Below are 57,671 nucleotides of genomic sequence, written 5' to 3' on the forward strand. Positions count from 1 at the left end.
GGGTGCGATTCGTCCAACACTCATGAGTATCAGCGAGGTGCCCGCCAGGCCCAGCGCAAACCAACCTTGCCAGTCCATTTACGGTTCTTCCCGGAAATAAAACTGGCAGGATAACGGCTTTGATGAATACTTAGAAAGAATAAAGGATGCTTTTTATAGCATCCTTGGGAATATTAAACAGCGACGTCAGCGATGTTGCCGTAGGTCTCGAGCCAGGACCGGCGGTCGGATGCCCGCTTTTTGCCCAGCAGCATATCCATCCGGCTGTCGGTGTCATCGCCGTCTTCGATGGTCAGCATGACCAGGCGGCGGGTGTCGGGCGCCATCGTCGTCTCCCGAAGCTGGAGGGGGTTCATCTCGCCCAGCCCCTTGAACCGGGTAACGGAAATCTTGCCCTTGCGCTTCTCGGCCGCGAGCCGGTCAATGATGCCCTGTTTCTCGTGCTCGTCCAGGGCATAGAAAGTCTCTTTGCCCAGATCCACCCGATACAGCGGCGGCATGGCGACGAACACGTGGCCAGCAGCCACCACAGGCCGGAAATGCTTCACAAACAGCGCACACAGCAGGGTCGCGATGTGGAGACCATCGGAATCGGCATCTGCGAGGATGCAGATCTTGTTATAGCGCAGACCTTCGAGCTTGTCCGAGCCCGGATCAACACCGATGGCCACCGCAATGTCGTGGACTTCCTGGGACGCCAGAACTTCCGATGGATCAACTTCCCAGGTGTTCAGGATCTTGCCCCGCAGCGGCATCACCGCCTGGAATTCGCGGTCACGGGCCTGCTTTGCTGACCCACCTGCCGAATCCCCCTCCACCAGGAAAAGTTCGGAACGCGCGGTATCGCCGCCGGAACAATCCGCGAGCTTACCCGGCAGCGCCGGCCCGGATGTAACTTTCTTCCGGGCCACCTTCTTGCTGGCCCGCAAGCGGCGCTGGGCGTTGCTGATAAACAGCTCCGCCAGCGCTTCTGCGACATCGGTGTGCTGGTTCAGCCACAGACTGAAGGCGTCCTTGACCACACCGGAAATGAACGCGGCCGCCTCACGGGACGACAGGCGCTCTTTGGTCTGACCGGAGAACTGGGGCTCCTGCATCTTGAACGACAGCACATAGGCCGCCCGCTCCCAGATGTCCTCGGGCGAGAGCTTGACGCCCCGGGGCAGAAGATTCCTGAATTCACAGAACTCCCGCATCGCCTCCAGCAGGCCGGTCCGCAACCCGTTCACGTGGGTGCCACCCTGGGCGGTCGGAATCAGGTTTACGTAGCTTTCCATCACGGCTTCGCCGCCTTCCGGCAACCACTGGATGGCCCAGTCGACCGCTTCCTTGTTACCCGAGAAGCTTCCGGTAAAGGGTTCCAGGGGTACCGCCTCAATATCCGCCAACGCCGTGCGCAGGTAGTCCCGAAGTCCGTCTTCATAACACCACTCATCCTTCTCGCCGGTCTTTTCCTGCAGGAAGGTGACCGTGAGCCCCGGACAGAGGACCGCCTTGGCGCGCAGATTATGGCGAAGACGACTGACGGAGAAATTCGGGCTGTCGAAGTAACTGGCATCCGGGGTGAACTTCAAGCGTGTTCCGGTGTTGCGTTTGCCCACCGTGTCCACGACTTCAAGCTCGGTGACTTTGTCGCCGTTGGCAAACGACATCCGGTGCAGCTGGCCATCCCGTTTGATGGTTATTTCAAGGTGCGTGGACAGCGCATTGACGACGGAAACACCCACCCCGTGCAAACCACCGGAGAAGTTGTAGTTCCCCTGGGAGAATTTACCGCCGGCGTGCAGGCGGGTCAGAATCAATTCTACCCCGGACAGCCCCTCTTCCTTATGCAGGTCGACCGGCATGCCCCGGCCGTCGTCTTCTACACTGAGCGAACCGTCACTGTATAGAACCACATCAATGCGACGTGCGTGTCCGGCCAGAGCCTCATCCACGCTGTTATCAATGACTTCCTGCGCCAGATGGTTGGGGCGACTGGTATCGGTGTACATCCCCGGGCGCTTACGCACCGGGTCCAGGCCGCTCAGGACTTCAATGGCATCGGCGTTGTATTGTTGTTGACTCATAAGCAGGAAGTAACTCCGCAATAGGAACAAAAAGCTGCGTCATAGCTTAGGGATTCGGCGGGAAAGATCAACGGTTGTTTTCGACCGGCGTGATCCGGATGTCGGTCCAGCCCGAGGCCGTCACGCCGATGGCGGCGCACGGGGTTGTTAGGGCTTGGGTAACCATCATTCCCGGTTCCGGCTCCTGGATTTTCACCTTGAGTTCGAGGACCTCATCCTCAATCACGGAGCCAGCCAGGGTGATACTGTAACCGCCGGTGGGCTTTTGCCCGAGAGCCGCGAGAATCACATGTTCGGAGTCGAACCGGATCTCCCGGAGCGGTGCCAGAGGCAGGCTGCGCCCCGGCAGCGCCTCCAGGCGATCAACATCCGCGCGACTCTCAAGATGCACATGTCCGGGCGCCGTCAGACCGCAGTTCGCAGACTGGGCAATTTGACGAGCCAGGGGCGCCCCCGATGACGTCTCTGTCTGGCTCATGGCACAGCCAGTGCCCAAAACGCCGGCGAGAACAGCCACACCGGTCATCATTCGCGGAATCAATCTCATGGTTGGGAAAGGACCTTTACGTCGTTAACGTCCGGGGTGGGTGATAACAGCTGGTAACCGCGGAATCCCGGCCGAGGGAGCTGATCAGGCGATGCGGCCGAAATGGAGGGCCGGGAATAGCTGGTGGTCATGCGGATGCCATCAATGGCCTCACCTGCAGACACGGTAATCTCTTCCCTCAGGCCGGCCACCGGGTATTCCGCGCAGGCCTCACCGGCATGACAGATCAGGGCGTCGTTATCAAGATCGGTGCCGGCCACCAGAATGTAATTGCCCGGTGGGACCTCATTCAACTGCTTCGGTTCCTGGCCGTCATCCGGCACGAAGGAAAACCGGTACCGGCCGTTTTCCGCAACCACGTTGGTCTGGGCCACCGTGGTGTAGAACCCGCCCTCCGGTTCCGGGTCCACCAGGAGTACAAAGTGGCGGCCGGCATCGCGAGCCTGTTGGTCTGTTACCTGCTGGCCGACGACGGGGATTTCAAGGATTCCGAAACTGCCCGAGTACTCAACGGTTAACGTTGCCCGCTCGGAAATTCCGGGTTCCAGAGCATCCAAGTTCAGGGACATGTCAATTTCAAAGCGAGTGCCGGAGTCATCTGTTTCCCGAACATCGCCCAGAGAAAGCCAGGGCGGGGCGCCCGAAACCGAATTGATTGCGACCGGGTCAGGATCACTACCGTAAACCTCCAATACCACGGTGACGGAAGAAGAGCTTTCAGAGGACAGGGATACAATCGCGGGCGATGCTGTGAGCAAATCGGTAATCGGTGAAGATAGAGCCCGGGATGTCGCCTTACCCGCATCCAGAAGCCCGTACCCCAGCTCGTTGGATTTTGAACAGGGAGGGTTGCCACAGGTCGCCACAGTTAACTCGCCCGCCATCAGGAAGGCGTTGATCGCCTGATAATCCAAGTCTGGGTTTTGGTTCTTCATCAACGCCATGACTGCGGACACATGGGGTGCCGCCATCGAGGTGCCCTGCAGCCCGATGTAGGTTTCCTGCAACGTGCCGTTGATCACACTGGCACTGGTACTGACCACCACATCGCCGCGGCCATCGGCGTTACCGTCCCGGCTGGCGTCGCCGCCGGGCGCCGCCACATCAACCCAGGTTCCAAAATTTGAGTAGGACGCCAGCTCTCCGGCACCATCGACGGCGCTCACCGCAAAAACATTGTCAAACGCGGCCGGGTAGGATTCGGCACTGGTTCCGGCGTTGCCCGCCGCCGCTACGAAAACGACGCCCTTTTCGGTACCCACGTTAATGGCGTTCTGCAGCGATTGAATGAAGGGCAATCCACCGAGACTCAGGTTGACGATATTCGCCAGCGGTGCGCCACTCTCGGGACCGGCAACCCACTGCAGCGCCGCCAGCAAGTCCGCAGAGGAACCGGCGCCACCCTCACCCAGAACCCGGACCGGCAACAGGGTCGAGTTGAATGCAACGCCGCCCCCGCCCTCGTTATTACCTACCACCGCGGCAACAGTCCCGGCCACGTGGGTGCCATGGAAAACGCTGCCCCCGACGCTGTTACCCGGATCAGCCGGATTGTCGTCCCGGCCCGGCTGACCGTCGTTATCGAACTGCTCTGAAACGAAGTCAGATCCGGAAAGGTTGGTACTGACGTTGGCATCGATATCACTGTGCCAGGCACCGGAACCTCGATACAGCCCCGTATCCATAACCGCAACCGTGACCCCCTCACCTCCATCGGGTGCCAGCTGCCAGCCAGTCGGAGCGTTCAACAAGCCATAATGCCATTGCTGGGCACTGTAAAGAGGCTCATCGACAGGCGTCATCGCCTCCATCCGGTAATTCGGCGTGACCGAGGCGATACCCGGCTGTTTCTTCAGGGAACGGATCCAGTCGAGGGTCCCGGCACTGGCTTGCGCCCCGCTGCCCAGGGCTTGCGAGACGGGTGCCTTGACCCGCCAGAGTCCGGGCGCCACTTCCTGAGTCGGCACCATCTCGTTCTGTGCAAGCATCGACTGGGCTGAGGCCCGGTCCGTCGGATTTCTCAGAGCGACGAGGGCCTCGCCCTCGACAAACTCGTGTTTCGGCCATTCCAGAGACACGGCCTCGCCGGTGGGGTTCACCGCCGTGGACAGGACATAGAGCATGGGGGTGGGCCCAGCAGACTCGACCCGAATGGTGTACGTGCCGTCTTCACCTGCATTGGTCACGCTGATCCGGCTGGTCGTGCTGGTGGTTACTCGGGAGTCACCGCCTTCAATGGACAGCCTGAGTGCAGACGCACCGGCCCGGGTGGCGAACGCCTGTAACTCAACCGTCTGGCCACCCCGGAGCCGCATGGAATAGGTGTCATCGGGATCGGCCGGGTAGCCGGTGGCCGGGAAATCCGCCAAAGCCGGATAGGACCCCGCCGAGGCGCTGACGTAGCCGGCCAGAATATACTCAGCCGGCAGGCTCTGTGGTGACGCCAGGCGGGTATCGCTCAAAGCCAGGGCATCGGCGTTATCGACATCGACCCGGGTGCCGGTCTCGATATCGATGATACCGGAGAGCGCCACCGCGACGGGCTCCGAATTGCTGTCGGAGCCACCACCGCACCCAGCCATGGCCAGAGAAAGACTGGCGGTCGCCGCGTGTCTGATCAACGTTCTGGGGCGCGATTTCAATAACATAGGGATTGCTCTCCGGTCTTTCTCCAGCATACATCATCGCAGAGCTGGTGTTATTTACTGAGTGTTAACCGATACGTCGAAACCGGCGCCCCAGATGCCAAAAAACCGCCTGCGGGCTACTCCGGAGGCGGTTTCGGGTTTTCAAGCCGTGACTATAAAGCGTAGAACAGCATAGGCACGAAGGCCACCAGCAACAAGGTCGGCCCCATGACGGCCAGGGGCAACAGCAGCCGCTCGTAGCGATGCCAGAACGAGCCCGTGCGCTCGCCGGCAAGCACTTCGGTCTCACCGACTACCTGCCGGGTAAGCAGGTGGTTCAAGGCCACCGGCGGGCTCAGGTAACCGAGTTCAAAGGCCACAAGGCATACGATCCAGAAATGCAGCGGATCGATCCCCAACTGGATCGCGGGCTGAGCGATGGTCGCCGACACCAGGATAACCGCACCAAACGGATCCATCACCATGCCGATGAAAGTCAGCATGACCACGATGACCAGCATCGCAACCCAGGGACTGGTGAGATTCTCCGGGAACAGCGCATGGACAATATCAGAGCGCTCGAGGATGCCGCCCAGGCAGATCGAGAAGCCAATCAGCGCGAGCAGCGCGCCAATGTGGACCGCCGAATCGCTGGCAGCATAAGAGCTTCGCTTCCAGAACGCCTGAAGCCGGGACTCGCCTTCCTCGCGACTGTCGCCGCCGGCATCCAGAAACACCAGTGCCAACATGACCAGCGGCAGAATCATCGGAGCGCTGTATTCGTTGAATTTCAGCCCGAGAACCGCCCAGATCGCGAGGATGACGGCAGCACCGACCAGTACATAGGGAATCAGCGGTTTCATCTGGGCCAGAGAGGCCCGAAAGGCGCCCGGGGCCGGCCGCGGCTTCCAGTTGCCCTGGGTCTTGCAGACGATCAGTGAGAACAGCGAGGCGGACATGATGAACACCCAGAAGCCCCAGCTGTACATCTCGGTGGTGGTCACTTCCTTGTTCAGGGCTGCCACGACCACGATCAACAGGCAGGGATTGAGCACCACACCCAGACTGCCCGACATCGCCGTAGTGGCGAGCGACAGTTGCCGACCGGCACCAGCACGACGCAACTCATCGTAGACCACACCACCCACTGCCAGGATGAATATGCCTGACGCGCCGGTAAAGGCCGTCGGGAATGCCGTAGCGAAGATGATCACCGAGGCCAGCATCGGCGCAGGCAGGTTGTAAGGCTTGATCACATTGAGCAGCAGCTCTGGCAGCCGGGTCTGCTTGAGCACCATGCCCACCAGCACGTAGAGCCCGATGTTGATGAACATCGAGGACAGGTTGGACATCATGCCGAAATAGATCGCCAGGCCCGATGCGTAACCGTCCACGAAGAAGAAGTAACTCATGGCAATCAGCCCCATACCGCAATAAAGGGGCATCACCAGACCGGAGGACAACGCCAGCCGGCCCTTCTTCATCCGCTCTGGAACGTTCACGAACCGAACGGCATTGATCACCATGAAGAGACCGAATACCGCGGCCCAGGCGTATTGCAGATCGACCGTCCCCCCAGACCCGGGAGAGCTCGCAAGCTTGCCGAGGTATGAGTAGAGCGACCCCACCATCATGCCGTTCACAGCAAACTGCGCCGCCTGACTGAATCGCCACTCGGCCCGGTTCCGGGGCAATCGCAACGCGATATGATCCGCATCCAGTGCCGCGATGGCGGCGGCCATGGCGAACATCGCGATGAACAGGTACTTCGTCAGTTCGATGTTATCCAGAAGAAAATCTGCGAGCCCCTGCTCGACCGTTTTGAACAGCCCCAATGCGGGTGTGGCATGCTTCAGGTTCTGTTCATACAGGGCGTACTCCTGCTCGCAAAGCTCCAGGTTACGCTCCAGGGACTGGCGAATCGCGTCGGGATTGGGCGGCGAGCTGAACAGTTCATCCGGATCCGGCTTATAGGCCTCAATCCGCTTGCGAACCTCGGCATCCACATTCATTTCAAGCTGACACGAGGGTTCCGTTGCGTCCGGATTCAGCAGGTAATAATTGGGCCAGGTCTGCTCACCCACCCACAGCAGGCGTGAGTGCAATGAGTTTCCCATCCCCAATAACAAGGTGAAAATCAGAAGCAGCAGCAGGATGACCCCGTGCAATCGATGCACGGGATAGAGTGTCCGGGCTGCGGGCGCGGTCAAGGCTCGCCAGTTCATGAGTGATCCACCCTGTTATTCGCGGTTCGCGGCCGTACACTCGGAAGCGGCGGGGTTGCTGGCACAGCGGATTTTACTCAACAGGCCCAGCATCTTGGGGTGGTACACGTCAGGCGCTCCGTTCAGGCCGTCGCGCATTTCCAGACGGTTCTGGCGGAACATTTCCTGGTAGCCCTGAATGTCCTGCTCCGGAATACGGACCCACTTGTCTTCGGGAATCGCCTCTTCCTGTCCGGAAATCAGGTTCATGGCCTGCGGGAACATGCCCCAGGCCACTTCCCGGGCCTGCTGTGCGGTTTCGTCCTTCAACACATCGTCTTTGGCGATGATCTGAATGGTCAACTGGGCCAGCGGGTAGTCCACGATGCCGCCCTGCTCGCCGATGCCCTTGTAGAGTTCCAGCGCTTCATAGGCAAACGCCGGCGCGTAGGCGGTATCCACCGAACCATTGTTGAACTTGCCAGCGAAGTTGGTGATGTCCGAGGGCACGACGGTGGCCTTGACGAAATTCACCATGTGGATGGCGTCCTTCTGGTAGTCCAGGGTTGCCATGCGCTTGCCGGCCAGTTCGCCTGCGGTATCAATACTGCGGTCGTTCACGAACAGGTAGCCGGCGCCGGCAGGAACAATACCCAGCACCTCGTAGCCGTTCTCTTTCATCAGTGGGGCGGCTTTGGGCTGGGCCAGGGTCGCCAGCAGGGTTTCCAGGTCATCGTAGGTGGGGAGCGCGCCCACCGCACTGATGCTGCCGGTGAACCGGTTAAACGGACGGGTCCGGATATCGGTGGCCGCGACCGCATCGCACTGGCCCGCGTTGAAATCGCCGACGGCCACACCTTCATCCGTATAGGGCTTGAGGTTGAAGTCGACACCATGGGCCTTCATTTCCAGCGCGTAGTCTTTGACCATGTTATAGAAATCGCCATTGGCGCCAATGACGTCAAACACACACATGGACACGGTCTGGGCGGAAGCCAGCGGAGCGACGGCGGCCAGGGTCAGTGCAGTAAGGGAGTTGCGGATCATAACGACCTCCGGGTCATTTTTGTGTTTATTGATGTTCAGAAGGTTTTTTCGGATGCCCCTTAAAGCAGGTCATCCAGGTCCATGGTTTCAACGTTTTCGGTGTTCCGCTCCGGGCTCATCTTGCCGAAGAAGCTCTGGGGCGTCCGGTAGCCATAGTTGGCCGTCCAGTGCTTATCCGAGGAGAACCGGATGACGGCGGCCGCCACCACATCCACCAGCTGATAGTCGCCCCAGACATCAATGCTGTCCTCGGCGTCGACAAATTCCGCAATGGTATTGGCCAGAACTTCCGGGCGACCAAAGGTTTCTGCGGCCACGGCTTCAAGCGCCATGGAGGCCCGCATACCGACCTTCACACCCAACCTGGAACTGTTGTCGAGAACTCGCCAGGGATCAGGCGACAGGGCCGGACGGGTGTCGGGCAGCAGCAACCAGACCAGTGCGCGGATCGAGTTTGGCAACCCACCCCATTTTTCGTTGTCGACGCAGGTCGCGGCTCGCTCGGCCTGGGGTGCGATATTCCGCGGAATGCCCGCGAGGGCGCCGGAGTTGGCGTCGTTCACAATCGCCTGCATACCGGTCAGCAGGCCCAGCAGGAAGGTCAGTTCGTCCTGTTCGGTAAAGAGGAAAGGACATTCCAGTGGCTCGGCGGCCGGATCGAATTCGTAGGCGGCCATCGCCCGATTGAACGCTCGCAGCCGGCGCTTTGCGGTTTTCGCATTGAGGCGCTTGGCCTCCTCCCGGGCGTCCTTCGCAGCTGGCACATTGCCCTCGAAATCGGCGCGCAGATAGGCAAGCTCGGCTTCCCAGGCACGGTACTCCATGCAGTTACCCGCCAGCAGCATCAGCAGGGAACCGGTGGTGTCAGGCGCATCGGTCACGCGGGAAAAGGAGTACAGCAACGGATCGATGCCCTCGCCGAGTGAACAGGCCATCTGGGGATCTGACATCTGCATGACGTAGGGCGTGGCTTCACCTTCGGAGTAATTCGAAAGCACCACACCGGTGGTGGTGTAGATCGGATTGGCCGAGCAGCCGGCCAGAAGGGCCAGGGCCGCAAACATGAGGAGTTTCAGGCGTGCGGCCGGAGTGCGACCAACGAGGGTTACCAGAGAAGAGATCATAATTCGCCCTGCTTTACATTGTTTTTATAAGTCCGGGATGACAGAACCGGTGTGGCATCACGGAGAGACAGATGCATACCGTGATTCGACAGCCGGTCTGACTCGCCGCTTCTCATCATCAACGGGGGAAGAATGCGTGGAAAACTGTTCGACAAAAATGGCTGGAGTGCCAACCGGCACATGCCGATCAGGCCAATGGCCCGGAAAGAAAGTGTCGCATCACGGAATATTTTTATTTAAAACAAGAGCTTTTGAGCCAGCCTGGTTCTGGAACCGTCGTACCACTCCTGGGTTTTACTACCACTGAATCGCGATCCGGGGAACAGTGCGACCGCGGGTTCACGCCTCCTCCGGCACCCCCAAAGCCATCATCGCCATCACCTCGTCCGTGAGCCCATCCAGCGTCAATCCACCACGGGTCGGCTTGTACCAGGTGACCGTCCAGCTCAGCGCTCCCGTCAGCATCCGTCGTACCACAAACGGGTCGGCGGCCAATCGCCCTTCCTGTTTCAGCGCCGCCAGCGCATCAAGCCAGAGTTTCTCGTAGATATCCCGCAGCTCCAGAACCTCGGCCCGGGATTCCTCGGAAAGACTGCGCCACTCGAATACCAGCACCGCCATGGCTTCACCGGTCTGGCCATTCACTGACTCCAGCTCGGCACGAACCAGCGCCCGCAGTTTCTCCTGACTGGACCCGGCGGCATCGACGGCCGCCTGCATCAGCGCGGTGTTCAAACGGATGGTTTCCACCATGACCGCCTTGAGGATTTCCTCCTTGGTGCGGAAATGGTGAAACAGGCTGCCGGACTGGATACCAACCGCGGCCGCGAGGTCCCTCACGGTGGTGCGCTCATAGCCCTTGTCACGGAACAGGCGGGCAGCTTCTTTCAACAGACGGCCTCGGGCGCCATTCGGGTCGGAAACGAGGTTCTCAGCGATCAGGGCTCGCAGGATTTCAGATTGGCTCACAATGGACTTCCAGCAGTCGGAACAGGCTAATAATTCTACCTGACATTTCCCTGTTTACAAACCAAGCGCTTGCTTGGTATTGTCGAATTCATCGTTGGAGAACCCCGCCGGCCACTCCCGCCAGCAGGGTCGGAAAAAGCACACAAGGCACGTAAAGATGGCAGATTCTGAAAAGAGCACGAAGCCAATCCGCATCGGCTGTTCCGCCGCCTTCTGGGGCGACACCGAAACCGCGGCCGCGCAACTGGTTCGCAAGGGCAACATTGACTACCTGGTGGCGGATTATCTCGCCGAGATCACCATGTCGATCATGGCCGGCCAGAAGATGAAAGACCCCTCCCAGGGTTATGCCCGGGATTTCGTCCAGACCGTCATGGGGCCGCTGCTAAGCGAGATTCGGGAAAAGGGAATTCGTGTGCTGGCCAATGCCGGCGGCGTGAACCCGGTCGCTTGCCGCGATGCGCTTCAGGCCCTGTGCCAAAAGGCGGGCGTCGAACTGAAGATCGCGCTGGTATTGGGCGACGACCTGCTACCAAAAAAGAAAAAGCTCACCGAGGCCGGTATTACCGAGATGACCACCGGCCAATCCATGCCGCCGATGATGGTCAGCCTGAATGCCTACCTTGGCGCCCCCGGACTGGTCGCCGCGCTGGAACAGGGCGCGGATATTGTCATCACCGGCCGCGTGGCGGACAGCGCACTGGTGCTTGCGCCCCTGGTGCACGAGTTTGGCTGGGACTGGGGCGACTACGACAGACTCGCCCAGGGCAGCCTGGCCGGGCACCTGCTTGAATGTGGCGCCCAGGCAACCGGTGGCAACTTTACCGATTGGGAAGACGTAGCCGACGGCTACGCCGACATGGGCTTCCCGATTGCCGAGGTCCAGGCCAATGGCGACTTCACCATCACCAAGCCCGAGGGTACCGGCGGCAGGGTCACCCGGGGCACAGTCGCCGAACAGCTGGTGTATGAAATCGGTGATCCGCGCGCGTACCTGCTGCCCGATGTGGCCTGCGATTTTACCCAGGTTACCCTGGAAGAGTCCGGCCCGGACCGCGTCGCCGTGTGCGGCGCCCGGGGTTTGCCCCCAACCGACAACTACAAGGTGTCAGGCACCTGGCCCGATGGTTTCAAATGCACGGTCACCTTTCTGCTTGCAGGCATCAACGCGCGTGCCAAGGCCCAGACCGTGGCCGAAGCCATTCTCGCGAAAACCTCCCGCATGTTCGGTGAACGGGAACTGGCGGATTACTCGGAAACCAGCATTGAACTGCTGGGTACCGAGGCCACCTATGGCGCTCACGGTCGAGCCACGGATTGCCGGGAAGTGGTGGTCAAGATCAGTGCGGCCCACCCCAAGAAGGAAGCGCTGGTGTTGTTCTCCCGTGAAATCGCCCAGGCCGCCACTGGCATGGCACCGGGGATCACCGGCATCGTTGGTGGTCGGCCGACGGTCTGGCCAAAAATCCGCCTCTACTCCTGCCTGGTTTCGAAATCGGAAGTGGAAGTCTCTGTGGACCTGGCCGGCGAGCAGCAGCCGGTGACGATTGCCACCGACGGTGGCTTTGATGCCAGCAACCTGCCCGCAGAGCCAACCAGGGCGACACCGCCGGAATCCGACACCACCGTCCCGCTGATTGAACTGGCCTGGGCCCGCAGCGGCGACAAGGGCGACCACAGCAACATCGGAGTTATTGCCCGCCATCCGGACTTCGTACCGTTCATCGACGCCGCCCTGACCGACGCGGCAGTGGCGGAGTGGATGGGTCACACTCTGAACCCGGATACCGGCAAGGTTTCCCGCTGGGCCATGCCGGGACTGCATGCCTTTAACTTCCTGCTGGAACACAGCCTGGGCGGAGGCGGGGTCGCCAGCCTCCGTATCGACCCCCAGGGCAAGGCGTTTGCCCAGCAGCTTCTCGAATTCCCTGTGCCCGTCAGCCGGGCTGTTCTGGAGAAAGGACACCGTTCATGAGCTACCAATCCATCTTTCATCCCGACCTGTTCAAGGATCAGACCTTCATCGTGACCGGCGGCGGCTCCGGCATCGGCCGGTGCACTGCCCACGAATTGGCCGCCCTGGGGGCGCGGGTTGCCCTGGTTGGCCGCAAGGCGGAAAAAGTCGAGCGGGTAAAGGGTGAGATCCTTGAGGACGGCGGCGTGGTGTCCGCCCACGTCTGTGACATTCGTGAAGAGGAATCGGTAAAAGCCACGGTCACCGCCATTCTAGAGGAACACGGTGGTCTGAACGGCCTCGTCAACAACGCCGGCGGGCAGTTCCCGTCTCCGCTGGCCGGCATCAACCAGAAGGGCTGGGAAACCGTGGTCCGCACCAACCTGACCGGCGGTTTCCTGATGGCCAGGGAAGCCTACAACCAGGCCCTGTCCCAAACCGGTGGCGCCATCGTCAACATCGTCGCGGACATGTGGGGCGGCATGCCCGGCATGGGCCACTCCGGCGCGGCCCGGGCCGGAATGGTGAACTTCACCCAGACCGCGGCGGTGGAATGGGGAACATCCGGCGTCCGAGTCAACGCCGTCGCCCCCGGCTGGATTGCCTCCAGCGGCATGGACAACTACCCCGAGCACATGAAGCAGTGGATTCGCAGCCTGGGCGACAACGTGCCTATCAAGCGCATGGGCACCGAATCGGAGGTCAGCGCGGCGATCTGTTTTCTGCTAAGCCCGGGCGCGGCCTTCATTAGCGGTGACTGCCTGCGGATCGACGGCGGCGCCTCCCAGGGTGGACGGGTCTGGCCACTGCCGAAAGCCAAGAACAACGAACCGTTCAATGGCTTTCATCGGGCGACAACCCCGAAAGTGCTCAGCGAGGATTGAGGAGAACGCCATGCAAGTACTCGAAACCAGCGTCGATCCCCGGTCCGAGGAGTTCCAGGCCAACACCGACGCCATGGACGCCCACATCCGAACCTTCCGGCAGGTGGAACAGAAAGTTCTCGATCTGGCGGAAGCGGCCCGTGAGAAGTTCACGAAGCGTGGCAAACTGCTGCCCCGGGATCGCATCAACCGCCTGCTGGATCGTGGCACGCCGTTCCTGGAGCTCTGCTCCCTGGCCGGCTACCAGATGCACGACGACAAGGACGGCAGCCTGTCCGGCGGTGGCATTATCGCCGGGATCGGCACGGTCAGCGGCATCCGCTGCCTGATCGTCGCCAGCAACAGCGCGATTAAGGGTGGCACGATCACCCCGGCGGGACTGGACAAGACCCTGCGTCTGCAGCAGATCGCCATGGAGAACAAACTGCCGGTGGTGTCGCTCTCGGAAAGCGGCGGCGCCAACCTCAACTACGCCACCGACATATTCGTCCAGGGTGCCCGGGGCTTTGCCAACCAGGCGCGTATGTCCGCCGCCGGCATTCCCCAGGTCACCGTGGTACACGGTAACGCCACCGCCGGGGGCGCCTACCAGCCAGGCCTGTCCGACTATGTGGTGGCGGTGCGAGGCAAGGCCAAGATGTTCCTGGCCGGCCCGCCCCTGCTGAAAGCCGCCACCGGTGAAGTGGCCACCGACGAGGAACTCGGCGGTGCCGAGATGCATGCCCAGGTGGCCGGTACCGCCGAGTACCTGGCCGAGGACGATGCCGACGGCATCCGGCAGGCCCGCAACATCATGGAGGCCCTGTCCTGGAACGAGCAGCTGCCCCCGCAGCGGGAACTGAGCTGGGAAGAACCGCTCTACCCCGCCGAAGAACTGCTGGGCGTAATCCCCTCGGACTCCAAGAAGCCCTACGACGTCCGCGAGATTCTGGCCCGCATCGCCGACGGTTCGAAGTTCATGGACTTCAAGAACGAATTCGATGACCAGACCGTGTGCGGCACCATCCGCATCGAGGGCCATTCCGTCGGCATCATCGGCAACAACGGCCCGATCACGCCGGCCGGCAGCGCCAAGGCCGCCCAGTTTATCCAGCTCTGCGACCAGGCCGGCACCCCGCTACTGTTTCTGCACAACACCACCGGCTTCATGGTGGGCACCCACTCGGAACAGAACGGCATCATCAAGCACGGCTCGAAAATGATCCAGGCCGTCGCCAACTGCCGGGTGCCCAAGGTCGCAATCGTGATTGGCGGTTCCTATGGTGCAGGTAACTACGCCATGTGTGGCCGCGGCCTGGACCCGCGATTCATTTTCGCCTGGCCCAACAGCCGGACCGCGGTCATGGGTCCGGCCCAGGCCGGTAAGGTCATGCGCATTGTGGCGGAGGACAAACAGCGGCGCAGCGGCATCGAGCCGGACCCCAAAACCCTCGACTTCCTGGAACAGGCCACGGCCAAGAAGCTGGAGGATGGCTCCACCGCCCTGTTCGGTACCGCGCGGCTGTGGGACGACGGCCTGATTGACCCACGAGACACCCGCCGGGTTCTGGCGCTGGTGTTTTCAGTATGCCGCGAGGCCGAAGCCCGGCCGCTGCGTCCCAATACATTCGGCGTCGCACGCCTTTGATAGCCAGCAACAGCCAGTGCGACTGATCACCCTATTCCAGACAAGGAGAACAACAAGGTGAAATTTACAGCGGAACACGAAGCCCTCAGAAAAACCGTCCGGGATTTCGTCGAGAAAGAAATCAACCCGCACTGCGACGAATGGGAGGAAGCGGGCAAATTCCCCATTCACGAGATCTTCAAGAAGCTGGGGGCGCTCGGCGTTCTGGGCATCCAGAAGCCGGAAGAGTATGGCGGCATGGGCCTTGATTACAGCTACAACCTGGTGGCCGCCGAAGAACTGGGGCTGGCCCACTGCGGGGGAGTACCTCTGGCAATCGGCGTTCAGACCGACATGTGCACACCCGCCATTGCCCGATTTGGATCCGACGAGCTGAAGCGCACCTTCCTGGTGCCCGCCATTGCCGGCGAAATGGTCGGCTGCATTGGCGTCAGTGAAGTGGGCGCGGGCTCGGACGTCGCCGGCATGAGAACTACCGCACGTCAGGATGGTGATGACTACGTCATCAACGGCTCCAAGATGTGGATCACCAACAGTCCGAAAGCCGACTTTATCTGCCTGCTGGCCAACACCAGCGACGACAAACCCCACAAGAACAAGTCCCTGATCGTGGTGCCCATGAACTCTCCCGGGATCTCCTTCAGCCCGCACCTGAACAAACTCGGCATGCGCTCCTCGGAAACCGCCCAGATCTTTTTTGACGACGTACGCGTTCCCCAGCGCTATCGCATCGGCGCCGAAGGTACCGGCTTCATGATGCAGATGCTGCAGTTCCAGGAAGAACGCATGTGGGGCGCAGCCAACGTCATCAAGGCGCTGGAAAACTGCATCGACCAGACCATCGCCTACTGCCGTGAGCGCAAGACTTTCGGCCAGCCACTGCTCGACAACCAGGTCATCCACTTCCGCCTGGCCGAACTGCAAACCGAAGTCGAAGCCCTGCGCGCCCTGACCTACCAGGCCTGTGAGCTTCACATCGAAGGCAAGGATGTGACCAAACTGGCCTCCATGGCCAAGCTCAAGGCCGGCCGACTGGGGCGTGAGGTGACCGACAGCTGCCTGCAGTACTGGGGCGGCATGGGGTACATGTGGGACAACCCGCTGTCACGGGCCTTCCGGGATGTTCGCCTGGTCTCCATCGGCGGCGGCGCCGACGAAATCATGCTGGGCATCATCTGCAAGATGATGGGCACCCTGCCCGGCAAGAAACGAGACTAAATACTGAGGAGTCGTCTGAGATGGAATCCTTACCTCATTGCGAAACACTGCTCCTGGAGAAACAGGGCCCGGCCCTGTTTATCACCATCAATCGGCCCGACGTTCGAAACGCCATGAGCCTGCAGATGGTTGCCGAACTGTCGACGGTTTTCTCGCAGATCGAATCCGACCTGAACATCCGGGCTGTCGTCATCCGCGGTGCCGACGGACATTTCTGCGCCGGCGGTGACATCAAGGACATGGCCGGGGCCCGGGGCCAGAAAACCGCCGAAGGCGAAGCGGACCCGTTCTACCGGCTGAACCGCGCCTTCGGTCAGATGATCCAGCAGGTCAACGAGTCCCCCAAGGTCGTGATCGCCGTTACCGAGGGGGCCGTCATGGGCGGCGGATTCGGCTTGGCCTGCGTGTCCGACGTGGCCATTGCCGGTCCGACCGCAAAATTTGGCATGCCGGAAACCTCACTAGGCGTTATTCCTGCCCAGATCGCCCCGTTCGTGGTTGAACGAATCGGCCTGACCCAGGCCCGGCGTCTGGCACTGCTGGGATTGCGGATTGACGCCGAAGAAGCTTGCACGCTCGGGATCGTCCACCAGGCCGCCAACTCGGACCAGGAAATTGACGACATGCTCGACCATGCCCTGGAGCGGGTGCGCCAGTGCGCGCCGGTTGCCACCGCCGAAACCAAAGCCCTGCTGCATCGGGTTGGCCACGAAGCCATGAGCGGCCTGCTGGACAGCGCCGCCGAGAAATTCGCCGACGCCATCCGCGGCAGTGAAGGCGCCGAAGGCACCATGGCCTTTATGCAGAAGCGTCCGCCAGCGTGGGCGGGAAAGGAATAGTTCGAGGGAGTGAGTGGCTGTGGGGAGGCTTTCAGGAAATGTCGGAGGCCATGGATGGCCGGAGCCAAGCGCACATGGATGTGCTTGTAGCGGTTTCCTGAAAGCCTCCCCACCGCCACTTGCGGACAGGCACCAATTGATGAGAACCGCACCATGCTAAGTAAACTGTTGATCGCCAACCGCGGTGAAATCGCCGTCCGAGTCATACGCACCGCCAAGGCCATTGGCTATCGCACGGTGGCCGTCTACTCCGAGGCGGATGCCAACGCCCTGCACGTTCACGAGGCCGACGAGGCCGTCTGCCTTGGCCCGGCCCAGGTCACCGCCTCCTACCTGAACGCCGACGCCATACTCGAAGCGGCCCGCAAAACCGGTGCCGACTGCATTCACCCCGGCTACGGCTTCCTGTCCGAGAACGCCGGCTTCGCCAACGCCTGCAAGTCGGCGGGCCTGGTGTTCGTTGGGCCACCGTCGGACGCCATAGAGCTCATGGGCAGCAAACGCCGTTCAAAAATTGCCATGCAGGAGGCCGGCGTGCCGGTGGTACCGGGCTATGAGGGCAACAACGCCAGCGATGAGGAACTGATCGCGGCGGCCGCCGACATTGGTTATCCCCTCATGATCAAGGCGTCCGCCGGCGGCGGTGGCCGTGGCATGCGCCTGGTGAAGGAGGAATCAGGGTTGGCTGACAACATCAAGCGTGCCCGCTCCGAAGCAAAACAGGCCTTTGGCGACGACGAACTGATTCTGGAAAAGGCCGTCATCGAACCACGCCACGTCGAAATCCAGGTCTTCGCCGATTGCCACGGTAATGCCGTGTATCTGGGCGAGCGGGACTGCTCCGTGCAACGACGCCACCAGAAGGTGGTCGAAGAGGCGCCGTCCCCGTTTGTCACACCCGAGCTGCGGGCCGCCATGGGTGAAGCGGCCGTCAAGGCGGCCCTGGCCTGCGGTTACGAGGGTGCCGGTACCGTCGAGTTCCTGGTCGACAAGGACCGCAATTTCTACTTTCTGGAAATGAACACCCGACTGCAGGTGGAGCACCCGGTCACCGAACTGATCACTGGCCAGGATCTGGTCGCCTGGCAACTGGCCGTGGCCGAAGGCCGCCCGCTCCCCCTGGCACAGGACGAGATCGAACTGAATGGCCACGCCATCGAGGTCCGACTCTACGCCGAAGATCCGGCCAACAACTTCACGCCCCAGACCGGGCCGCTACTGGTTTTCCAGCCGGCCGAAGGCGACGGCGTTCGCTTCGACACTGGCGTACGCTCGGGCGACACCATCACCCCACACTACGACCCCATGCTGGCGAAAGTGATCGCCTGGGGCGAGAACCGGGATGACGCCCGCCGACGCCTGATCCGCGCTCTTGAGGATACCGTCGTGTTCGGCGTGACCACCAACCGCTATTTCCTCAGCCGCATCATCGCCGACGAATCTTTCGGCGCCGGTGAAGCCACCACCGCGTTCCTTCAGCAATCGTTCAGCCGGGATCCCTCGCTTCAGCCCCGCCGGCCTGGACTGCGGGAACTGACGCTGGCCGCCAGCGTGCTCGACCATGGCCTATCGGGCCAGACTGCCTGGAGCAACGCGCCGGCCACCATGACCCCGATCAAACTCGACATCGGGGAAGAGAGCGTTGAACTCCTGGTGCGCCGAACCGGGAACCAGCTGGCTCTCACTGTCGAAGACAACAATTACGAGCTCATCGTCGAATCGTTGCAGGATGGCCGCCTGTGCATCATCGACAATGGCGTCCGTCAGTCTTGCCAATATCACCGGGACGGCGATTTCTTATATTTCCAGGCCTCCGGCGAGTCCTGGGTGGTGCGCGATGTCACGCACCACCCAGCAGCCGGCGCCAATGGTGCCGGCAGCGGACGGATTCAGGCCTCTATGGATGGCGCCATCATCGACGTTCTCGTTGAACCAGGACAAGCCGTTCGCCAAGGTGAGGCGTTGGTTATTCTGGAAGCCATGAAGATGGAACACCCGGTCAGGGCCGACCGCGACGGCATCGTCGGTCAGGTACTGGCCAACACGGGTGACCAGGTTAAACGAAGCCAGTTACTGGTGGAAATTACCGCCGAAGAATCCGCCAAACAGGAGGCCGGAGCATGAGTACACTGAACCAGCGCACGGTCTTCATTACCGGGGGCAGCCGCGGAATCGGCCGGGCAATCGGACTGGCCTGTGCCCGACAGGGCGCCAATGTGGTGATCGCCGCCAAGTCGGACACCCCGCACCCCAAGCTGCCGGGCACGATCCACACGGTGGCCGAGGAAATACGGGCCGCCGGTGGTCAGGCCTTGCCACTGGTACTGGATGTTCGTGATGACAAACAGGTCCGTCAGCGCATGGACGAAGCCGCCGTTCATTTTGGTGGCATCGATGCGCTGATCAACAACGCGGGCGCGATCCGCCTGACCGGCGTGGAAAACCTGAAAGCCAGCCGGTACGACCTGATGCATCAGGTCAACGCCCGTGCGGTGTTCACTTGCAGTCAGGCGGCGCTGCCCTATCTGAAAGCGTCGGATCGGGCGCACATACTCAGCCTGTCGCCACCGCTGAATCTGGACACCAAGTGGTTCGCCCAGTACGGGCCTTACACCACAACAAAGTACGCCATGACCATGCTGAGCATGGGCATGGCCGAGGAGTTCAGGCGTTATGGCATTGCCGTCAATACGCTCTGGCCAAAGACCCTGATTGCCACGGCGGCGATCGAGTTTGAAGTGGGCGGGCCGCAGATGATGGCTCAGGGCCGGAAGCCGGACATCATGGCCGATGCGGCGGTGAGCATATTGAACCGCACCGCAGACGAGCTGACTGGTCAGAACCTGATAGACGAAGACCTGCTGCGGCAGGATGGCATGACGGATTTCGAACCATACCGGTACGCTCCGGGCGACAAACCCCTGATGCCGGATCTGTTTCTGGACTAGATCCGGGGCAGCATTCCCGTAGCGGCGGAGCGAGACCGACAACAAAGACAATCGGACCCCTTACGGAAGAACAGAATGAGCAACAACAGCGTTTCTGCACTGGATATCGCCCGCCGACTGCCGGGCATCATGCGACGTTTCCCGTCAATTGCCCGCGGCTATTACTATTATGCGGTCAAGGATGAAAACCGGGAGCTAACCCTTGGCACCCTGATCGAACGCAACGCCGAACGCCACGGTCAGCGGCCTGCCATACTGTTTGAAGATCGGGTAATTACCTGGAGCGAGTTCAATGGCTGGGCCAACCGCATCGCCGGTTTCCTTCAGGCCCAGGGCCTGGTCAAAGGCGATGCCATTGCGGTCTTCCTTGAGAATCGCCCTGAATTACTGGCGGTTGTGGCGGGGGCGGCCAAACTCGGTGTGGCTTGCGCCATGCTCAATACCTCGCAGAAGGGCAAGGTGCTGGAACACAGCATCAACCTGATCGAACCGAAGATGGTGGTGGTCGGCGAAGAGTTGATCCCGTCATTTGACGGGGTGAAAGGCAACCTCAGAACCAGCCATTCCCATCCGTTCCTGTTCGTTTCCGACCTTAATACCCTGAATGCCTTCGGAGAAGCCCCCGAAGGCTACGTCAACATGGCAGAGAAGGTCAGCACCTTTAACAGCGACAACCCCGTTCTCTGTGATCCGCCACGAATGGGTGACACCGCCATTTACCTCTTTACGTCGGGCACAACGGGCCTGCCCAAGGCCGCCCCGGGGTCCCATCGAAAATTCATCAAGGCCTACGGCGGCTTCGGCCTGATGTCCCTGGCGATGGAACCTGAGGACGTCCTGTACTGCACCCTGCCGCTCTACCACGGCACTGCACTGCTGGTTTGCTGGGGCTCGGTGCTGGCCGGCGGCTCCGCCATTGCCCTGCGCCGCAAATTCTCCGCCAGCGCCTTCTGGGACGACGTCCGCCACTATCACGCCACTACCTTTGGTTACGTGGGTGAACTCTGCCGATACCTCCTGAACCAGCCCCCCAGTGACCAGGACCGGGCCCATGGCCTCACCAAGATGGTCGGTAACGGCCTGCGCCCCTCAATCTGGCGGGAATTCAAGGAACGCTTCGGCATTGAAACCGTGGCCGAACTCTACGCCTCCAGTGAGGGCAACATCGGCTTCAGCAATTTCTTCAACATGGACAACACCGTCGGCTTCTCCACCGCGCCATACAAGCTGGTGAAATTCCACGATGGCACCCGCGACCCGGTTCGCAATGCCAAAGGCCATATGGAGCCGGTTGCCAAAGGCGAACCGGGGCTGTTGATTGGCGAGATCACCAAGAAGTGGTCGTTCGAGGGCTATACCCAAAAGGACGCCACCGAAAAGTCCATCCTCCGCGACGCCTTCAAGAAAGGCGACGCCTGGTTCAACACCGGCGATGTCCTGAAGGAAATCGGCTGTGGGCACCTGCAGTTCGTGGACCGCATGGGCGACACCTTCCGCTGGAAGGGCGAAAACGTCTCGACCAACGAGGTAGAGAACATCATCGATGGCTCCGGCATGGTCGAGGAGGCCATCGTGTACGGTGTGGAAGTTCCGAAAACCAACGGCAAGGCCGGCATGGTGACGCTGGTTCCACACAGCAACGGCAACGAGTTCGACGTCAACAAGCTGTTCGCCTATTTAAAGGCCAACCTGCCCGCCTACGCCATCCCGGTGTTCGTGCGGGTGACCCGTGCCATTGAGAAAACCGGCACCTTCAAGTACCGCAAGGTGGATATTCAGAAAACCGGCTACTCACTGGAGCAGTCCAATGACGAGGTGTTTGCCTGGTTGCCGAAAACGCAGGAGTACACGCAGCTGACGCCTGAGCTTGTTGCGGACATTGATGCTGGGAAGGTTAATTTCTGACTCTTGGCGGTTACTGTCTGTTTCCGGCCCTAGCCTTTTGGCTTTGGAGTTAGCCATGCCGGGGTGGCCCTCCCAAAAACCGCTACGAGCACGTCCATGTGCGCTTGTTTCGGGCCATCCATGGCCCTCCACTTTTTTGGGAGGGCCACCCCAGCACGGCCTGCAAAGTTAAGAGCCGACCTTCAACACCACCTTGCCGGTTGCACGGCGCTCAGTCAGTGCCCCCAGAGCCTTGGCATAGTCTTCGAATTCGAACACCTCACTGATCTTCGGATCAATCTTGCCCTCGGCGTACAGCTTCATCAGTTCCATCATGTTCTGGGCGCTGGCCTCGGGTTCACGCTGAGTAAAGCTGCCCCAGAACACGCCGACCACGGAACAGCCCTTGAGCAGGGTCAGGTTCGCCGGAACCTTGGGGATCTCACCCGCCGCAAAACCGATGATCAGGTGGCGGCCATTCCAGCCCATGGCCCGGAGCGCCTGCTCGGTGAAATCACCACCGACCGGATCGTAGATCACGTCCACACCCTTGCCGTTAGTCAGGTTCTTGACCGCTTCCTTCAGCGGCTCCTCGCTGTAGTTGATCAGTTCGTCAGCGCCGGCGTCTTTGGCAATGGCCAGCTTCTCGGCAGAACTTGCCGCAGCAATCACGCGGGCGCCCATGGCTTTGCCCAGCTCCACGGTCGCCAGACCCACGCCGCCGCTGGCACCCAGTACCAGCAGGCTCTCGCCGGGCTGGAGGTTGGCGCGTTGCTTGAGGGCATAATAGGAGGTGCCGTAAACCATGGTGAACGCGGCCGCCTTTTCATCGGACATGCCATCGGGGACAGGCAAGAGATTCTGCTCTGGAACAATCACCTCTTCGGCGAAGGACCCGTAACCGGTCAGGCCCGCCACGCGGTCACCGGGCTTGAAGCGGGTAACCTTCTCACCAACCTCAATCACCTCGCCCGCCATCTCGCCACCCGGAGAAAACGGCATGGAAGGCTTCAACTGGTACTTGCCTTCGATGATCAGGGTGTCCGGGAAGTTAAGGCCGGCGGCTTTGACCCGCACCTTCACACCGCGTCCTTTCACTTCCGGGCTGGGAACGTCTTCGATAACCAGCGTATCCGCCGGACCGTATTCCTTGCAGAGGATGGCTTTCATGGAAACTCCTGTAGCAACATTGTTTTTGGAGACGAGACAGGCCAAGGATCTGCCTGATTTTCAGTACCCGTCAAGCTAAACAGTGTCGCTCCATGAAGCAAATAAAGATCTCTTATCTAAATTTATAAGCCGGATTTATTCAGCTACCCCTTTCAGAGCATGGATCCGGCGACAAACAGAGCGCCCACCAGACCGAGGGCTGCAACGATCAGGCCCGTGCGCAACCCGGCAGAAAACGCCTGAGGCTTGGTTTCGTTGGCCTCTGTTTCATCATAGTTGATGAGTTTCTGGTCCTGACTGGACTCCCGAATCAACTGGATCATCTCTTCGCATTGCTGGGCGTTAAACGAGGCCGGATCGAAACGGGTTAGCCCATGTTTTGCCAGAAACCGGCGCACATCGCTCGAGAGCGGCACGTATTTCATGGACCAGTTGCTGAAAGTCCGCGTTTCCAGGGGCTCTTCAATCAGCGTGATGATGTTCTTGTGCCGACTGTCTTTCTGGATTCTCTGGTAGGTTTCCAGGACATCCTTCTCTTCGCCCTCAAGGTACTGAAAAAAGCGGTTGTCACCGTAATACAGCCCCCCGACCAGGTCGCATTTTCCGTTGTTGCGTCGGGACGTCATCAGAATCCGGGCAACGTGGGGCTCGACCCCTTTTTCCACCGACTTGGCTTCAAAAGTGGCTTCACTGGCATAGGCCAGGCGCATCAGGGACATATCAGTTACTCCGTACAGCAGGATAAAAGTAAACTGGGTACAACATACGCGGCGATGCGCCATTGCGGATCACAGGGGCGCCGCCCCGCCAGCGGATTCCTTTACAAAGCTAATTCGCCTCCTTATTGATAGTGAACTGTCAATCATCCCTTGGCCTCAGGGCCGTCAGCCGGTAAGATTGCCGTTTTTTCACGCAATTCACGTTTTCCGTTCGACACTGATCCCCAACTCCCAACTTTTGGCATCCTGAGAGGCAGACTCCCGTCATGCTTGAACGACTGTTCCAACTCCAGGCCCACGGCACCACCGTTCGCAAAGAACTGGTGGCGGGCATCACGACCTTCCTGACCATGGCGTATATCATCGTGGTCAATCCAAGCATCCTGTCATCGACGGGCATGGACTTCGGCGCCGTCTTCGTTGCCACCTGCCTGGCAGCTACCATCGGCACCCTGATCATGGGCCTCTGGGCCAACTACCCCATTGCCCTCGCCCCGGGCATGGGGTTGAACGCCTTTTTCTCTTTCACCGTTGTCGGCAGCATGGGTTACAGCTGGCAAGTCGCGCTCGGCGCCGTCTTCCTGTCGGGCCTGATCTTTTTCCTGCTCAGCATTCTCAAGGTTCGCGAGTGGATCATTAACAGTATCCCGATGTCCCTGCGTTTCGGGATTTCAGCCGGTATCGGCTTTTTCCTCGCACTGATCGCCCTGAAAAACGCCGGTATCGTGGTCGATCACCCCGCCACGCTGGTTGGGATGGGTGAGATCAAGGCGGCCGAAGCCCTGCTGTTCTTTGGCGGCTTTGTGCTCATTTGCGCACTCTCGTTCCGGCGGATAACCGGCGCGGTGATGATCGGCATCATCGCCGTCACACTGATCGCCATGATGCTGGGTATGATCGAATACAAGGGCTTCGTTTCCGCACCGCCGAGCCTGGCGCCCACCTTCATGCAACTGGACATTGCCGGCGCGCTCAACGTGGGCATGATCAGCATCGTCTTTGCCTTTCTGTTCGTCGACCTGTTTGACACCTCCGGCACCCTGATTGGCGCCGCCCAGCGTGGCGGCCTGCTGGACAAGGAGGGCAAGCTGCCCCGCCTGGGCCGTGCGCTGATGTCGGATTCGGTGGCGACCATGTCCGGCGCGGCGCTGGGCACATCGACCACCACCAGCTACATTGAATCCACGGCCGGCATTTCTGCCGGTGGTCGCACCGGCCTGACAGCCGTGGTGGTCGCCGCACTGTTCCTGGCCTGCCTGCTGCTGTCACCCATCGCCAGCATCATCCCGGCCTATGCCACAGCGCCCGCCCTGCTGTACGTCGCGGTGCTCATGACCGGCGGCCTGAAACTGGTCGACTGGGACGACATTACCGATGCGGCGCCTGCCGTCGTTACGGCGCTGATGATGCCGCTGACTTTCTCCATCGCCAACGGCATCGCCCTGGGCTTTATCACCTACGCCATTGTGAAAGCCCTGAGCGGTCGCTGGTCTGACCTGAACGCCAGCGTTGTGACCATCGCCGTTGTATTCGTGCTGAAATTCATCTTCCTGGACGCGGCCTGAGCCGCGTCCAGAACGATAAACCGGATCTGTCATGGATTATTTCTCGGAAAGCATCAAGAAGGCCATCCGCACCGTGCCGGACTGGCCCAAGCCCGGCGTGGCCTTCAGGGACATCACCACGGTCCTGCAGGACAAGACCGCGTTCCGCAAGCTGATCGACGCCTTTGTCCACCGCTACCACGGCCATGAGATCGATGCGGTGGCGGCGGTCGACGCCCGCGGCTTTATCATTGGCTCGGCGCTGGCCTACGAGCTGAACGCCTCTCTCGTGCTGGTGCGAAAGAAGGGCAAGCTGCCGTTCGACACCCTGGTCGAGGACTACGAGCTGGAATACGGCACCGCTTCCGTCGAACTGCACAAGGATGCCTTTAAAACCGGCGACAAAGTGGTTCTGGTCGACGACCTGATCGCAACCGGCGGCACCATGCTGGCGGCCACTCGGCTGATCCGCCGAATTGGTGCAGAGATTGTCGAAGTGGCGGCGATGATTGACCTGCCGGACCTAGGTGGCTCCCGCAAGCTTCAGGACGAAGGGCTTCAGGTTTATACTGTCTGCTCGTTCGACGGAGACTGAACACAGCAGACAGGAGGCGGTTATGCAGGATTACCAACATCACTGGAAGGATGGCACGCCCGTGCACCTGCCGCTCGGGAAGATCGTCTGCATCGGCCGCAATTACGCGGAACACGCCCGGGAGCTGGACAACCCGGTGCCTGATGAGCCGCTGCTGTTTATCAAACCGTCAACAGCGGCGGTGCACATTACCCGCCCCCTCACGCTCCCCCGCAATCAGGGGGAGGTGCATTACGAGACCGAACTGGCGGTGCTGATAGGACGCCCGCTCACCAACGCCTCGGCAAGCGAGGTGGAAACCGCCATCCTCGGTTACGGCCTCGCGTTGGACCTGACTCTCCGAGACGTACAAACCACGCTGAAAGAAAAAGGGCACCCCTGGGAGCGCGCCAAGGCGTTCGACGGCGCCTGCCCATTGTCTCCGTTCGTTGCCAAAGAAAAACTGCACACGGAGAACAACCACTTCACCCTGGACATCGACGGCGAACGCCGACAGACCGGGGATACCCGCGAGATGCTCAACCCGGTAATCCCGCTAATTACCCACATCAGCAGCCTGTTTACGCTGTTGCCGGGTGATGTCGTGCTGACAGGCACCCCCAAGGGCGTTGGCCCACTGAAAACCGGCCAGACGCTGTCACTGGAACTGGAAGATGTGCTGTTCGTGGAAACCAAAGTGGTTTAACGTGCAGCATCAGCAAACCTATCTCCGGTTAAGGACGTACATCTGGCATGGCAAAAAAACCGGTAACCTCCCGACGTGGGCGATTTCTGAAACTCGCAGGCATGACTGCATCCGTCGCCGGTCAGTATGCTGGCCAGCGGGCGCGCCGGATATTTCGTAGCGAGAATGACGAAGGCGCCCAGAGCGAGAGCTATACGCGGATGGCCGGACAGATTGCCGACACCCTGGGTGAGCTGAAAGGCGCGGTCATGAAGGTGGGGCAGATTGCCTCCCAGACCCAGGATTTTCTTCCGAAGGAATTCTCCGACGCCCTGCAGACGCTTCAGAAAGAAGCTCCGCCCATGCCTTTCGAGGTGATCGTTGAGCAGATTGAATCGGAGCTGGGCAAACCCGTTCCAGAGCTCTTCGAATACCTCCAGGAGAAGCCCTACGCCGCCGCCTCAATCGGGCAGGTTCACCGTGCTCGCCTGTATGACGGCACCGATGTCATCGTGAAAGTTCAGTATCCGGGCGTGGACGAATCCTGCGACTCGGACCTGAAACAGCTGCGAATGACGCTCAAGCTCGGAGGGCTTCTGAAGATGCCCAAAGAGGCCGTGGATCAGCTGTTTGGTGAGATCAGGGAACGGCTCAAGGAAGAACTCGATTACGTCAACGAAGCAGAGAACATCCGGTTGTTCCGGACGTTTCACGAGAACGATGACTGGGTGATCATCCCGTCCGTGATCGACAGTCACTCGACCCGGCGGGTGCTGACTCTCGAGCTGGTCGAAGGCGACCATGTCAGCGAGGTCACGCCCGATCGCTATGATCAGGAGACCATCAATCTCATTGGCCAGCGCATCTTCACCACCATGGCCGACCAGCTATTCCGCTTCCAGTGCATCCACGGGGATCCCCACGCCGGCAACTTCGCCTATCGGCCGGACGGCTCGATCATCATGTACGACTTCGGCTGTGTGAAAAAACTGAAACCGGGAATTGTCGAGTCCTACCGCAAGGCGCTGGTTGCCGCGCTGAAAGAGGATTACCGGGCGCTCGACCGCCATCTTATCGATCTGGGTGCCCGGGTAGAAAGCCAGCCTGCCGTGGACGAAGCCTATTACGCGATGTGGCGCGACATCCTGATTGTCCCCTTCGATCAGGACGAACCCTATGATTTTGCCGAGGCGGACCTGCACAAACACGTAGCGGCGAAGACCAGCACCGTCTTCAAGTACCTGGATTACTTCAAGCCACCGGTGGAAAGTATCTTTATTGACCGGATGATTGCCGGCCACTACTGGATGCTCAAGCGGCTGGGGGTACAGGCAGCGTTTCGGGCCGAACTCGAAAGGTACCTCGAGACAACACCCGGATAACCGGCCTCAGAAATAGCCCACCAGACGGCCAAGCAGCAGTGCCATTATCCATCCGCAAAGAGAAATCAGGGCGCTCGCTCGCAGGCCGGCAGTGACGCCACCATTCTCCACCACGGAACCGTAACGGGCCATCACGACAGCAATATTCACCAGGCTCGCCAGGATCACCAGCAACTTCGACTGGAACCAGACGGACTCAAGGTAATCGGACGCCCGGGTGAGAAACAAAAGGCTTCCGGTGACAATAGCCAGCGCCAGCCCCGTAGCAGCGGACACCCTCAGCACACGCCAGAACGGCGCCAGAGGCAGGGCCTTCCAGAGTCCCAACAGCCTCAGATCCAGAGGCACAATCCCGCCCACCAGAAGGGCGATCCCGAGAATGTGCCCGGCGTTAACCAACGGATAAAGCCAAACCGATTCCCCCAGGGCCTGGGCCAGAGCCGTCTGTTCAAGCGCGCGAACAAATTCCGGCATCCCAACGGGACCGGTCAGGACGGCCGATCCGGGTAGAGAGCATAGTCCTGACCATTGATCACCAGGCGTTCGGCCTTGACCAGGCGCTCACCCTCTTTGGCAGAGCGATGCCCGTGGACGGTCACTTCACGCCCCTCCGACAGCAGGTCCGCCGTCAGTCCCGCGCGCTCGTTGCGCCAGGGTTGACCCACCTCGATCAGCCACCTCTCACCATCCACCTCAAGAGTCACTTCACCGTGGGGGTTGCCAAGACGCTTGGAAACTACGGTCCCGGTAATCTCGAATTCCTGATCGGTGGCCCAGCCCCAGCCATGGTGGGCTGTCACCAGACCGGAACCGAACAGGAGAAAAACAGGAAAAACGAACCAGACAATTGAACGAACGCCACGCAGCATGGATCTGCCCTCCCGGAGATGCGTACTCACCTGAGATTAGCCCAGGACCGGGATATGAGACAGCAGGAAGCCCCGCGGGTTCAGGGCAGACCCGCGACCCAATCAGCTACGCCCTCGCAGGCACCTTTGCAGATGAACCGGGCCCGGGACACCGAGGCCGGTTCGCCGGGGTCTACGACGGTAATGGGAATTTCCCGGTCCACCTCGTACACCAGGCCAGCGGCTGGATACACCTGCAGCGAGGTACCCACAATCAACAGCTGGTCGGCAGAGCGCACCACCTCCGCCGCTCTGTCCAGCATCGGAACCTCTTCACCGAACCAGACGATGTGGGGTCGAAGCTGGGCACCGCGCTCGCAGGTGTCGCCCTGGCGGATATCCCGATAGCCAATGTCGTAGACCAGCTCCGGGTGCCGGGAACTGCGGGCCTTGGTGAGTTCACCGTGGAGATGGATCACATTGCTGGATCCGCCGCGCTCATGCAGGTCATCCACGTTCTGGGTGACCACGGTCACCCGATACCGGGATTCCAGCTCTGCCAACAGGCGATGCGCCTGATTGGACTGCGCGGATTCAAGCTGGCGGCGGCGATCGTTGTAGAACCGCAGCACCAGCTCCTGATTGCGGGCAAACGCCTCGGGCGTGGCCACGTCGTAAACACTGTGCTCCTCCCACAGCCCGCCGTTATCACGGAAGGTGGAGAGTCCGCTTTCGGCACTGATACCAGCGCCGGTGAGTACGACGATATGGTTTTGCATCAGTCGAAGATCTTCCCGGGGTTCATGATGCCCGCAGGGTCAAACACCTGCTTGATGCCTCTCAGGTAGGCAATTTCTGACTCGCTGCGGGTGTACTGCAGATAGGGCTTCTTGGTCATGCCCACGCCATGCTCGGCCGACACACTGCCCTGGTAGCGCTCGACAATCTCGAACACCCACTTGTTGACCTGCTGGCACTTCTCGAAGAAGTCCTCTTTGGCCATGGCTTCAGGCTTGAGGATATTGAGGTGCAGGTTGCCATCGCCAATATGGCCGAACCAGATGATTTCGAAATCCGGGTAGTGTTCGGTCACCACGGCATCGATTTCCTCGAGGAATCCGGGAACCTTGGAAACCACCACGGAAATATCGTTCTTGTAAGGCGTACGGGGCGCGATGGATTCTGAAATCCGTTCCCGCAACTGCCACAGGTTCTGGGCCTGGGTTTCACTCTGGCTGATGACGCCGTCGAGCACCCAGCCATTCTCGACGCATTGCTCGAACAGGGACATCGCATCGTCCATCACCTGATCGGAAACGGCTTCAAACTCCAGCAGCGCATAGTATGGCGCCTCGGTCTCGAATGGCGCCTGAACCTGTCCGTGAGCCAAGACATGCCCCATGGCCTGGTGCGAGAAGAACTCATACGCGGTCAGATCGATCTGCTTCTGGAAGGTCTGGAGTACGTCCATGGTGTTGGTCAGATCGTTCAGACCCAACACCAATACGGTCAGGTTATCGGGCTTTCGGGAAAGCTTCATGGTGGCTTCGGTGATAAAGCCCAGCGTTCCTTCCGCACCAATGAACAGATGGCGCAGGTCGTAGCCGGTGTTGTTCTTGGCCAGATCCTTGTTGAGGTCGAGAACGTCACCCTTTCCGGTGACCACCTTCAGACCCGCGACCCAGTCACGACTCATGCCGTAGCGAATGACCTTGATGCCACCGGCGTTCGTGGACAGGTTGCCGCCCAGCTGACTGGACCCCGCCGACGCGAAATCCACGGGATAGTAGAGACCGTTCTCTTCGGCAAAGTTCTGGAGCTGTTCCGTGACCACACCTGCCTGACAGCGAACCGTGCGGTCGCTGGCGTTGAATTCCAGAATCTGGTTCATGTTATCGAACGCGACCACCACCTCGCCGTTAGCCGCAACCGCGCCGGCACTCAAGCCGGTTCGACCGCCCGAGGGTACCAGGGCCACCTGATTCTGATTGGCAAACTGTACCAGGGCCTGAACCTGTTCGGTGGTCTTGGGCAGAACAATTGCCACCGGCTCCGGAGGATAGATTTTGGTCCAGTCCTTGCCGTAGTTCTCAAGATCAGCGGGGTCAGTCAGCACCTTACCGGCGTTGTCACCGGAAGCCACCAGCTCTTTCAGGGAAGCAATGATCTGTTCGGAATTCATGAATGCGTCAGTCTCGTCAAGGTTGGTCCGGAGGCCTGAAAACCGGCGGTTTTCGGAGCAGTTGATTCAGGCAAACCGGCGCGCTGTGAAATTCTGCGTTTATGGTATCATACCGCCCCTGTTCTGTGAGCCAGCCCTGACGATCACTGGCCACAGGTCATTTCACGTGACGAAAGGTTCGGAAGCAAGCCCATGTCAAATACGTCTCTCGAAAAGAGCAAAATCCGGATCCTGCTGCTGGAAGGCGTGCATCAATCTGCCATTGATACCCTGAACGCTGCAGGCTACACCAACATCGAGTATCTGACTCACTCGCTGGCCGAGGAAGACCTGATTGAGAAGATTGCCGATGCGCACTTCGTTGGGATTCGCTCGCGCACCCAGCTGACCGAGAAAGTATTTGAAGCTGCCAACAAGCTGGTGGCCGTGGGCTGTTTCTGCATCGGCACCAACCAGGTCGACCTGCAGGCCGCGACCCGTCGGGGTATTGCCGTTTTCAACGCACCCTTCTCGAACACGCGCAGTGTGGCCGAACTGGTTCTGGCGCAAGCCATCCTGCTGCTGCGCGGCGTGCCGGAGAAGAGTGCCAAGGCCCATCGCGGTGAATGGCTGAAATCCGCCAAGGACAGCTACGAGATCCGTGGCAAGAAACTGGGCATCATCGGGTACGGCAACATCGGTACGCAGTTCAGTGTGCTCGCCGAAGGACTGGGCATGGACGTCTACTTCTATGACGTGGTGTCCAAGCTGCCGATCGGCAACGCGACTCAGGTAGGCACCCTGCAGGAACTGCTCAACATCGCCGACGTGGTGAGCCTGCACGTGCCGGAAACCCCGGCCACGAAATACATGTTCAAGGCGGAGCAGTTCGCACAGATGAAGCCGGGCTCCATCCTGATGAACGCTTCGCGCGGCACCGTGGTCGACATCGATGCGCTTGCCGACGCACTGCAGAGCGGCAAACTACTGGGCGCCGCGATCGACGTTTTCCCGGTAGAGCCAAAGTCGAACACCGAAGAATTTGTCTCACCGCTCCGTGAGTTCGACAATGTCATCCTGACCCCGCATGTCGGCGGCTCAACCATTGAAGCCCAGGAAAACATTGGCCGCGAAGTAGCCGAGAAGCTCGCCATGTACAGCGACAACGGCACCTCCGTTTCCTCGGTCAACTTCCCGGAAGTGGCACTGCCGTCTCACCCGAACCAGCACCGTCTGCTGCACATCCACGAGAACGTGCCGGGCGTGATGTCCGAAATCAACCAGGTGTTCTCGGAGAACGAGATCAACGTCTGTGGCCAGTACCTGCAGACCAAGGAAGACATTGGCTATGTCGTCGTCGACGTCGACAAGGAATACGGCGAGCTGGCGCTGGAAAAGCTGCGTCAGGTCAAGGGCACGATTCGCTGCCGGGTCCTGTTCTGATCAGGGCTTAACACTGGAAAACCGGAGCCATGGCTCCGGTTTTTTTTATGCCTAACAGGCCAAAGCCCGGCAAACGAGAGCAGCTTCACCAAACTTTAATCCGCCTGCCCTTGAGATTACCGACACTGCGTCCATGCTCTAGGTAGTGATACGAAACACATTCATTGGCGTGTCACCGCACAGGAGGTATCCATGTCCCTGAAAGATTCACTGCAGCGCAAACTGGAAACCCAGACCGAACACTGGAGCAAGCAAATCGACAGCTTGCGCGCAGATGCCGAGACCAAGATGGCAAAAGCGAAGGACGACCAGGCCGAGGCCGAAGTCCAGAAGGAGTTCTCGGAAAAGATCCAGTCTCTGGAAGATCAGATCGAGACCGCCCGCACGAAGCTCAACGAGCTCAGGGATTCAGGCGAAGACCAGCTCGCCGACCTGAAGAAACGTATCGACGACTGGCTGCCCAGCAACACCAACTGAGTGTTGCCCACTCGAATCCATAACGGCCAAAGCAGGCACAAAAAAAGCGCGGCAACCGAAGCTGCCGCGCTTTTTTTCCAGCCTTGATACCGGTATTACTGCATCGGTACCAGGGTCAATTCCACCCGACGGTTCTGCTCGCGACCTGCGGCATTATCGTTGGATGCAATGGGGTAACGCTCTCCGTAGCCGACGGCACGGGTACGCTTGGGCTCGATACCGCGATTCAGCAGGAAATCCCGAACCGAACCGGCCCGACGCTCGCTCAGCAGCTGGTTGTAGCTCTGGGAGCCGGAGCTGTCAGTATGGCCTTCGATCTGGATAATGGTCTTGTCGAATTCCTTCAGGACCAGTGACACGGAATCCAGCGTGTCGGTGAACGACGGCTTGATCGAGGACTGGTTCAGGTCGAAGGTGATGTTACCGGGCATGATCAGCTCGATCTCATCGCCATTTCGAACCACACGTACGCCGGAACCTTCAAGTTTGCGACGCAGTTCAGCTTCCTGCTTGTCCATGTAGTAGCCAATGCCACCGCCGACCGCGGCACCACTGGCTGCACCGATCAGGGCACCCTTGCCCCGGTCACTTTTGCTCGAAGTCGCTGCGCCAATAGCCGCACCGCCCAACGCACCAATGATACTGCCCTTGGTTGCGCTGGAGGTTTTTTCTTCACCGGTGTACGGATCGTAGGTCATACAACCGCCAAGACCCACGGTCGCCACCGCGAAAGCAAGAATCGTCTTTTTCACAGCATTCTCCTGTGCTTGTTTATTCACGGCCTGCCGGGGCATCCCCAACAGTCTGCGCCGCCTCGTTCAAAAACGTGTCAATGATGGTATTGAATACCGTCGCCTGCAAATCCTGAGCTTCGTTCACTAAATGATGACGACCGTCAGGGATTCTGAGTTCCTCGACCGAGGAAAATTTGTTGCGAATAATTCGCAGATTGTGCTCCCAGTCCACGGTCAGGTCCTTTTCACCCTGAATCACCGTGATCGGGAAATCCACCGGACGCGCCGATTCTATGTGAGGCACCCAGCTGCGCAGCGCGCTCACCCAGTCCACGTGTACGGCCCTCGCCTGCAGCGGATCATGCTCGCGCAGAAAACTCAGGAAACGAGAGTTGCTGCTGTTATCCGAAAACGCCCGGCGCCATCGGGTGATGAATGGCTTCATCAGGCTGTGAAGCACCTTTGCACCAAGCCAGCCAACCGGACGGACCAGGGGCGCCAGCAAGACCACACTGCGGAACGCCGACGTGTCCCGGGAAAGGTGGTTGGATAACAGGTAATCAATCAGGATCGCCCCTCCGGTACTCTGGCCAACCGCGAACCAGGGATCACGCACCTTGGTTTTCACGTGGTTCATGACATCCGACAGCACACTCTGGTACTCAAGGAAACTCCCGATGGCCGCTGGCGTTCCACTGGACAACCCATGACCCGGCTGATCGTAGGCCAGAACGTCGAACCCCGCCCCGAGGCACCGATCAATGAGCTGGCTGTAAAGTCCAACATGGTCAAAATAACCATGAAGGATAAAGACCGTGCCCCTCTGACTGGAGGATTCGGGCAGCCGGTAGTAGTGAACCATGACCTGGTGGCGACCCGCCTCAACGTAGCCCTGGTGATAACTCACTTCCGGGTGCTCCACCCACAGGTCCAGACCATAGAACCGGCAGTAGGCAACCATCTCGTCACCAAGCTCTCTTGGCGCGGCGGGATCAAACGGCTCCAGTCGATCCAACAGGGAATGCCTGTCCCAATCCGGGATTTCTATGGTATCTGTTTTCCAGTACACGTAGAGTTAAACGCCTGTCATGATTGATTAATAAGCAATTTGATCTGCAATCCTAACGCATAGCGGGGGTAGAACACAGATGCTTCAACATCTTCTCGAGGCCGGTCTTCGCCAAACCATGAGACGCCTTGTGCGCCCCATGCTTCACCCGGCCGTGCCGGTAACGCTTCAGCGATCACTGGTCCGACAAGCCTATCGCACATCCATACCTCCACGCGGCTGCCGGTTTGACCAGGACACGATCGCCGGCATTCCAGTCACCCGCAGCAGCTTTGACACTGATACCAACGGCGTGGTGCTCTACCTGCACGGCGGCGGCTACATCATAGGTTCATCCAGCACCCACCGGGGGCTCACCGGACACCTGGCCAAAACCACCGGTTGCCAGATCATCACCCCCGACTATCGGCTGGCACCAGAGCATCCATTCCCCGCCGCACTCGATGACGCCGAGGCAGTCTACACGACGCTGCTCGAGCAAGGCTACAAGCCTGAGCAGATTGCCGTGGCCGGGGATTCGGCCGGGGGCGGCCTGAGCGTTGCCCTGGCCATGCGACTCCGGGACAAGCAACTGCCCTTGCCCTCCTCACTCACCGTGTTCTCGCCCTGGGTGGATCTCAGCCAACAACAGCTTTATTCGCCCGAATGCGAACCGGTACTTCAGGCCCGGTGGACCGAAAAATCCGCGCAGTCATACAGCGCCGGCGAACCTCTCACCAATCCGCTGATTTCCCCGGTATTCGGTGATCTGACTGACCTGCCGCCGCTGCTAATCCAGGTTGGCAGTGAAGAAATCCTGCTTAACGACGCTGAGCGGCTTGCGGCTGTCGCCCAGCGGGATAACGTGCAAACCAGACTCGAAGTGTTTAACAGTCTATGGCACGTGTTCCAGGTTCACAGCGGACAGCTTGACCGTGCCACCGAGGCCCTCGAGGACGCGGGCGCTCACATCAGACGTCATCTGGCAGACTGAGTTCGCCACTTGCCAGCGCTTCTTTCCTTGCCCGGGGCCACTGCTTGATGTGCCATTCCAGCCGCGATGCCCGGCTGCGGTCGCCCGCAGGCGACTGGAACACGAGCTCCAGCGGCCCCTTACCTCTCAGGCTTCGTGCGCCCTTCGGCGCCCCGGCCTGATGCTCGGCAAACCGGCGGTCCACGTCGGTGGTGATGCCGGTGTACAGGGCCCCTCTGGCGGTTCTGACCATATAGACAAACCAATCAGGAGCCATGGGCCAGTACCTGCTCGCGATCCCGTACTTTCTTCTGCTGCAACCAGAGCCCGGCGACAATCAGGACCAGTCCGGTATAGGTGGACGGCAGGATCTGCTCGCCCAGAATGAAGTAAATGAAGACCAGGGACAGGAACGGCGAGATAAAAATGAGGTTACTGACCTTCGAGGTATTCTCCGCTTTCTTCATGGCGTAGGACCAGAGCACAAAGGCAATACCCATCTCGAACGCACCGACGTAGACAGCCGCGGCCAGAGAACCCGCCGAAGGCAGACCAAAGCCCTCCGTCAGCCCACAGATCAAGGCAATGACCGGTAATCCGAACAGAAAGTTGAGGAACAAGCCAACCACCGGATCCCGGGTATCCCGCGTAGCCAGTATCCAGTAGGACGCCCAGATCAGAGTACTGCCAATGGCCAGGGATACGCCCAGGGGGTCGGAAAAGCTGAGAGAGGTCACCGCCCCCCGGGTGGCAATGACGACCACACCGGCGTAACACACCAGGCCGGCGAGGATGTCCAGTTTCCGCAAGCGCTGCCCCAGAAAGGGCACGGACAGGTAAGCGAGCACCAGGGCCCAGGTGTAGTTCAGCGGCTGGGCTTCCTGGGCGGGCAAGCGATCGAAGGCACCAAAGAGCACGAAATAGTAGAGACAGGGATTGATCAGGCCCATGCCAAACGATTGCAGGTACTGCCTGCCGGAGAGTTCAAAAACCTGGGGCAATCGCCCCTGTAACGTCAGGATGGTTCCGATAACCACCACCGAAGAGGCGCAGGCGATTAGCAGCATCTCAACCGGTGCCAGTTCCCGCAGGGCCAGCTTGAAGGCTGTGGCCACGGTTGACCAAAGCAGGACCGTTGCGAGCCCGAACAGCATCGCCTGCTTCTGGTTTTTCATACTCACACTCCGACTACGGTAGACAGGCAGAATCCCGCCCAAGTGTGTTAACTTAGCGGCAAATTGACATTCACCCCGGCTCTGGAGAACGGGACATGCGCATTACCAGCCTCTGGCTTCCCTTCCTGGCAATCCTGCTCTCAGTCCTGGCCGGCTGCTCCGAAAGCGAACCCGAGTCCTCAGGTAGTGCAACGCCGGAGACCACCCCACCGGAATACCCGGTGACCTGGCGCTTTGCCCTGGAAGAAATCGAGGGCAGTGTACAACATGCCTATGCGGTAGCACTAAAAGAGAGAATCGAAGAGCTCTCCGAGGGCAAGATTCAGCTCGACATCTTCCCCTACGGTTCGCTCGGCACCTCTGCGCAGCTGACCGAGCTGGCCAAGAACGGCTCCGTGAACCTCGCTTTTGCTTCGCCCGGACACCTCGCCGACCAGATACCTGAAGTCGGGGTATTCACGCTGCACTACCTGTTATCCGACGACGGCAACGTGAACCGCCAGCTACTGGCCAGCCCCGACCTCCTGGCCATGTTCGAAACACCGTACGCAAGCCGGAACCTGAAACTGCTCGCTTTCGTGCCTGAAGGCTGGATGGCGTGGACCGCCAATAAACCCCTGCGCACGCCGGCGGACTTCCAGGGGCTGCGAATCCGGACCATGACCTCGGACATGGCAGCCGCAACCTACCGCGCTTACGGTGCCGAGCCAAGCCAGATCCCCTATTCCCAGGTGTACAGCGATCTCCAACTGCGCCAGATTGATGCCCAGACGAACCCTGTGTTCGCCATCGAGGAAATGAATTTTTACGAAGTGCAGAGCACCATGACCATTGCCCGCCCCGCCCAGTTTGTCTCCTCGCTGGTGACCAACGGCGACTGGTACAAGGCACTGCCTGCCAAGGAGCAGCAATGGCTGGATAGTGCCCTGGCCGATGTCGCCGAGGTGGCCTGGAAAACCCAGGCTGAACTCAACCGGGCGCGAATGGAAAGCATGCTCGAGGCGGGCGAACTCCAGGTGGTCCGACTGAGCGAGGAGGAACGCGCAGCGTTTGCGAAAGCCAGCCGACCGGTCCACCAGGCCTACGTCGACGCCACCGGGGAGCGCGGCAACGAAATCCTAAAACGGATTCGCCAGCTGGTTGATACCCTTGAAAACCAGCCGTCAGCACCGGCGAACCAGAGCGGAGACTGACAAAAGGGAACGGCTTCCTATCGGGGTGGCGTTTCCTGCTACTCCGGCACCAGCCATTCCAGTTGGTGGCTTATTGCAAGTCCGTCGTTTCCGCTGACCTCGCCCATCATCGCGGCCAGTCGGTCATCGAACCCCCAGGGCGGGTTCACCACCAGCATCCCTGACCCAACCATCCCCCGCTCCGGCGGCTGTTCAAGGTGAACCTCGCTGCGCAGCACCTTCCGCACACCTGTCTGTTGAATCGCCTCCAGCAATCCGTGTTGCAGACCGCTGGTCAGGATCGGATACCAGACAAGATAGACACCATGACGGCACTTCTGCCATGCCTTATCCAGGGTTGCCGCCACATCGGCGTAGTCGGACTTGATTTCATACGAGGGATCAATGAGCACCAGCAGTCGCGGCTGCCGGGGCGGCAGTTGTTTCAGCAGGCCGGCAAGACCATCCGACCGGACGACCCGAACCCCCTGTTCCGATGCCCAGTCCTCCAGCTGATCGCCTTCGGTCGGGTGCAGCTCAAAGGTCGTCAGCGAATCTTCGCTGCGGAGAAAACGACGAAACCAGGCCGGTGACCCGGGGTATTTACTCAACCGCCCCGCCCCGCGGTTGTGCGCTGACAACAGATCCAGCACGGGTTGCCAGTCCGCGGATTGAAGCCGTGGCCGGGCCGCCCAGAGCCTCTGGACGCCTTGATCAGCCTCGGCGGTCTTCCTGGCCCGCTCACTCCCGAGATCATAGATCGCACTGCCGGCATGGGTATCCATAAAGGCAATACCGGACGATTTCGCCTGCATCATGGTAATCGCCAGCGTCAAGGCAGCGTGTTTCTGGACATCGGCAAAGTTTCCGGCATGGAAGGCGTGGAGATAACTCAACATGGATCGGCTCCCTCAGTACGGACGCCCATTAGGCCCGACCAGTGACATTCAGGCAAGCCAACGGCGATAACGCGGCGGAACCGCTGAGGTCATCAAAGGCAGTACAGGGCGATTGCTGGCCCGAGGATCTATTCCCGATTGTGCCGGTGTCCAGGGGCTGACAATATCCCGCGAAAAATCGCCGATCTGCCGGTCCACTGGGACCACCATCTGGTCTGAGCCTGCTGCCGGGGCGTACATCGGGGTTCAGGGGTACCGGAGGTGCTGGTATCCTTGGCCACACATTTCCCCCGAGGACGCCGGTTTGCCCAAGCAGAGCACAGACACCATCGACCAACTGTACAGCCTCATTGCCAATGAGGAAGATGCGCGGGTCTGCAAGGACATCCCCGAAGAAGCCTGCCGGGAAGTTCCCCGTAACTTTTTTCTGATTCTGGCGAGCAACGTGCTGACCAAGCTCGGCGACCTGCTGATCAGCCCGAAAACAGTCCTGGCCTGGTTGATGAGTGCGGTTGGCGCGCCGGCGCTGGTGGCCTGGCTTGTTCCCATCCGTGAAGCAGGCTCCCTGGTACCACAGATGGTGATCGGGGCCTGGGTCAGGCGAAAACCGGTTCGCAAGTGGTTCTGGACCCTGGGCAGCTTTGGCCAGGCCGTCAGTGTCATGGCGATGGCAGCCAGTGTCTGGTTTCTCGACGGCTACGCTGCAGGCGGCGGCATTGTCGCGGGACTGGTCACGTTCTCACTGGCCCGAGGCTTTTGCTCAGTCTCCATGAAGGACGTACAGGGCAAATGTATCCCCAAAACCCGCCGGGGCCGATTATCCGGCCTTGCGACGACTCTGGGCGGGACGGCCACCGTAATAATGACCGTGTTGCTGTTCTGGGATCGTGGCGATCCCGGCATTGCCTTTTACACAGCCCTGCTTTTACTGGCCGCCGGCCTCTGGATCATTGCCGGGTTGCTGTTTGCGGGTGTTGAGGAATACGGCGGGGAAACCAGTGGCGGCGGCAATGCGCTCTCCGACGCCCTGAAAAGCCTTTCGCTTCTGCGCGACGATGCCCCCTTTCGTCATTTCGTGATTACCCGGGCGCTGCTTCTGTGCTCCGCCCTCGCCTCGCCCTATTTTGTGGTTCTGGCCCAACAGGAGGCCGATGCCGGCTGGATGCTCGGCATTTTTCTGCTCGCCAGTAGCCTGGCCAGTTCGTTGAGTGCCAGCTTCTGGGGGTGGATGGCCGACACCTCCAGCCGGCGGGTGATGATCCGGGGAGCGGCCATGGCCAGTGGTGTATGCATTGCCGTGGGTATCACCGCGCTGGTCGTGGGCACGGATATTGGCAGCGTCTGGTTTTATCCGGCGGCGTTCTTTGTCCTGAGTATCGCCCATGCTGGCGTCCGGCTGGGCCGGAAAACCTACCTCGTGGATATGGCTGGCGGCAACAAAAGAACCGACTACACTGCAGTTAGTAACACGGTGATCGGTGTTCTTTTGCTGATGACCGGCGGCCTGACGGCACTGGTTTCCATGGTGTCCGAGGTGGCCGTCATTCTTGTTCTGGGTTTGATGGGGCTTGCCGGCATGTTCAGTGCCCTCCGGCTCCGGGAAGTGACGTCAGATTGACCCGTCCGTCTGAGAAAGGCGTCACATCGAGCAATGCCTCTGGAACCATCCTGAGGCAGTGTGCGTGGTGAGCAGTATCCGTAACCACGGATCAAGCTGACGGGAAAATAACAACAAGGAAGTGTCGTTCTACTGCGTAGTCGTAGTAAGTAGAGGCAGAGACATGAGAACAGACACCGCAATACCCGGAGAACACCAGGACCGGCTCATGCACACCTTGTATGGCTGGTACGCCCTCACCCGCGAACAGGCGGATCTGGGTCCGTTCGCGACCCCGAAAGAAGCATCCCACGCACTCAGTCGCCACATCAGGGCCTACAGGGGCCTGAACAATCGAACGCCCGGCACAATGAAGGGCGTGCACCTACACGATGCAGATCAGTGTTCCAAGACCAACTGCGGGCTGTGCGTCGAGGCCAGGATTTTTTGGCACTCGCTGGCAGTAGCAACTCCATGATTGGCCAACGGAGTCTGAACATGAGCTACCGTGAGAGTCTGTTCCCACCCCACCGTCGCAATCGGGTGATCTTTGCCCTGTGCTTTTTCCTGCTCAGCCTCGGCGCTCTCAGTTACGTGAGCACTCTCTGACTGACCAGGAAAACAGGAAGCCGCCGTGAATATGGCCGTTCCTTGCAGGTCCGACGGGACGGTCCTACACGGGCCGGCCTTCATTCAGGGCGAGCGCCCCTTTGACAATCCGGTAGATGATCCAGATCGAGATGCCGAGCAGGATGAACCAGCCGATGATCAGCGGGGCGGTCACGATACCGATCACCGTCCACAACAGACCGATCCAGAAGGTACGAATCTGCCATTGAAAGTGACGCTCAATCCAGGTGTTGCGGACATCCTCCATCTTGACGTAATTGATGATCACGCCCACCAGGCCAGTGATGCCGCCAACGAAAAAGGACAGAGCCTGAAGTATGTAAACCACCACGGCCAGGTTGCGGGCCGGGTCGGAGCGACGGGCAATGGGGTCGGAATCGGCAGGGATATGTTCCTGTTCGGCCAAAACATGTTCTCCTTCAGAGCATCTTACCGAAGTCTACCACAGCCGAAGGCACCGGAACTCACTGACGGATCAGTGGTTATCCGGACGGTACCCCAGGCGGAATCCGCCCCAGTGCTTTCCGTTCACATAGATGGGCACGGACAGGTCGTGCATGATTTCCCCGGTGTCCCGCCGATAGGTCTGCAGCAACATATCCTGAGTATGACTGCCGCAGCGAATGCCGGTCCGGTCGTTGAACAACCGCTTGCTCCGACTCTTTACCAGGTCCACCTTGGGATCGCCGGTTGGCGCATGGGCAAAGTCGCGGTTATGGGTGGGTACATAACCATCCGGTGCCGCACAGATGGCAAACACCAGCGCTTCGTGGGCGTTCTTGACCGCCTCCTGCGTAGTCGGCAGGACCTGATCGGTGAACCGGTCAAAGCTGCTGGCATATTTGGGAGGCTGGGTATCGGGAATCGCTTCTCGCTTCTTGTCGAATAAGGCCTGTTGCGACAATTTCCCGTCCCGGATCGCCTGTTCGAACAGCTGTCCGATTTTCGCGGCGCCATTCTTGGCCTGATCGTAAAAGAATCGGTGGTAACTGGCATCACTGTTCAGGGCAAAGGCAGCGTTGGCTTTCTCGGCCACCTCCATCAGGGTCGCGGCCTGCTCGGCGAGGGACGCGACACTGGAATCGCTCTCCTCTATCTGGTCCCTGACGGTCTCAATACCCGAGAACATCTGCTCCAGACTCTGCTCATTGTTCTGATCAATCTCGGCAATCCTTGCCACCTGCTGCTGCACCCGATCGGACTGGTCACGGATCTGGTCCAGGCGCTCGCCAACGCTTTCCACCGACGTCAGCCCCTCTTCGACACTGCGGGCAAGGTCTTCAATGCGGGTAACAACCAGGTTCGTGCCTGACCGAATTTCCTGAAGGGTTTCCGCGACTTCGCCGGTGGCCTGGGCGGTTCTGGCCGCCAGCTGCCGAACTTCATCTGCAACCACGGCAAACCCCCTGCCCTGTTCTCCGGCACGTGCTGCCTCAATGGCGGCATTGAGTGCTAACAGGTTGGTCTGCTCGGCGATGCCCTGAATGGTTGTCGTAACGCCCTGGATCTTGTTGGATTTCTCGTTCAGCTCCTGGATCAGCTTCAGGTTCTCTCCGGATTGCTGATGCACCAGTCGTACACTGTCGATGGCATCGACCAGGGCCTGCCGCCCCTCGGCACTGGTCACACTGGCCTGGTGCGCCATGGTCGCTGCCTCCGTGGCCTGAGCCGAGGATTCGCGCACGGTTTCCGTGATCTGGCCGGCGTAATCCGCCATCTGGGCGGTCTCCTGTACCTGTCGATCCAGACGCAGCTTCAACTGGTCGGCAGCAAAGGACACCTGGGCCGCAGAGATCGCGTTCTGGTCGGCACTGCCCGCCAGGGTCTCTACCAGGGCACGGCCGGCCCCGGCATCCGCAAGCAGCTCACCACACAGGGTCCTCAACGGGTGGTCCTCGGGCAAGGAGCCGTCGTTCAGTCCCTTTATACTTCGCTCGATGGGCTCGAGCACTCGAACGATGAAGTAACCGCCGGCGAGCACAAGCCCGCTGACCACCCCAATGAACACAGACGCGGGTTCCAGGCCTAACACCGGCGCCACCAATCCACCGGCAACCGACGCCACAACCGCAATTGCCACCCCCCAGAGGACCGCTGTCCGTTCGAGTACTGCCATAACAACCTCGAGATTTTTATTGTTCGTGTAATCATTCTGCGCCCAAACGCCATTATGGAGAGTAATGAATTGACGGGAGCTAATAACTCATACTTTAGTTGATTCTTACCTTATAACGGCGGGACTGGCGATTTCTTGAACAAAAAAACCGCAGCGCCTACCGATTCCCTGACAGAATCGGCTGGCCCTGCGGCTGCCGTTGTTGCTGTGGGCTTTCCGGTGTTTAAGCGCCGATAACCCCACCGTCGTCGCGCGTCACAATGACCGTGGCATCCCGGGGATGATCGCCCTCCGTTCCAAAGGGCCAGTCAGCCGCCGGATGCTGTATGTTGACGAACATGGTCTTTACATCCGGCGTGGTCACCACGCCGGTGACCTCACAACCCTGTGGACCCACGAAGAAGCGCTTGATCTCACGGGTCACCGGGTTGGCCGCCAGCATCATATTGTTCTGGTACGGCGCATCGTCGGAGCCATCGGTCTGGATCCACAGCCGACCGTTGTAGTCGAACCAGAGACCATCCGGGCTGTTGAAGATGTTGTCGTCGGTCAGCGACACCACGGTGTTGCCGTCGACAACCGTTTCGGTGCCCTGCTCACCGGCAAAGACAAAGATGTCCCAGTCGAACGCAACGGCCGAGTGGTCATCGTTCTCTTCCGTCCACCGGATGATATGACCGGTGCGATTCTCGGCAATCGGGTTGGCCGCGTTGGTCTGCGCTTCCGTGCGCTCGGAGTTGTTGGTCAGGGTAAAGTAGACTTCGCCGGAGTTCGGATCGACAGCGCCCCACTCCGGGCGGTCCATCGGTGTGGCACCGGCGATGTCCGCTGCCAGACGGGTATTGAGCAGCACATCGGCCTGGCTGGCAAAACCGTCGAAGGCGATATCACCGACCGTTGTGCCTTCGGCAGCTGTTACCTTGGCGGCAAAGTCGGCATCCTCAAGCGACAACGGCAACCAGTCGCCGGAACCATCCTCGTTGAAGCGGGCCACATACAGGGTGCCTTCATCCAGTAGGTAGCCGCCGGCAGTGGCTGCCGAATAGGGCTTGGAGGACACGAACTTGTAGATGTATTCGAAGCGCGAGTCGTCGCCCGAGTAACACACGACCGGCTGACCCTCCCTGACCGGAGCGAAAATAACCCCCTCGTGGCCAAAGCGGCCCAGCGCGGTGCGCTTCTGGGGCTTGCTTTCCGGTGTGAAGGGATCGATTTCCACCATGTAGCCGTAGGTGTTGGCTTCGTTGCGATAGTCTTCGTCAGCGGTACCGACGCCCGGAGTTACATCAAAACGCACATAGGCGTCCGCGGCATTGTCCGCCAGCTCCCAGTCGTAGCGGCTGGAACTGCCCACACCATGGCGGGTCTGTTCACGAGGTTGGGTACCAGCGCTGTTGGCAAAGTAACCGTGCCAGTTCTCTTCCGCAGTCAGGTAAGTGCCCCAGGGCGTCGGGCCCATGGAACAGTTGTTCAGGGTGCCACGGGTCCTGGTGGCGTCCGGGCTGAACTTGGTGATCAGCTTCTCATAGCCGCGCACCGGACCGCGGATATCCATCTCGGTGCCGCCGGTAATCCGGCGGTTGAACGGGCTGCCAAACACCACATCCCAGGTACCTTCGCTGTCCTGCTTGATATGCACAACGGAAACCCCGTGGGCGGCGACTTCCTTGCGAACCTCGCCCTCGGGACGCACACCGTCGTTGGTGTCAGCGTCGGTCGGGCCATCCGGATGCAGGGCGCTTTGATTGATGTACTCGTGGTTCATCACCAGCAGGCCCTCGGTGGAACTATTGCCGCCGGCTTTCTGGTCGATCGGGAAGAAATGCATGCCATCGTGGTGCATACCGACCTGCTGTTCCTGATCCTCACCGCTGTTGGAGGCATCGGCCTGGAATGCCGGGTAGGAACCGGTGATCGGCGTGCCCCAGGGCAGGAAGGGCTGAGCGGAATAACCTTCAGGAACAACCGCCTGATTGGCGGTTGATACCGGAATGGCCTTGAACCCCAATTCCGTGGCCGCGCCGCTGTTGCCGCCATTATCAGTGTTGGTATTCGTGTTGCTGCCGCTGTTGTCACCGTCGCTGGCACAAGCGGCCAGGCCCACGCCCATGATGCTTGCCAGCGCGGCGCCAACGGTGCCTTTCATCACCGAACGGCGTTGCATCCGGGCCGCGAGGACCTCATGAAACGGGTGATTGCCGGCGTGATTGACTACCGGTTCGTAGTTCGGGTCCAGGTATTTCGGATCAAGGTCGTGCTTGGCCATGGTGTTCTCTCCCTGTAATGACTGGCATTCGTAATGGAGAGGTCAGTTTCGGCAGCAAATGTGACAGGTGGGGAACAGGGAAAAGACAGAACGGTTAACGTTTTTTGACAGGGGCTTATCAGGAGGCAGCTATGAAAAGCCACAACCCGGCACAGAGAGGCTGCTCTGCGCCGGACAGCGTAAGGTTCTGCCGGAGTATTACTGGGTCATTTCCTCATAACCCTCTTCCATGTCCTCTCCAGCTTCTTCAGCGGCATCGCCCATTTCATCCGCTGCGTCTTCTGCACCCTCCTGCATCTCGCCAAGGGCTCCTTCATCCTGACCGGTCGCTTCCTCGTACGTCTCCTCGGCTGCGTCTCCGGCGTCTTCCATCATTTCCCCGGCATTGTCTGCCGCCTGTTCGACATCGACACCTTCATTGTCTTCGGAACTGCAGGCAGAAAGGCCGAGAGTCATTGCAAACGCCAGCGCGCCCAGTGTGAACTTGTTCATAACCATATCCTTCTGTTGGTCAGTGAGTACAACGGAACAGGTTACGGCTACATCCGGTTACATACAATTACATCAGGATTACTCTTTGGTTAGTGATGACTTACGGAGAGAAGCTGGCCGTCGAGAGTAATGACATGATCAATGCCGATGAGGTTGCCCCGCCCCAGCAGGATGAAATCCTGGCCCGCCCTCCGGAACAGATCCCTGATAACATCATGAACCATACAGACCTGACCGGCGCTATCACGATAAACCACTTCGGCCAACCGGCCGGAGGTAACGTATTCGCTGAGTACATCCTGAACAGACCAGTGCACGGCCCCTGACTGAGCATTCGGTGTTGCCATGGCTTTGCCATCCCTGTGGTCGAGTTGCTGCTTTGTTATTGGTCTACTCAACATGCCTCGAAACGTCCGCGACAGCGAACTTCACAAGTCTGGTTCACAAAACCGGATTTCGCCACTGGGCCCCTGCCCGCCGGCAGGCCCGCTCCTGTATAGAGGCCCACCGGCGATCCGGGACGCGGGGGGTTAGAACCACTCCGATTTCATGTTCAGGCAGGTATCGTCCTGATTTTTCAGCAACACCAGATCCTGGGCCACCGTGGGCAACTCCCAGTGGAAGAAATACTGGGCGGCCTGAAGCTTGCCCTGATAGAAATTCTTCTCATCGTCAGACCCGGCGTCCACCAGCAGCTTTTCAGCGGCATTGGCCTGGCGCAGCCACATCCAGGAAACGATGATGTGGCCAAACAGATGCAGATAGCACGAGGCATTGGCCAGGACGTTGTCGGGATTCTCGCTCATCAGCGACTTGCCCAGACTCTGGGTCACCTTAACCGCCTGCTGCAGGGTTTCACTCAGTGACAGCGCCCACTGCTGGCAACGGTCGGTGGTCGCCGCTTCCAGATCCACCTGCATTTCCTGCATCAGCAACTGCAGCCCGTGACTCTGATCCTGCCAGATCTTGCGGCCCAGCAAATCCAGCGCCTGAATGCCATTGGTACCCTCATGTATGGGATTCAGGCGATTGTCCCGCCAGCACTGCTCCACCGGATACTCCCGCGTATACCCTGCGCCGCCGTATACCTGGATCGCCAGGTCATTGGCCTTGGGACCATACTCCGAGGGCCAGGCTTTGATCACCGGCGTCAGCAGGTCCAGCAGCTTACCCGCCTCCATCCGCTTTTGTTCATCCGGATGGGTGTGCTGGTCGTCCATCAGGCGCGCGCCATACAGGCACAATGCCAGCCCGCCCTCACTGTAGGCTTTCTGGGCCAGCAACATGCGCCGGACATCGGCATGATCGATGATGGGGACCTGTGGTGCCTCCGGGTTCTTTTCCGACGGCTTGCGACCCTGCAGTCGATCCCGGGCATACTCCAGGCTGTGCATATACCCTCGATACCCGATGACCGCCGCCCCGAAGCCCACGCCCACACGGGCTTCGTTCATCATCTGGAACATGTACTTCAGTCCCTGGTGCGGCTCGCCCACCAAATACCCGTGGCACGGGGCGTCATCCCCAAAGCTGAGAGCGGTGGAGGTGGTGCCCCGGTAGCCCAGCTTGTGAATCAGGCCGGCAAGGTTCACGCCATTGCGTTCAGTGGCGTTGCCGTCTTCATCGACCAGGAACTTGGGAACGATAAACAGGGAAATACCCTTCACGCCCGCCGGCGCGCCCTTGATCTTGGCCAGCACCATATGAACGATGTTCTCGGTCAGCGACTGCTCGCCCCCGGAGATATAGATCTTGGCGCCTTTGATCAGGTAGTGGCCCTCGTCGGTCGGAGTCGCCGAGGTACGGATATCCGCCAGCGAGGAACCGGCGTGGGGCTCGGTCAGCGCCATGGTGCCTGTAAAGCGACCTGACAGCATGTGTGGCAGAAACGTGTCCTGCTGTTGCTGGCTGCCAAAAACACGAATGAGGTTGGCTGCGGCGGTGGTCAGGAACGGATAGCCCGCGGTGCCCGGGTTGGCCGCGGTAAAGAAGCCGTTGCAGGCCGCCATCACCGACTCCGGCAACTGCATTCCGCCCAGATCGTAGTCGTAGCGCCCGGCAATAAAGCCAGCCTCGGCGTAGGCATCGAAGGCTTCCTTGACTTGCGGCAGCATCTCGACGGCGCCGTCCACGAACCGGGGTTCATCCTTGTCGGCGGCGCTGTTGTGGGTCGCAAACTTGTCCCGGGCGATGCGGTCGGCGGTTTCGATCACCGCGTCGAAGGTATCGCGGCTGTGCTCACTGAAGCGCTCCCGCTGGACCAATGATTCGGTGTCGAGCACGTCGTAGAGCTGGAACGCCAGATCCCGGCGATCAATCAGAGTGTCAGTCATTCTTGGTTCTCCTGTTAATTGTGCACAGAGTGTCACAGCCGGGGGGGGATAGAAAACCGGCATTTATGACATAATCATGGCCAATATCGCCACTCTCGCCGAAAGAAGCGGAAGCCCGCGGTGGGGCATTCTATTCGGGACTGTGTGCAGCAGGGATGCTGCACTCAAGCGTACAGGGACGTATTTACAGCGCGTCCCGAATAGAATGCCCCACCGCGGGCCTACTGAAGGAGTCGTCCGTGCACACCGTCTCTATCATCGGTTTTGATGGCGCCCTTGCCAGCGCCATTACCGGCATCATCGACCTGTTTCGACTGGCGGGTGTGACCTGGGCCCGCATCCACGACGAACAGCCTGCCCCCATGTTCCGGACACAATTGCTCACCGAATCTGGCGACCCGTGCCGCTGCATCAACGGTATAACGTTGCTGGCCGATGGCAGTTGGAACAGCAGTGACCTGCCCCCTGCCGATATCATTATCGTGCCCACCATCGGTGCTCCCATCGCGGAAGTGCTGGCCCGGAATTCCGGTCTGGTCGACTGGCTGTCCCGGCAGGATGTCTCACCCGCACTGCTGGCCAGCAACTGCACCGGAGCCTTTCTTCTGGCAGAAGCGAGGTTGCTCGACGGCAAGGAGGCAACCACCCATTGGGGCTTCAGCAATCAGTTCCGTCAGCGCTACCCCGACGTCATCTGCCGACCGGAAAAGCTGGTCACGGTCGACGGCGACATTGCCTGTGCCGGCGGCGGAATGGCCTGGTGGGACCTGGGCGTGCATCTGGTGGAACGATACGCGGGGCCGGAGGTGTCCCGGCAGCTGGCAAAAGCGTTTGTCATTGATGCCGGGCGAACCAGCCAGGCGCCCTACAGCGCCCTGCAGGCGAAGCGCTACCACGCCGACAGCACCGTACTGAAACTGCAGGACTGGCTAGACGCGAACTTTGCACGCGCTGTCTCGCTGGCAGAACTGGCCCGGGAGGCCGGGCTGAGCGAGCGCTCCCTGCTTCGGCGCTTCAAGGCCGCAACCGGAGATACCCCCAACACTTACCTGCAACTGCTTCGGGTGGAGCATGTCCGTCATCATCTGGAGACGTCCCGACGATCCATTGACGAAATCATCAACGCAACTGGTTATGAGGACGTCAGCTCGTTCAGCCGGCTGTTCCGAAAACACACCGGGCTGGCGCCCGGCGCCTACCGTTCACGATTTGGTCGCTGAAACTGTAACAGGTGGCCTGCGTTATGCATCTAACATTGTGGAAGGGCCAAAATCTGGCGCCAAACGTAAAAGATTTTGACACAGGTGTAAAAGTGGGGAGGTAACCATGGACGCACCGATCAGACAAAGTCAGGCCGATATTCTCAACCGGCTCTATGACATGAAGCAGAAACAACTGGCTCAGGCGCTTCAGCAGGGCAATAGCCTGCGCTGCCAGGTACTCGAAGCAGAGGCTCAGGCGATTTTCGACGCGCTAAAGCTGGCCCGATAACCAGACTGACGCAAAGCGTCAGAAACTGGTCACCTTGGGGCAGGAAGCCCCGGGCCTTGACGGCTAGATACTCGCGGCAACTTCGGTTCCCTGGCGAATCGCCCGCTTCGCATCCAGCTCCTCGGCGACATCGGCTCCACCAATCAGATGCGCCCGCACACCGTTTGCCTCGATCTGGTCATAGAGTTCCCGATAGGACTCCTGCCCCGCACAGATCACCACGTTGTCCACCTCAAGTACCCGCGTTTCCTTCACCTTGCCGTCCTTGTCGGTGAGCGTGATGTGCAAGCCGGCATCGTCGATCCGGTCGTACCGGCAGCCGCGGAGCATTTCCACATCCCGGTGCTTAAGACTGTTGCGATGCACCCAGCCAGAGGTTTTGCCCAGCCCCCCACCGACCTTGCCGGTCTTGCGCTGCATCAGGTAAATCTTGCGCGGTGACGGCGTCGGTTTTGGCTCCGCCAGTCCGCCGGGGCCATCAAAGTCCGGATTCACGCCCCACTCGGCCTGCCACGCCTCAACGCTGACCTGTTCGCCCTCGGGTTGATGGCTGAAATCGTGGGTCAGGAATTCACTCACATCGAAACCGATTCCGCCGGCGCCAATAACCGCCACTGTCGAACCGACCGGCTTGCTATGCCTCAACACGTCCAGATACCCCAGAACCTTGGGATGGTCGATTCCATCAATCTGTGGCGTTCGCGGCTTCACTCCCGTCGCAACAATGACATCGTCAAACCCGTCGGCGGCGAGTGTGTCGCTGTCGACCCGGGTGTTCAATTGCAGATCAATCCCGAGCAGTTCAATCTGGCGCTGGAAATAGCGCAGGGTCTCGTAAAACTCTTCCTTGCCGGGAATGCGCTTGGCGTAGTTGAACTGGCCGCCTATCCGGTCGTCCGCTTCGAACAGGGTCACCCGATGTCCGCGTTTTGCCGCCGTCGTGGCTGCCGCCAGGCCCGCCGGGCCCGCGCCGACCACTGCCACGCGACGGGCCACGGGGGCCACCGTCAGCACCAGTTCGGTCTCGTGACAGGCCCTTGGGTTGACCAGGCAGGACGCCCGCTTGGCCTGGAAGGCGTGATCAAGACAGGCCTGGTTGCAGGCGATACAGGTATTGATTTCGTCCGCGCGCCCCTGTTCGGCTTTGCGGACGAACTCGCTGTCCGCCAACAGCGGCCGCGCCATAGAAACCATATCCGCTTTGCCCGCAGCCAGGATTTCTTCGCCCTTTTCCGGCGTATTGATGCGGTTGGTGGTACAGACCGGGATGTCGACTTCGCCATAGAACTTGGCCGTCACATCGGCAAAACCACCTCTGGGCACAGAGGTCACGATGGTCGGCACCCGAGCCTCGTGCCAGCCGATGCCGGTGTTGATGATGGTGGCTCCGGCCTGCTCGATGGCCTTGCCCAGAGTCACGATCTGATCCCAGGTCTGGCCACCCTCAACCAGATCCAGCATGGACAACCTGTAGATGATAATGAACTCGGGCCCGACCGCGTCACGAATTCGGCGAACAATCTCCACCGGCAGCCGCATGCGATTCTCGTACGGGCCGCCCCACTGGTCAGTGCGCTTGTTGGTTCGTTCGCACAGGAACTGGTTGATGAAATAGCCTTCGGACCCCATCACCTCAACGCCATCATAACCGGCAAATTTCGCCAGTTTGGCGGCGCTGACAAAGTCGTTGATCTGGCGCTCCACGCCCCTGCTGGACAGCGCCCGGGCCTTGAACGGACTGATCGGCGCCTTGGTCGCCGAGGCCGAGACAATCAGGGGCTGATAGCCATAGCGCCCGGCGTGCAGCAGCTGCAGGCAGATCTTGCTCCCCGCCTCATGCACGGCGCCGGTTACGTGACGGTGCAGGAGCGCGGTCGCCCGGTTGTTCATGGTTGAGGCCAGCGGAGCAAGCTGGCCGGCAATGTTTGGCGAGTAACCGCCGGTCACCATCAGGCCAACGCCACCTTCGGCCCGCTCGGCGAAATATCGCGCGAACTTGTGGATGTTCCAGAACCGATCTTCCAGACCGGTGTGCATGGATCCCATCAACACCCGGTTCCGGAGTTCGGTAAAGCCGAGATCGAGGGGCTTAAGCAGGTTTGGGTACGCGGCGCTCATGTGGTGACCTCTGGAAAAATTTATATCGAGTATACACTTGATCTATGGCAAGTTGACTTGACCTGCGGGACGGGCCACGTATCATCGGCAATCAAGTTTGACTGACGGAGCAACCATGACCGCAAGGTCCTTCGGCTGCATGCAATCCAGGCGCCCACCCATTACCGCTGACATCGCGCGGCACCGGGGCCGTTTACCCTACTTCCCCGACCCACCTGCCAAGGTCTGACTTCTCCCGCAGCGCTCTCACTCCAGACTTGTCTGCTGAGTTATGCAGGAGGGCGGGCCCGAGACTAGACTCAGGCAAATACCCGTTTCCATTCATGAAAAAGAAGAACCGATAACGAGGTTGCGATGTCGCTACCGCTGGTTGTTTTACTGCCGTTTCTGGGTGCCATCGCCGCGCCCCTGTTCGCCCAGGGCGGACGCACGGCGATCGCTATAGCATCTTCCGTTCCGGCCCTGATTGCCCTGGCCGCGCTTTACCCTCACTGGCAGACCATTGCCGACGGCGGCGTCATTCTTTTCAGCGCCGAGTGGTTACCGGCGTTGGGACTCTCTCTGAGCTTTCGACTCGACGGTTTGTCTCTGCTGTTCGCGCTGCTGATTCTGATCATCGGGCTGCTGATCATTCTCTATGCCCGCTACTACCTGAAAGCCAAGGAAAACGTCGGCAAGTTCTACGCCCTGCTGTTGTGCTTCAAGGGATCGATGCTCGGCATCGTGCTCTCCAGCAACCTGCTGTTAATGATGATCTTCTGGGAGCTGACCAGCCTCACCTCCTTCCTGCTGATCAGTTTCTGGACCCACAAGCAGGATGCCCGACGCGGCGCCCGCATGGCGCTGGCGGTTACCGGCGGGGGCGGTCTGGCCCTGCTCGCCGGCATTCTGATGATCGGCAACATTGTCGGTAGCTTTGAGCTGGACGACGTGCTGGCGGCCGGTGACCAGATCAAGGCCCACGCCATGTATCCGGTTGCGCTGACGCTGGTTCTGTTGGGCGCCTTTACCAAATCCGCCCAGTTCCCTTTCCACTTCTGGCTGCCCCATGCCATGCAGGCGCCCACCCCGGTGTCCGCCTACCTTCACTCCGCGACAATGGTCAAAGCCGGTATCTTCCTGATGGCCCGCCTCTACCCGGCCCTGGCGGGAACCGAGCAGTGGTTCTACATGGTGAGCTTTACCGGCATGGCCACGCTGCTTCTGGGCGCCTACATAGCGATGTTCAAGCATGACTTGAAAGGCCTGCTGGCGTATTCAACCGTCAGTCACCTGGGCCTGATTACGCTCCTCTTCGGGATGGGCACAAAGCTGGCCGCTGTCGCGGCGGTTTTCCATGTGATTAACCACGCCATCTTCAAGGCATCCCTGTTCATGGCTGCGGGCATCATCGATCACGAAACCGGGACCCGGGACATGCGCCGGATCAACGGTCTGTGGCGTTATATGCCCCACACCGCGACGTTGGCGATGGTCGCCGCCTCCTCCATGGCCGGCGTACCGCTGCTGAACGGCTTCCTGAGCAAGGAAATGTTTTTTGCAGAATCCCTGGAACTGAATCTGCCGGGACTCTGGGCCTGGTTGCCGCCTCTGGTGGCCACGCTGGCCGGGATTTTTGCGGTGGCCTATTCGGCTCGCTTCATCCACGACGTGTTCTTTAACGGCAAACCGGTAGACCTGCCGATCTACCCGCCCCACGAACCGCCCCGGTACATGAAAATCCCGGTCGAGATTCTGGTGTTCGCTTGCATCATGGTGGGCATATTTCCGGCCATCTCGGTCGGCCCGCTATTGTACGCGGCAGCCTTTGCGACTCTTGGCGGCGATGTCCCGGAATACCACCTGACCATCGCACACGGTTTCAATCTGCCATTGCTCATGAGCTTTCTCGCATTCTTCGGCGGCCTGCTCATGTACAGCCAACGTCAACGCTTTTTCGATTTCCATGCCCGTTTCAAGGAAGTCGATGAAAAGGCCGTGTTCGAAGCCGTGGTATTGCGGGTCGAGAACCTTGCTAACCGCCTGACAGCCAAGCTTGAGAATGGCTCGCTTCAGCGCTATGGCATGCTGCTGGTGCTCAGTGTGATCGCCGTGGCCGCCGCGCCTCTTGCCAACTTGGGGGTATTCATCGGTGAGGCCGGCCTCAGCCCGGTCGACGGCGCCACGGCAGTTGGCGCGGGTATCCTGATCCTTTGTGCCGCGCTGACGGCAGCCCTCCATCGGGCCAGATTTTACGCGCTGGTCCTGCTCAGCGTCGTTGGCCTGCTGGTGGCACTGGCGTTTGCCCGGTTCTCGGCGCCCGATCTGGCCATGACCCAATTGTCCATCGAGGTCGTCACCATTGTGCTGCTGATGCTGGCCCTCTACTACATGCCGTCCTGGACACCGCTGGAGACGTCAGCGCCGCGCCGGACCCGGGACATCATCATCGCCCTGGTTGCCGGTGTCGGCATGACCCTGGTAACCCTGGCCATGCTGACCCAGCCGTTCAGTTCCATCTCCGAGTTCTTCCTGGAGAACAGCAAGCCCGGGGGAGGCGGCACCAATGTGGTCAATGTCATTCTGGTCGATTTCCGGGGCTTCGATACGCTGGGCGAGATTACCGTGCTGGCCATTGCCGCCCTGGGTATCTACGCGATGCTGAAAAATACTGCCCTGACACCGCCCCCGGGCGATGGCCAGGGCCATAACTGGACACGGGATGCACACCCGCTGATGTTGAAACTGATCGCACGGCCCATGCTGCCACTGGCACTCATGGTCTCCGTATTCATTTTCCTGCGTGGCCACAACCTTCCCGGCGGTGGCTTCATCGCCGGCCTGATCACCTCGATCGCCCTTATTCTCCAGTACGTGGCCAGTGGCATGATCTGGACTCAGGACCGGGTACCCTTCAAGTACCACAGCGTCATCGGCGTAGGCCTGTTGTTCGCGGTTATTGCCGGTGCCGGCAGCTTCGCGTTCAACTACCCGTTCCTCACCTCCACGTTCGGCTACATTACCTGGCCGATAGTGGGTAAATTTGAGGTGGCGTCGGCCCTCATCTTCGACCTCGGCGTCTACCTCACGGTCATCGGCGCGACTCTGCTGGCCCTGGTCAGTATTGGGCGGCTGTCACCTCACTCGGCCATCCAGAGTCCTAAGGAGGGCGCGTAATGGAGCTTGTCTTTGCACTGGTCATCGGCGCCCTGACCGCCTCGGGCGTGTACCTGCTGTTGCGGGCTCGCACCTTCCCGGTGGTGGTCGGGCTGACGCTGATTTCCTATGGCGTCAACCTGTTCCTGTTTTCCAGCGGCCGGCTCGCAACCGGGGCCCAACCCATTATCGGCACCACCGACGCCTATACGGACCCCCTGCCCCAGGCGCTTGTGCTGACGGCGATTGTTATCGGCTTTGCCATGACCGCCTTCGTCGTGGTGCTGTCATTGCGTAGCCTGGCCGACCACGAGGACGATCACGTGGACGGCCATCAGGACGTCAAGCCAACCAAACCGGAGCAGAACGAGGAGGGTACCGGCCAATGAACCAGTGGCTTACCGCACCCATCCTGATTCCACTGCTCGGCGGCATTCTTCAGGTGTTCATGGGCTATGCGCCCATCAGCCTGAGACGCACGCTGGCCATTGCCACCACCGTGCTGCTTCTGGTCTCGACCATTGTCCTGGTCGTTATGGCCAGCGACGACAGCTACCGCCTCTACGCGTTTGGCAACTGGCAGCCTCCATTCGGCATTGTCCTGGTATTGGATCGCCTGGCAGCCCTGATGCTGGTTCTGACGGCGATTCTGGCGCTGTTCTGCCACATCTTCGCCATCGGCGGTGCCGATGAGGGCAACCGTCAGTTCCACGGGCTGTTCCTGTTCCAGCTCATGGGGCTGAACATCGCCTTTCTTACCGGTGACCTGTTCAACCTGTTCGTGGCGTTCGAGGTTCTGCTGATTGCCTCCTACGGTCTGCTAATGCATGGCGGCGGCCGGGCCCGCACGGTTCCTGGCCTGCATTACGTGGTGCTTAACCTGGCCGGGTCCGCCGTGTTCCTGATCAGCGTCGGCATGATCTACAGTGTCACTGGCACCCTGAACATGGCGGATCTCGCCCTTGAGATACCAAAGGTCAGTGGCGAAAACCTGAACATTGTGAAAGCCGGCGGCATGATGCTGCTGGTGGTCTTTGCCCTGAAAGCCGCCCTGATCCCCCTGTGTTTCTGGCTGCCCAAGGCCTATGCCAAGGCCACCGCGCCGGTGGCGGCATTATTCGCGGTCATGACCAAGGTGGGTATTTACGCGATTCTGAGGGTCTACCTGCTTATTTTCGGCGACGATGCCGGCGCACTCGCCAATCTGGGCATGGACTGGCTGTTCCCGCTGGCGCTGATCACCCTTGCCATGGGGGTTATCGGGGCCCTTGGGGCGGACAACCTGAAAACCCTGGTTGCCTGGCAGGTCATCATTTCCGTTGGCACCCTGATGGCCCCCATTGCCCTGGGCTCGGTGGCGGGCATCTCCGCGGCCCTGTTCTATCTGCTCAGTACCACCTGGACCGTCGGCGGCCTGTTCCTGGTCGCCGAACTGGTGGCCCATCAGCGGGGAAGTGCCAAGGACAGGATTGTAACGGCCCCGCGCATGCGCAACCGCACCTTCCTGAGCGTGCTGTTTCTGCTCGGCGCAGTGGCCGCCGCCGGCCTGCCGCCGTTGAGCGGGTTCTTCGCCAAGCTGCTGATCCTGCAATCGGTTGTGTCCGGCCCCGAGATGGCCTGGTTGTGGTCGGTAATCCTGGTCGGCAGCTTCTTTACCGTCATTGCCTATAGCCGGGCTGGCAGCATCGTGTTCTGGCGGACCGTGGAAGGGCACATTGAGGAACCGAAGGCACTTGGGGGCAACGTCTCCGTCGCCGCCGGTGCACTTGTGGCCCTGAGCGTGGTTATCGTCGCTCTCGCCGATCCAATCAGCGCCTACACCGATGCCACGGCGGTCCAGCTTCACAATCCCGAAGGCTATCTCGAGATACTCAAGACAACCATGGTCGGGGAGGACAGCTAATGTTTGATCGCCTCAGTTTTCCCCAGCCCTGGCTCAGCCTGATTCTGTTCGTCACCTGGCAGTTGCTGAACGACGGCGTTACCGGTGCCAGCTTGGTTATGGGCGTAATCCTGGCCTGGGTGATTCCCCAGATCACCCACGGGTTTTGGCCCGAACGGCCGGCCTTCATCAAATCCTGGCGCATGCCCGCGTACCTGTTGCACGTCATCCGGGATATTGTTGTCGCCAGCTTCGAGGTGGCAAAGCTCATTCTCAGCTCGCGCCAGCCACGCCCGGTGTTCGTATGTTACCCGCTGGAGCTGGAACACCCGCTGGCCATCAGCATCCTTGCAAGCACCATCTCACTGACTCCCGGCACCGTCAGTGTCGATATCAGTGACGACAACAGGCTTCTGCTTGTGCACGCTCTGGACGCGGAGAACGATGAAGAGGTTATTGACGCTATCCGCACCCGCTACGAAAAACCGTTGCTGGAGATGTTCGAATGATCACCATCACGCTCTACATTACTATTGGCATGGTGACCCTCGCGGCCCTACTGAATGTGTATCGTCTGTTCAAGGGCCCGGATGCGCCCGACCGCGTATTGGCGCTGGACACCCTCTATATCAACGCCATCGCCCTGATCATCCTACTGGGCATAAC

General features: G+C 60.0%; 51 protein-coding genes (2 of these 51 cut by a window edge). 25 read left to right on the forward strand and 26 right to left on the reverse strand.

Annotation, left to right across the window (positions count from 1 at the left end; all coding sequences use genetic code 11):
* The 8 genes from KZO34_RS04650 to KZO34_RS04685 all read right to left on the reverse strand — a co-directional run.
* Nucleotides 1–78 carry the 5' end (the start) of an SLC13 family permease gene (locus KZO34_RS04650; protein WP_219473859.1) on the reverse strand. It extends 1,698 nt beyond the left edge of the window, so only the first 78 of its 1,776 coding nucleotides appear in the window; its start codon is at nucleotides 76–78; its stop codon lies off the left edge, out of view.
* Between the two features lie 95 nt (nucleotides 79–173).
* Complete coding sequence (gene parE / locus KZO34_RS04655) at nucleotides 174–2,069, reverse strand: DNA topoisomerase IV subunit B (RefSeq protein WP_219473861.1); 1,896 nt, start codon at nucleotides 2,067–2,069, stop codon at nucleotides 174–176.
* A gap of 67 nt (nucleotides 2,070–2,136) precedes the next feature.
* The gene (locus KZO34_RS04660; RefSeq protein WP_219473862.1) at nucleotides 2,137–2,616 is read right to left on the reverse strand and encodes a protease complex subunit PrcB family protein; all 480 of its coding nucleotides are present in this window, start codon (nucleotides 2,614–2,616) and stop codon (nucleotides 2,137–2,139) included.
* Nucleotides 2,613–5,264: a S8 family serine peptidase gene (locus KZO34_RS04665; RefSeq protein WP_219473864.1), complete on the reverse strand. Its 2,652-nt coding sequence runs from the start codon at nucleotides 5,262–5,264 to the stop codon at nucleotides 2,613–2,615. Before KZO34_RS04665 ends, KZO34_RS04660 begins: the two co-directional genes overlap by 4 nt.
* A 152-nt stretch (nucleotides 5,265–5,416) precedes the next feature.
* Nucleotides 5,417–7,468, reverse strand: coding sequence for a TRAP transporter large permease subunit (locus KZO34_RS04670; protein WP_219473866.1), 2,052 nt, complete (start codon nucleotides 7,466–7,468; stop codon nucleotides 5,417–5,419).
* A gap of 15 nt (nucleotides 7,469–7,483) precedes the next feature.
* Nucleotides 7,484–8,494: a putative solute-binding protein gene (locus KZO34_RS04675; RefSeq protein WP_219473868.1), complete on the reverse strand. Its 1,011-nt coding sequence runs from the start codon at nucleotides 8,492–8,494 to the stop codon at nucleotides 7,484–7,486.
* Between the two features lie 59 nt (nucleotides 8,495–8,553).
* A complete protein-coding gene (locus KZO34_RS04680; protein ID WP_219473870.1) occupies nucleotides 8,554–9,618 on the reverse strand; it encodes a hypothetical protein in 1,065 nt (354 codons plus the stop codon).
* Nucleotides 9,619–9,957: 339 nt separating this feature from the next.
* Entirely contained in the window at nucleotides 9,958–10,587 is a 630-nt protein-coding gene (locus KZO34_RS04685) for a TetR/AcrR family transcriptional regulator (RefSeq protein WP_219473872.1), read from the reverse strand.
* Nucleotides 10,588–10,744: 157 nt separating this feature from the next.
* Between KZO34_RS04685 and KZO34_RS04690 the strand changes: the two genes are divergently transcribed.
* From KZO34_RS04690 to KZO34_RS04725, 8 genes are all read left to right on the forward strand, one after another.
* The gene (locus tag KZO34_RS04690) at nucleotides 10,745–12,562 is read left to right on the forward strand and encodes an acyclic terpene utilization AtuA family protein (RefSeq protein ID WP_219473873.1); all 1,818 of its coding nucleotides are present in this window, start codon (nucleotides 10,745–10,747) and stop codon (nucleotides 12,560–12,562) included.
* Nucleotides 12,559–13,425 carry an SDR family oxidoreductase gene (locus KZO34_RS04695; protein ID WP_219473875.1) on the forward strand — a complete coding sequence of 289 codons (867 nt, stop codon included), beginning with the start codon at nucleotides 12,559–12,561 and terminating at the stop codon, nucleotides 13,423–13,425. The genes KZO34_RS04690 and KZO34_RS04695 overlap by 4 nt, the downstream gene beginning before the upstream one ends.
* 10 nt (nucleotides 13,426–13,435) lie before the next feature.
* Nucleotides 13,436–15,052 carry an acyl-CoA carboxylase subunit beta gene (locus KZO34_RS04700; RefSeq protein ID WP_219473878.1) on the forward strand — a complete coding sequence of 539 codons (1,617 nt, stop codon included), beginning with the start codon at nucleotides 13,436–13,438 and terminating at the stop codon, nucleotides 15,050–15,052.
* Between the two features lie 57 nt (nucleotides 15,053–15,109).
* Nucleotides 15,110–16,270, forward strand: a complete 1,161-nt coding sequence (gene atuD / locus KZO34_RS04705) for a citronellyl-CoA dehydrogenase (RefSeq protein ID WP_219473880.1) — start codon at nucleotides 15,110–15,112, stop codon at nucleotides 16,268–16,270.
* A 20-nt stretch (nucleotides 16,271–16,290) separates the two neighbouring features.
* Entirely contained in the window at nucleotides 16,291–17,109 is an 819-nt protein-coding gene (locus KZO34_RS04710) for an enoyl-CoA hydratase/isomerase family protein (RefSeq protein ID WP_219473881.1), read from the forward strand.
* Between the two features lie 153 nt (nucleotides 17,110–17,262).
* The gene (locus tag KZO34_RS04715) at nucleotides 17,263–19,233 is read left to right on the forward strand and encodes an acetyl/propionyl/methylcrotonyl-CoA carboxylase subunit alpha (RefSeq protein ID WP_219473882.1); all 1,971 of its coding nucleotides are present in this window, start codon (nucleotides 17,263–17,265) and stop codon (nucleotides 19,231–19,233) included.
* Nucleotides 19,230–20,057, forward strand: a complete 828-nt coding sequence (locus tag KZO34_RS04720) for an SDR family oxidoreductase (RefSeq protein ID WP_219473883.1) — start codon at nucleotides 19,230–19,232, stop codon at nucleotides 20,055–20,057. Before KZO34_RS04715 ends, KZO34_RS04720 begins: the two co-directional genes overlap by 4 nt.
* A 75-nt stretch (nucleotides 20,058–20,132) precedes the next feature.
* A complete protein-coding gene (locus KZO34_RS04725) occupies nucleotides 20,133–21,962 on the forward strand; it encodes a long-chain-acyl-CoA synthetase (RefSeq protein WP_219473884.1) in 1,830 nt (609 codons plus the stop codon).
* A 168-nt stretch (nucleotides 21,963–22,130) separates the two neighbouring features.
* Here the strand turns inward: KZO34_RS04725 and KZO34_RS04730 are convergent, their stop codons facing one another.
* Nucleotides 22,131–23,111 carry an NADPH:quinone oxidoreductase family protein gene (locus KZO34_RS04730; RefSeq protein ID WP_219473885.1) on the reverse strand — a complete coding sequence of 327 codons (981 nt, stop codon included), beginning with the start codon at nucleotides 23,109–23,111 and terminating at the stop codon, nucleotides 22,131–22,133.
* 152 nt (nucleotides 23,112–23,263) lie between these two features.
* Nucleotides 23,264–23,830, reverse strand: coding sequence for a BLUF domain-containing protein (locus tag KZO34_RS04735; protein ID WP_219473886.1), 567 nt, complete (start codon nucleotides 23,828–23,830; stop codon nucleotides 23,264–23,266).
* A gap of 266 nt (nucleotides 23,831–24,096) precedes the next feature.
* Between KZO34_RS04735 and KZO34_RS04740 the strand changes: the two genes are divergently transcribed.
* From KZO34_RS04740 to KZO34_RS04755, 4 genes are read left to right on the forward strand one after another with little or no spacing between them, the layout of a single operon-like run.
* A complete protein-coding gene (locus KZO34_RS04740) occupies nucleotides 24,097–25,395 on the forward strand; it encodes an NCS2 family permease (RefSeq protein ID WP_219473887.1) in 1,299 nt (432 codons plus the stop codon).
* A 31-nt stretch (nucleotides 25,396–25,426) separates the two neighbouring features.
* Nucleotides 25,427–25,969, forward strand: coding sequence for an adenine phosphoribosyltransferase (locus KZO34_RS04745; protein ID WP_219473890.1), 543 nt, complete (start codon nucleotides 25,427–25,429; stop codon nucleotides 25,967–25,969).
* Nucleotides 25,970–25,991: 22 nt separating this feature from the next.
* A complete protein-coding gene (locus tag KZO34_RS04750) occupies nucleotides 25,992–26,654 on the forward strand; it encodes a fumarylacetoacetate hydrolase family protein (RefSeq protein WP_219473893.1) in 663 nt (220 codons plus the stop codon).
* A 47-nt stretch (nucleotides 26,655–26,701) separates the two neighbouring features.
* Complete coding sequence (locus KZO34_RS04755) at nucleotides 26,702–28,015, forward strand: ABC1 kinase family protein (protein ID WP_219473895.1); 1,314 nt, start codon at nucleotides 26,702–26,704, stop codon at nucleotides 28,013–28,015.
* 6 nt (nucleotides 28,016–28,021) lie between these two features.
* On the opposite strand, the gene KZO34_RS04760 is transcribed toward KZO34_RS04755, so the two are convergent.
* The 4 genes from KZO34_RS04760 to KZO34_RS04775 all read right to left on the reverse strand — a co-directional run bounded on the left by KZO34_RS04760 (nucleotide 28,022) and on the right by KZO34_RS04775 (nucleotide 31,045).
* Complete coding sequence (locus tag KZO34_RS04760) at nucleotides 28,022–28,489, reverse strand: hypothetical protein (protein WP_219473897.1); 468 nt, start codon at nucleotides 28,487–28,489, stop codon at nucleotides 28,022–28,024.
* Between the two features lie 14 nt (nucleotides 28,490–28,503).
* Nucleotides 28,504–28,884, reverse strand: a complete 381-nt coding sequence (locus KZO34_RS04765; protein WP_219473899.1) for a DUF6152 family protein — start codon at nucleotides 28,882–28,884, stop codon at nucleotides 28,504–28,506.
* An 80-nt stretch (nucleotides 28,885–28,964) separates the two neighbouring features.
* Nucleotides 28,965–29,642: an SIR2 family NAD-dependent protein deacylase gene (locus KZO34_RS04770; protein ID WP_219473900.1), complete on the reverse strand. Its 678-nt coding sequence runs from the start codon at nucleotides 29,640–29,642 to the stop codon at nucleotides 28,965–28,967.
* Nucleotides 29,642–31,045 carry an FAD-binding oxidoreductase gene (locus tag KZO34_RS04775; RefSeq protein ID WP_219473901.1) on the reverse strand — a complete coding sequence of 468 codons (1,404 nt, stop codon included), beginning with the start codon at nucleotides 31,043–31,045 and terminating at the stop codon, nucleotides 29,642–29,644. Before KZO34_RS04775 ends, KZO34_RS04770 begins: the two co-directional genes overlap by 1 nt.
* Before the next feature lie 192 nt (nucleotides 31,046–31,237).
* Here KZO34_RS04775 and serA point away from each other — a divergent pair, with 192 nt between their 5' ends.
* Both serA and KZO34_RS04785 read left to right on the forward strand, forming a co-directional pair.
* Nucleotides 31,238–32,467 carry a phosphoglycerate dehydrogenase gene (gene serA, locus KZO34_RS04780; protein WP_219473902.1) on the forward strand — a complete coding sequence of 410 codons (1,230 nt, stop codon included), beginning with the start codon at nucleotides 31,238–31,240 and terminating at the stop codon, nucleotides 32,465–32,467.
* Nucleotides 32,468–32,659: 192 nt separating this feature from the next.
* Nucleotides 32,660–32,944, forward strand: coding sequence for a sll1863 family stress response protein (locus KZO34_RS04785; protein WP_219473903.1), 285 nt, complete (start codon nucleotides 32,660–32,662; stop codon nucleotides 32,942–32,944).
* A gap of 95 nt (nucleotides 32,945–33,039) precedes the next feature.
* Here KZO34_RS04785 and KZO34_RS04790 read toward each other — a convergent pair whose 3' ends face one another.
* Both KZO34_RS04790 and KZO34_RS04795 read right to left on the reverse strand, forming a co-directional pair.
* Nucleotides 33,040–33,696 carry an OmpA family protein gene (locus KZO34_RS04790; protein ID WP_219473904.1) on the reverse strand — a complete coding sequence of 219 codons (657 nt, stop codon included), beginning with the start codon at nucleotides 33,694–33,696 and terminating at the stop codon, nucleotides 33,040–33,042.
* 19 nt (nucleotides 33,697–33,715) lie between these two features.
* Nucleotides 33,716–34,747 carry an alpha/beta hydrolase gene (locus tag KZO34_RS04795; RefSeq protein ID WP_219473905.1) on the reverse strand — a complete coding sequence of 344 codons (1,032 nt, stop codon included), beginning with the start codon at nucleotides 34,745–34,747 and terminating at the stop codon, nucleotides 33,716–33,718.
* 79 nt (nucleotides 34,748–34,826) lie between these two features.
* Here KZO34_RS04795 and KZO34_RS04800 point away from each other — a divergent pair, with 79 nt between their 5' ends.
* On the forward strand, nucleotides 34,827–35,720 hold the full coding sequence (locus tag KZO34_RS04800) for an alpha/beta hydrolase (protein WP_219473907.1): 894 nt from the start codon (nucleotides 34,827–34,829) through the stop codon (nucleotides 35,718–35,720).
* Here KZO34_RS04800 and KZO34_RS04805 read toward each other — a convergent pair.
* Together KZO34_RS04805 and KZO34_RS04810 are read right to left on the reverse strand one after the other, a co-directional pair.
* On the reverse strand, nucleotides 35,698–35,976 hold the full coding sequence (locus KZO34_RS04805) for a GIY-YIG nuclease family protein (RefSeq protein ID WP_219473909.1): 279 nt from the start codon (nucleotides 35,974–35,976) through the stop codon (nucleotides 35,698–35,700). The genes KZO34_RS04800 and KZO34_RS04805 overlap by 23 nt on opposite strands.
* Nucleotides 35,966–36,874: a DMT family transporter gene (locus KZO34_RS04810; RefSeq protein WP_219473911.1), complete on the reverse strand. Its 909-nt coding sequence runs from the start codon at nucleotides 36,872–36,874 to the stop codon at nucleotides 35,966–35,968. Before KZO34_RS04810 ends, KZO34_RS04805 begins: the two co-directional genes overlap by 11 nt.
* Nucleotides 36,875–36,969: 95 nt before the next feature.
* Here KZO34_RS04810 and KZO34_RS04815 point away from each other — a divergent pair, with 95 nt between their 5' ends.
* The gene (locus KZO34_RS04815) at nucleotides 36,970–38,067 is read left to right on the forward strand and encodes a TRAP transporter substrate-binding protein (protein WP_219473914.1); all 1,098 of its coding nucleotides are present in this window, start codon (nucleotides 36,970–36,972) and stop codon (nucleotides 38,065–38,067) included.
* Nucleotides 38,068–38,105: 38 nt separating this feature from the next.
* On the opposite strand, the gene KZO34_RS04820 is transcribed toward KZO34_RS04815, so the two are convergent.
* Complete coding sequence (locus tag KZO34_RS04820) at nucleotides 38,106–38,945, reverse strand: 23S rRNA (adenine(2030)-N(6))-methyltransferase RlmJ (RefSeq protein WP_219473915.1); 840 nt, start codon at nucleotides 38,943–38,945, stop codon at nucleotides 38,106–38,108.
* 304 nt (nucleotides 38,946–39,249) lie between these two features.
* Between KZO34_RS04820 and KZO34_RS04825 the strand changes: the two genes are divergently transcribed.
* Together KZO34_RS04825 and KZO34_RS04830 are read left to right on the forward strand one after the other, a co-directional pair.
* Complete coding sequence (locus tag KZO34_RS04825; RefSeq protein WP_219473916.1) at nucleotides 39,250–40,563, forward strand: MFS transporter; 1,314 nt, start codon at nucleotides 39,250–39,252, stop codon at nucleotides 40,561–40,563.
* A gap of 163 nt (nucleotides 40,564–40,726) precedes the next feature.
* Entirely contained in the window at nucleotides 40,727–41,020 is a 294-nt protein-coding gene (locus KZO34_RS04830) for a DUF6316 family protein (protein WP_219473919.1), read from the forward strand.
* 195 nt (nucleotides 41,021–41,215) lie between these two features.
* Here the strand turns inward: KZO34_RS04830 and KZO34_RS04835 are convergent, their stop codons facing one another.
* From KZO34_RS04835 to KZO34_RS04860, 6 genes are all read right to left on the reverse strand, one after another.
* Entirely contained in the window at nucleotides 41,216–41,578 is a 363-nt protein-coding gene (locus KZO34_RS04835; RefSeq protein ID WP_219473921.1) for a DUF4870 family protein, read from the reverse strand.
* 69 nt (nucleotides 41,579–41,647) lie between these two features.
* Nucleotides 41,648–43,288, reverse strand: a complete 1,641-nt coding sequence (locus KZO34_RS04840) for a methyl-accepting chemotaxis protein (protein WP_219473923.1) — start codon at nucleotides 43,286–43,288, stop codon at nucleotides 41,648–41,650.
* A gap of 223 nt (nucleotides 43,289–43,511) precedes the next feature.
* A complete protein-coding gene (locus KZO34_RS04845; protein ID WP_219473925.1) occupies nucleotides 43,512–45,554 on the reverse strand; it encodes a PhoX family protein in 2,043 nt (680 codons plus the stop codon).
* Between the two features lie 198 nt (nucleotides 45,555–45,752).
* Nucleotides 45,753–46,046 carry a hypothetical protein gene (locus KZO34_RS04850; RefSeq protein WP_219473928.1) on the reverse strand — a complete coding sequence of 98 codons (294 nt, stop codon included), beginning with the start codon at nucleotides 46,044–46,046 and terminating at the stop codon, nucleotides 45,753–45,755.
* Nucleotides 46,047–46,135: 89 nt separating this feature from the next.
* Nucleotides 46,136–46,393: a hypothetical protein gene (locus KZO34_RS04855; RefSeq protein WP_219473930.1), complete on the reverse strand. Its 258-nt coding sequence runs from the start codon at nucleotides 46,391–46,393 to the stop codon at nucleotides 46,136–46,138.
* A 183-nt stretch (nucleotides 46,394–46,576) separates the two neighbouring features.
* A complete protein-coding gene (locus KZO34_RS04860) occupies nucleotides 46,577–48,379 on the reverse strand; it encodes an acyl-CoA dehydrogenase (protein ID WP_219473932.1) in 1,803 nt (600 codons plus the stop codon).
* 239 nt (nucleotides 48,380–48,618) lie between these two features.
* Between KZO34_RS04860 and KZO34_RS04865 the strand changes: the two genes are divergently transcribed.
* Both KZO34_RS04865 and KZO34_RS04870 read left to right on the forward strand, forming a co-directional pair.
* Nucleotides 48,619–49,599, forward strand: a complete 981-nt coding sequence (locus tag KZO34_RS04865; RefSeq protein WP_219473934.1) for a GlxA family transcriptional regulator — start codon at nucleotides 48,619–48,621, stop codon at nucleotides 49,597–49,599.
* A gap of 106 nt (nucleotides 49,600–49,705) precedes the next feature.
* A complete protein-coding gene (locus KZO34_RS04870) occupies nucleotides 49,706–49,870 on the forward strand; it encodes a hypothetical protein (protein WP_219473935.1) in 165 nt (54 codons plus the stop codon).
* A 63-nt stretch (nucleotides 49,871–49,933) separates the two neighbouring features.
* Here the strand turns inward: KZO34_RS04870 and KZO34_RS04875 are convergent, their stop codons facing one another.
* Entirely contained in the window at nucleotides 49,934–51,988 is a 2,055-nt protein-coding gene (locus KZO34_RS04875) for an NADPH-dependent 2,4-dienoyl-CoA reductase (RefSeq protein WP_219473937.1), read from the reverse strand.
* 354 nt (nucleotides 51,989–52,342) lie between these two features.
* On the opposite strand from KZO34_RS04875, the gene KZO34_RS04880 reads away from it, so the two are divergent.
* The 5 genes in view from KZO34_RS04880 to KZO34_RS04900 are tightly spaced (each overlapping or abutting the next) and all read left to right on the forward strand, a layout consistent with a single transcriptional unit that may run on beyond the window.
* Nucleotides 52,343–55,144: a monovalent cation/H+ antiporter subunit A gene (locus tag KZO34_RS04880; RefSeq protein ID WP_219473939.1), complete on the forward strand. Its 2,802-nt coding sequence runs from the start codon at nucleotides 52,343–52,345 to the stop codon at nucleotides 55,142–55,144.
* Entirely contained in the window at nucleotides 55,144–55,512 is a 369-nt protein-coding gene (locus KZO34_RS04885) for a Na+/H+ antiporter subunit C (protein ID WP_219473941.1), read from the forward strand. The genes KZO34_RS04880 and KZO34_RS04885 overlap by 1 nt, the downstream gene beginning before the upstream one ends.
* Complete coding sequence (locus KZO34_RS04890) at nucleotides 55,509–57,026, forward strand: monovalent cation/H+ antiporter subunit D (protein WP_219473942.1); 1,518 nt, start codon at nucleotides 55,509–55,511, stop codon at nucleotides 57,024–57,026. Before KZO34_RS04885 ends, KZO34_RS04890 begins: the two co-directional genes overlap by 4 nt.
* Entirely contained in the window at nucleotides 57,026–57,514 is a 489-nt protein-coding gene (locus tag KZO34_RS04895; protein ID WP_219473944.1) for a Na+/H+ antiporter subunit E, read from the forward strand. Before KZO34_RS04890 ends, KZO34_RS04895 begins: the two co-directional genes overlap by 1 nt.
* Nucleotides 57,511–57,671, forward strand: the 5' portion of a protein-coding gene (locus KZO34_RS04900) for a K+/H+ antiporter subunit F (protein WP_219473946.1). The gene runs 109 nt beyond the window's last position; only the first 161 of its 270 coding nucleotides appear in the window; its start codon is at nucleotides 57,511–57,513; its stop codon lies beyond the right edge, outside the window. The genes KZO34_RS04895 and KZO34_RS04900 overlap by 4 nt, the downstream gene beginning before the upstream one ends.

Source organism: Marinobacter sp. F4206 (assembly GCF_019392195.1).
Classification (GTDB): domain Bacteria; phylum Pseudomonadota; class Gammaproteobacteria; order Pseudomonadales; family Oleiphilaceae; genus Marinobacter.

Bases quoted from the DNA above. Each gene is read 5' to 3' on its own strand.
- KZO34_RS04665 (WP_219473864.1), bottom strand. From the start codon at position 5,264: ATGTTATTGAAATCGCGCCCCAGAACGTTGATCAGACACGCGGCGACC.
- KZO34_RS04895 (WP_219473944.1), top strand. From the start codon at position 57,026: ATGTTTGATCGCCTCAGTTTTCCCCAGCCCTGGCTCAGCCTGATTCTG.
- KZO34_RS04815 (WP_219473914.1), top strand. From the start codon at position 36,970: ATGCGCATTACCAGCCTCTGGCTTCCCTTCCTGGCAATCCTGCTCTCA.
- serA (WP_219473902.1), top strand. From the start codon at position 31,238: ATGTCAAATACGTCTCTCGAAAAGAGCAAAATCCGGATCCTGCTGCTG.
- KZO34_RS04715 (WP_219473882.1), top strand. From the start codon at position 17,263: ATGCTAAGTAAACTGTTGATCGCCAACCGCGGTGAAATCGCCGTCCGA.
- KZO34_RS04660 (WP_219473862.1), bottom strand. From the start codon at position 2,616: ATGAGATTGATTCCGCGAATGATGACCGGTGTGGCTGTTCTCGCCGGC.
- KZO34_RS04755 (WP_219473895.1), top strand. From the start codon at position 26,702: ATGGCAAAAAAACCGGTAACCTCCCGACGTGGGCGATTTCTGAAACTC.
- KZO34_RS04745 (WP_219473890.1), top strand. From the start codon at position 25,427: ATGGATTATTTCTCGGAAAGCATCAAGAAGGCCATCCGCACCGTGCCG.
- KZO34_RS04770 (WP_219473900.1), bottom strand. From the start codon at position 29,642: ATGCAAAACCATATCGTCGTACTCACCGGCGCTGGTATCAGTGCCGAA.
- KZO34_RS04850 (WP_219473928.1), bottom strand. From the start codon at position 46,046: ATGAACAAGTTCACACTGGGCGCGCTGGCGTTTGCAATGACTCTCGGC.
- KZO34_RS04675 (WP_219473868.1), bottom strand. From the start codon at position 8,494: ATGATCCGCAACTCCCTTACTGCACTGACCCTGGCCGCCGTCGCTCCG.
- KZO34_RS04695 (WP_219473875.1), top strand. From the start codon at position 12,559: ATGAGCTACCAATCCATCTTTCATCCCGACCTGTTCAAGGATCAGACC.
- KZO34_RS04725 (WP_219473884.1), top strand. From the start codon at position 20,133: ATGAGCAACAACAGCGTTTCTGCACTGGATATCGCCCGCCGACTGCCG.
- KZO34_RS04800 (WP_219473907.1), top strand. From the start codon at position 34,827: ATGCTTCAACATCTTCTCGAGGCCGGTCTTCGCCAAACCATGAGACGC.
- KZO34_RS04890 (WP_219473942.1), top strand. From the start codon at position 55,509: ATGAACCAGTGGCTTACCGCACCCATCCTGATTCCACTGCTCGGCGGC.
- KZO34_RS04845 (WP_219473925.1), bottom strand. From the start codon at position 45,554: ATGGCCAAGCACGACCTTGATCCGAAATACCTGGACCCGAACTACGAA.
- KZO34_RS04830 (WP_219473919.1), top strand. From the start codon at position 40,727: ATGAGAACAGACACCGCAATACCCGGAGAACACCAGGACCGGCTCATG.
- KZO34_RS04700 (WP_219473878.1), top strand. From the start codon at position 13,436: ATGCAAGTACTCGAAACCAGCGTCGATCCCCGGTCCGAGGAGTTCCAG.
- KZO34_RS04855 (WP_219473930.1), bottom strand. From the start codon at position 46,393: ATGGCAACACCGAATGCTCAGTCAGGGGCCGTGCACTGGTCTGTTCAG.
- KZO34_RS04680 (WP_219473870.1), bottom strand. From the start codon at position 9,618: ATGATCTCTTCTCTGGTAACCCTCGTTGGTCGCACTCCGGCCGCACGC.
- KZO34_RS04765 (WP_219473899.1), bottom strand. From the start codon at position 28,884: ATGCTGCGTGGCGTTCGTTCAATTGTCTGGTTCGTTTTTCCTGTTTTT.
- KZO34_RS04880 (WP_219473939.1), top strand. From the start codon at position 52,343: ATGTCGCTACCGCTGGTTGTTTTACTGCCGTTTCTGGGTGCCATCGCC.
- KZO34_RS04840 (WP_219473923.1), bottom strand. From the start codon at position 43,288: ATGGCAGTACTCGAACGGACAGCGGTCCTCTGGGGGGTGGCAATTGCG.
- KZO34_RS04785 (WP_219473903.1), top strand. From the start codon at position 32,660: ATGTCCCTGAAAGATTCACTGCAGCGCAAACTGGAAACCCAGACCGAA.
- KZO34_RS04870 (WP_219473935.1), top strand. From the start codon at position 49,706: ATGGACGCACCGATCAGACAAAGTCAGGCCGATATTCTCAACCGGCTC.
- KZO34_RS04720 (WP_219473883.1), top strand. From the start codon at position 19,230: ATGAGTACACTGAACCAGCGCACGGTCTTCATTACCGGGGGCAGCCGC.
- KZO34_RS04710 (WP_219473881.1), top strand. From the start codon at position 16,291: ATGGAATCCTTACCTCATTGCGAAACACTGCTCCTGGAGAAACAGGGC.
- KZO34_RS04690 (WP_219473873.1), top strand. From the start codon at position 10,745: ATGGCAGATTCTGAAAAGAGCACGAAGCCAATCCGCATCGGCTGTTCC.
- KZO34_RS04730 (WP_219473885.1), bottom strand. From the start codon at position 23,111: ATGAAAGCCATCCTCTGCAAGGAATACGGTCCGGCGGATACGCTGGTT.
- KZO34_RS04820 (WP_219473915.1), bottom strand. From the start codon at position 38,945: ATGTTGAGTTATCTCCACGCCTTCCATGCCGGAAACTTTGCCGATGTC.
- KZO34_RS04760 (WP_219473897.1), bottom strand. From the start codon at position 28,489: ATGCCGGAATTTGTTCGCGCGCTTGAACAGACGGCTCTGGCCCAGGCC.
- KZO34_RS04805 (WP_219473909.1), bottom strand. From the start codon at position 35,976: ATGGCTCCTGATTGGTTTGTCTATATGGTCAGAACCGCCAGAGGGGCC.
- KZO34_RS04810 (WP_219473911.1), bottom strand. From the start codon at position 36,874: ATGAAAAACCAGAAGCAGGCGATGCTGTTCGGGCTCGCAACGGTCCTG.
- KZO34_RS04885 (WP_219473941.1), top strand. From the start codon at position 55,144: ATGGAGCTTGTCTTTGCACTGGTCATCGGCGCCCTGACCGCCTCGGGC.
- KZO34_RS04735 (WP_219473886.1), bottom strand. From the start codon at position 23,830: ATGTCCCTGATGCGCCTGGCCTATGCCAGTGAAGCCACTTTTGAAGCC.
- KZO34_RS04740 (WP_219473887.1), top strand. From the start codon at position 24,097: ATGCTTGAACGACTGTTCCAACTCCAGGCCCACGGCACCACCGTTCGC.
- KZO34_RS04775 (WP_219473901.1), bottom strand. From the start codon at position 31,045: ATGAATTCCGAACAGATCATTGCTTCCCTGAAAGAGCTGGTGGCTTCC.
- KZO34_RS04670 (WP_219473866.1), bottom strand. From the start codon at position 7,468: ATGAACTGGCGAGCCTTGACCGCGCCCGCAGCCCGGACACTCTATCCC.
- KZO34_RS04875 (WP_219473937.1), bottom strand. From the start codon at position 51,988: ATGAGCGCCGCGTACCCAAACCTGCTTAAGCCCCTCGATCTCGGCTTT.
- KZO34_RS04860 (WP_219473932.1), bottom strand. From the start codon at position 48,379: ATGACTGACACTCTGATTGATCGCCGGGATCTGGCGTTCCAGCTCTAC.
- parE (WP_219473861.1), bottom strand. From the start codon at position 2,069: ATGAGTCAACAACAATACAACGCCGATGCCATTGAAGTCCTGAGCGGC.
- KZO34_RS04750 (WP_219473893.1), top strand. From the start codon at position 25,992: ATGCAGGATTACCAACATCACTGGAAGGATGGCACGCCCGTGCACCTG.